We start from the raw sequence: 57,671 nt of genomic DNA, 5'->3' as shown, positions 1-57,671 counted from the left end.
AACTGCCGTGGAACATTCGTTACCATGCGTCGTTCAATTACTCCTGGAGGGATGCCCTGCAGAAGCAGCATCCGACCTTGGGTGATGCCTATTCGTTCAGCCGCGACGAGGTGGCCTACAGCTATAACGACCTGAGCAAGTTATATCTGACCTACACGCAGACCCACACTGGAAGATGGGAGTTCCAGACGACGCTCGACTGGGCCGGAACATACGGGAAACACGATATCTCGGCCATGGCCGGTTTCGAGGCTTACTACCTCAACGACCAGAGTTTCGCATCGACCAAGACCGGCTTCGAAAACAATGTCCTGGAGGAAATGGACAACGTCCTGGAAGCAACCTCGATCTCCGGATCCCAGACGGATTATGCCGCAGCCTCGGTTTTCGGCCGGGTCACGTACTCCTATGCGGACAAATATCTGGCCGAGGTCAATCTCCGTTATGACGGTTCGTCGCGTTTTGCCCGCCAATCCCGGTGGGGACTCTTCCCCTCGTTCTCGGCCGGATGGCGCATCTCGCAGGAGGATTTCCTGAAGGGTACCTGGGTCGACAATCTGAAATTGAGACTCTCCTGGGGCAAGTTGGGCAACAACTCGATCGGAAACTATGACTATTTGTCGACTTATGCCTCGGGCTATTCCTATCCGTTTGGCGGGAAATTGGCTTCGGGGGCCGTGTCGACCCTGTCGAACGATCTGCTGGAGTGGGAAACGACGACCTCTTTCGACGTGGGTCTGGAGTTCGCCACGCTGAAAAACCGACTGACGTTCGAAGCTGACTATTATGACAAGCAGACCGACGGCATTCTCTACAAGGCTCCGGTTTATGCGACCATCGGCAACAAGAGCGCACCTTATCAGAACCTTTGCGGGGTTTCGAACCGGGGCTTCGAATTTACGATCGGATGGCGTGATCAGGTGAAGAATTTCCGCTACGGCATTTCGGCCAACTTTACCCGGAACTGGAACAAGGTGACCAAATACAACGGTCGGCTCAAGGCCGGCTGGGTGACCGACGCCAACGGTGTGCGGAGTTATGTCACCAACATCGGCGATGTCTCTACGGTGGTCGATGCGGCACGCCGTACGATCGAAGGCCGGCTCATCAACGAGTATATCCTGGTCAACACCTATTCGGGTGACGGCTCCTACTTCTTTGCGGACGGGTCTGTGAATCCGGCGGGAGGTCCGCGGGACGGAATGATCCGCACGCCGGATGATATGACCTGGTTGGAGGCCATGGTGGCTGCGGGCAACTCGTTCCTTCCGAACCAGCATATCGCCAAGGACGGAATCTGGTATGGTGACTACATTTACGAGGATGCCAACGGTAACGGCGTTTACGGTGACTCGAACGACTACACGTTCCAGAATGTCAGCCAGACGCCCAAGTATTACTACGGCTTCAACATCGAACTCGGCTGGAAAGGGATTGATTTCTCGGCCCGCTTTGCCGGAGCTGGCGGCGGAGCCCGTTACTGGAGATACGTGGGTTACAACGCCTATTCGACGGATCCCAAGTTTACGCTGCCTTACGAAATAGCCTACGACCACTACTTCTTCGACCCGGAGAATCCGGATGATCCCCGGACCAATCTTACTTCGAAGCACGGACGTTTGACCATGAACTACGGCTCGGAACAGAACGGTGCCAATATCTATTCGACCCTGTTCCTCTACAAGACGGACTATCTGAAACTGAAGAACCTCACCATCGGCTATACGCTTCCCGAGCGTCTGACGCGGAAGGTCGGAATCGGATCGCTGCGGATCTTCCTGACGGGTGACAATCTCTTCACGATTACGGATTATCCCGGGATCGATCCGGAATTCACGGACAACATGAACTATTACGCCAATCTGCGGCAATATACGATTGGTCTGAACATCAAATTCTAATGCATACGGGTATGAAAGCTCTCAAAATATCGATTCTTGGTGCGGGACTTCTGTCGTTGATTTCGTGCAACGAATTTCTGGACCGTTATCCCTACAGTGAGAACAGCTCCTCGACCATGTTTTCCTCGGCGACGTTGGCCGAAAGTGTGGTGACGGGGGTCTATTCCAACCTGCTCTACGATTACAATTCGACGGACCGTTCCGTCCTGAACTGGGATTCGTTCTCTTCGGTCATGGACCCGCAGGAGGGAATCGTCAACCTCGATTACAACTACCTTTTTGGGACGCTGCAGCCGAACAATTCGATGTTCCAGACCTATTGGAAACGTTTCTACGAGGGGATCAACCGGGCCAATGATGTGATCGAGAACATCGGCCGGGTGCCGGACATGTCCGATGCGACGAAGGCGAAGCGCATTGCCGAGTGCAAGTTCCTGCGGGCCTATCACTATTATCGCCTGAATGCGCTGTGGCGCGGGGTCCCCTATTACGATCGGAACCTGGCTCCGGACGAGTATCGCCTGGGCCGCTCGTCGGAAGAGGAGATTTGGAAACTAGTCGTGAAGGACTGCACTGATTGCATTGATTGCTCCGAGATTCCCGATCGGTATGTGGCCGGGAACGCCGATTACGGACGCGTGACCAGGGGCGCTGCTTATGCACTGCGCGGCAAGGCCTACATGTGGCTTAAGCAGTACGATCTGGCCGAGGAGGATTTCGATAAGGTGGGAGACTGCGGATACGATCTTTACCCCGGTTCCTATGAAAGCCTCTTCACCGAAACCAACGAAAAGTGCGAGGAGATGGTTTTCTCGGTGCAGATGGTGGAAGAGGAGGGGCAGGGCAACGCTTTCTCGAACAACTACGGCAATTATTGCACGGTGGGCTACGGCAAGTATCAGCACTATCTGAATGTGAATTTCATCGACTCCTTTGAGGAGATCGACGGGAAACCGTTCAGTTGGGACGATTACTTCCCGGGATACAGCTCGATGACGCCCGAGGCCCGCAGCGTCTACTTCCTGCGCAACGGGTTGACCGATACGGAGAAGACGGCGATGAACACCTACGGGGCCGACATGTCGAAATACGATGCTTCGGGCAATGAGGCGCGCCTGCGTGCGGCGTATGAGAATCGGGACCCGCGTCTTGCCGCTATTGCGATCACGCCCTATTCGACCTATGACGGCGGAGCCTCGGGATCGGTCGTGACCTATACGAGCCGCTACCCCTATCGGGACTGGCAGGCACCAAGCCTGGACCTGCGCTACGGGAACAATGCCTATATGCTTTACCCGATCCGCAAGTTCGTGACCAAGGGACGCGAGTATACCAACATCGGTTACAACCCGGTGGATGTCCCGATCATCCGTTATGCCGACGTGTTGCTGAGTCTGGCCGAGGCGGTTAACGAACAGGGGCGTTGGCAGGAGGCGGTTTCCTATGTGAACCGGGTCCGCAACCGGGCCGGAGTCGCCTTGCTCAATGCTCCCGGAAATACGAATACCAAGGTGTCGGGGGTTGAGGAGATGAGGGTCCGCATCCGCAATGAAAAGAAGTGGGAACTGGCCTGCGAAGAGCAGCTCTATTTCGAGGAGTTGAGATGGGGAACTTGGAAGACGGACAAGTTTGTTGCCAAGAACGGCCTGCAGAATGTTTGGGGTGCCCCCGTCTATACCTATATTTGGGGCGGTGACGCCTACCTGAAATGGGCCATCCCGCAATCGGAAGTTGAAAAAAATACGAATATCAAGCAAAATGAAGGTTGGAATTAAAAATCGAACTTGCGGCATGTTGGGAGTGCTGTGTGTGCTTGCGTTGACCCTTTCCTGTACGAAAGAGACACAGGGCGGAGACCATGGTAGTCAGGGTGGAGGAACGCAGACGAGTCTGGAACTGACCGAATTCACCCGCCTGAACCGTGGGGAATCCGAAATCAATTCCCATGCGGATGACTGGGACCGTTCCACCGTGAAAATGGATTATCGCTCCTACATCGAACTGGGGGCGGCCAACAATGTTTATCTGCCGACCTATGCGCGGATCCGGACCTTGCGCGACGGAAGCTATATTCTGACCTGGCAGGATGCCGTGGGAGTGAATGGAAACGGCGAGAATACGTATTATGCACTGAGCCGCGATTTGAAGAACTGGGTCTACATGGGATATCTGTGGCAGGGGCAGAACGTCTACAACGGGTTGGGAAAACCGGACGTACGCCGATTTACTAATGCCAATACCCTTCAGTTGGCGAATGGCGAACTGCTGGCTGTGGCCAGTTTCAGTACGGTGAATACCTACAGCAATCCGAATTATACGGCGGAACAGGGGATTGTCGTCAAACAGAGCCAGGATGGGGGTTATACCTGGTTCGGCGAAAAGGAGATCTATCACGGACCCTGCTGGGAGCCGCATCTGATCGAGCTGCCCTCGGGTGAGATCCAGTGCTTTTTCTCGGAGAGTCGTCCGTGGACCAGCGGCAGCCACTCGGGAACGGACATGCTGCGGTCGATTGACGGCGGGGAGACCTGGGAGCCGGCCTTGGGAGAATCAGCCTATCGCGTAATGCGCAAGCATTGGTGGAATGCCCAGAAGAACATGTGGTGCTATACCTATCAGATGCCGGTGGGTATCATCCTGAACGAATCGAACCGCTTCGCCTTTGCCATGGAGAGCTGCAATCAGCGGGTGGTGAACGCTTCGGGCGGTTACAGCGACCAGTTCTCGATCGCCATGGTCTTTTCCCATGAAGACGGCACCTGGGATTATCTGGAAGGGGATGAAATTACCCCGAAAGAGCGTCGTATCGACAGTGTCGTTATGCGTGGCGCGGCGCCCTATCTGGTGCAGTTCCCTTCGGGCGAGACGTTGTTGGCCTATGGCGGTAGGGATTCGCGGCAGCATTTCCGGATCGGGAATGCTACGGCTACGGAGTTCGGGGCAACAGACCTGCCGGCCTTGCCCGATGTGGGTTCCTGGGGAGGACTGGATTTGACGGACTCGCATACGGTGCTCTCCAGTATGCGCGATTCGCGGGACGGAGCAGACAATGCAACCATCGCATTGGCCCGGTTCCATCTGAATCATTCGATTCGGGCGACATCCCGTCAGGTGGCGCTCGATGGTGACGATTCCGAGTGGGCGGAGAGCGATGAGGCTCTTTTTGTCGGCTCCCGTTGCCAAGCTCAGGCCACCCTGCGCTGCTCGGCGGATGCGGAGAACCTCTATTTCCTGGTGGAGGTCTTCGACGAGAGTCTCTCCTCCACGGATTTTGCCTACATCCTGCTCTCTCCGGACAATGATACCGAAAACCTTTCGGCCAAATCTCGCCGAATCCGTTTCGGATATGACCGGATCAAGAGTACGGACCAATATGCCGGAGGGTGGCGCGAGGCTGATTTCGGGATATCGTATGCCGGGGCCTTCGACGGTACTCCGACGGACAAGACGGATCAGGATAACGGTTTTCGGGCCGAGATCGCCGTACCCCGCAGTTCGATTGAACTGGTCAATGGACGGGTGTTGGTCAACTTCGGATATTTTGATGCGGCGGCCAATGTCGAGGATGTCCTTTGCGATGCCAGCAATACGTCCAAATGGCTTTCCATTCAGGTAGATTGAGCCTCAGATTGCGATTGAATTAAAAAACGACGGATTATGAATAAAAAAATCTTATTTTTAGCGACTTCGATTCTTTTTCTGGCGGCTTCGTGCTGCAAAGCCCCGGTAGTGGCCGAACGCTGGTCGGCCGAACGGGCCAATCAATGGATGGCGGACAAGGGCTGGATCGTGGGGTGTGATTATGTGCCCTCGACGGCCATCAACCAGATCGAAATGTGGCAGGCCGAGACCTTTGATCCCGAGACGATCGACCGTGAACTGGGGTTTGCGGAGGGGTTGGGATTCAATACGGTGAGGATCTTCTTCTCCAATCTCGTCTACACGGCGGATCCTGCGGGATTCAAGGAGCGTTTCTCTCAGTTCCTGGAGCTGTGCGACAAGCACGGGATCCGGGCGCTGCCGACCTTCTGGACGAACGGGGGAAAATGTATCGATCCGCATCTGGGCAAACAACCCGATGCCGTACGCGGGAACCACAACTCGCAATGGGTGATGACCCCCGGCGCCGACTATGTGAATGATCCGATCCGTTGGGGAGAACTCGAAGCCATGGTCAAGGATCTGATCGGCAGCTATGCCGACGATGAGCGAATCCTCTTGTGGTGTCTGTACAATGAGCCCGAAAACCATCGCCGGGGTGTGACCAATTCCGTGCCGTTGATGAAGGCTACCTTCGAGTGGGCGCGCTCCTGCAACCCCTCCCAGCCGTTGACGGCTCCGCTGTGGCGTGAGGTCGGCGTTCCTGGAACGAGCCTTCCAGAGGTGACTTTTGCTCTGGAAAACAGCGACGTGATCAGCTTCCATTGCTATGCGAGCGGAACCGTTCTCGAAAAGTTCATCAAGACTCTGCTTCCCTATGGCCGACCGATGGTCTGCACGGAATACATGCGACGTCCGATCTCGACCTTCGAGGAGGCGATGCCTATCTTTAAGAAATACAATGTCGGGGCGATCAATTTCGGATTGACGGCCGGGAAATGCAACTTCCATTATCCGTGGAACAAGGTCGATGAGAAAGGCCGGTCGATCCCCTGGGCTGAAGAGCCTGAGGTGTGGTTCCATGACATCCTCCATGCCGACGGTACGCCGTGGAACGAGGAGGAGGTGGCCTTCATCCGGCGTATGACGGGCGTTGCCGAATGATGTTCCGTCGTTCGGAATCTTAACAGAAGTTCAGGTATAGAAAAAAGAGCCGACCAGGAGCCTGATCCCGTGCGGAGGGGGTGCCGATCAAGCCAATCGGCACCCCCTCAGGGCGGCCCATGCCCGAACCCTACTCGATTCGCAATGAAAAATAATGGAAAAAATGAATATGAACAGATTGATAATGAAGTCTCTGTCGGTGATTCTCCTGCTTGCTTCGGGCGTTTCGTGCCAGAAGCAGGAGGCGATGGACGACGGTGGCGGAACTCGCGGATTTGTTATCCGGGCGTCGCTTGAGGAGGGCGCTGCGGACACCCGAACCTCGATGTCCCCGAATGAGGACGAAACGAGTTATGCCGTCTTCTGGAACGAGACGGACTGCATCTCTGTCAATGGAATTGCTTCCGAGTCAATCTCCATCCAGGAGGACCGCCGCTCGGCGGAATTTACCTTCCTGAAGGGGTTTGAGTCGACCTTGTATGCGGCATATCCTGCGTCGGTTGTTTCGAAGTACGAATCCGGCGCATTGACGCTCCTTCTGCCGAACGTTCAGACCTGGAGCGAATCCGATCAGTTCGATCCTGCGGCTGCCGTCATGCTCGCCCAGGCTGCCGACGGGGCTTCGCTCCGGTTCCGGCACGCCATGGCCTATTTGCGGGTGACGCTCTCCGAAGCCTCGGATCCGGAACCTATCGCTGCGGTGGTACTGTCTGCCAACGACGGGTCGGCCCTGTGCGGAGCCTTTCAGGCAACGTATGGCTCTGATCTCTGGACGTTGACGCCGCAGGAGAGTGCCGCGTCTCAGGTCGAGTTGCGCTGCGGGACACAGGGCGCTCCGCTGGGATCCCGGATGGTGATCGCTATCCCGGCAGGGGAATATGCCGCCGGTCTGACGGTGCAGGTCAAAGACGTATCGGGGGACTATCAGGTCCGCAAGAGCGTCAACGCCTTTACGGCAACGGCCGGTCGGATTTATGACATGAGCTTCGCCTTCGAGCCGGAGGGTGGCACCTCATCGAACGATATCTTCAGTGTCTCGGATTGGGAGCTCTTTGCCGAGAAGATCGCTGCGGGAGAAACTTTTGAAGGTCAGACCGTCAATCTGATGGCGGATCTTACTGTTCCGGAGTATTTCGCCTATGCCAACGGAACGTTCGAAGGGACGTTTGAGGGAAATGGCAAGACGATGACGGCCGGGGCGAACGTGTGGCCTCTCTTTGCGACGGTTGGTGAAAAGGGGGTCGTCCGGAATCTGAATTTCGACGGGGCGTTCACCACTATGGCCAATCCGGCCTCGGCAGGCAACGCCGTTATCGCCAAAGTCAACCTGGGCGTGATCCGGGATTGCACCAACTCCGCCGATACGGAGGTGACCGTATCCGGCTCTCTGATCTTCGGGACGCTTGTCGCTCAGAATGGCGGGACTCTGGAGCGGTGTATCAACTATGGCAATGTGACCGTCACGCAGACGGCTTCGGCCTCCAGCGGATTCTATGGCGGGGGCCTGGCGGCGATCGGCCATACGGTGCTCGGAACCGCAACGGCAACGCAGCTCGATGTCGATGAGACGTGTCGTGCGGGCAACTTTGTCGATTGCGAGAATCATGGCAACTTGACGATCCAGTGTGCCGGAGCCGCACCGATCCGGTCGGGATTCGGCGGAATCTGCGGCATCGTCTACATGAACGGAGTCCGCTTCACGGGCTGCGAGAACTACGGGGACGTCATCCGGACCGACGACGCGGACAAAGCGGCCTCCAACAATGGCTCGGCGACGGTGGGTGGTATTCTCGGCCGCAGTGCGGCGTGGTTTACCACGGCGGCGGGTGACAGCAGGGCACTCGATGTCGAGGTCAACGGTTTTGATACGCGCTATGAGAATTGTGTGAACGAAGGCACCGTTCAGGTTTCGTGCCGACACAGCGGAGGCATCATGCCGAACTCTTCGGGGGCCCGGCTCGATGCTGCCGGAGGTATCGTGGGTGCAGCCATCGGAGTTGGCGACCAGCTCCAGCGCATCGTCTCCTGTCACAACAAGGGTGCCGTTGTTGGCGGATGGACTACGGCCGTGAATACGACGGCGCTGGGCGGTCTTGTTGGTCTGGCAACCGGAACCGAGATCACGGGCTCTACCTCTTCCGGCGATGTCCGTTCCGTAGATGCAACTTACTACATCGGGGCTGCGGGTGGTGCCGTGGGCTTTGCCCGCCGGGATGTAACACTTGCCGGCGACTGCCTCATTCAGAGCCGGATCGAGGCCTGGACTCCTTCGGGCAAATCCCTTCTGACCGGGCTTCTGTTCGGCAATGTCGTGACCGCTGCAACCGCATCCGATACGCAGGTGGCGGGCGAGATCTCTGAAGATGGAGTGTCGGCGGGTGTCGGGGCCGACAATTTCTCGGGATTCCTGGCCGATCCCGCTTCGAATGTACAACCGACCACTTCAAATATTGTGTGGTATGAAGAATAGATGCTGTAACTGGATGGTGCTGAGCCTGCTGGCGCAACTGGTGATCCTTCTGTCGCCGGGCTGCAGCAAAGAGGATACCTTGGTCGAAATAACCGACTGGGCGGCAACGGAGAATGTCTCTGCCGGGGAATCGGCAAAATACCTGACTTTCTTCGAAAAGGCTTCGGAGGAGATGGATTATTGTCGTGCACTCACCTGTACGGATGCGGGTCTGGAGGTTGTTCTGCAAAGCAACGCCTCGATCACCTTGCCTGCCGGAACCCCTTATCTGGCCTTGTCTCCAGAGGGCCGGCTGGTGCATTACGCCGCGGGAACCGCTGCGGCAGAGGAGCTCGATATCGAACTGAACGTACGCGATACCTGGTATGAGGCTCCGACGCTTGCCGTTTCCGCCGACGGCTTCTTGATTGTGGCCGGTCGTGAGACCGACATCGTGTCGACCGGACGATGCGTCATGGATTGCGGCAAATATGTTTATTACTATGCGGGGAGCAGCGTTGTTCCGGTGGCGAGCGAGATCCGCGAACGGTTCAACCCGCCGCTGCCCAAGGACCGGGGATTGCTCAAGGTGCTCTTCGTCGGCAACAGTTTCAATGTGGATGCCACAGCGCACCTGCCGGGAATCCTCACGGCCGACGGAACGCAGCGCGTCCTCATAGGGCGGGTCTATCACGGAGGCTGTACGCTGCCGCAATACGATGATAACTACGAGGCTGATCGTTTCTGCTCGTATCGGACTTGGCGCCCGGGCGAAAAGGACTGGGACGGCGACGAGGAGTATGACACGAACCTAAAATATGCCGTCGAAGCCGAGGATTGGGATGTCGTGACCTTCATGGAGTACACGGGCAACAGTTGCTGCTGGTCTTGGACCGAGGAGGAGAAGGGACATATCAATTCGTTGATCGATCGGGTCTTTGCAGCGCATCCGGAGAAGCGTCCCACCGTATTGTTCATGTTGACGCAGACCTTTGCGGCACAGTCTGATTTAGTGGCTACCTATTTCGATTCGGATCAGATGAAGATGTATGAGACTATCACGGACTTTGCGCAGCAGGTGCTGGATGGTACCTGCATCGACGATGTGATCGCCACGGGAACCTGCATCCAGAATCTGCGGACATCGAGTCTGAACGATGATCCGGTTCAGGATCTCTCCCGGGATGGTTTCCACCTCGACTACGGGGTCAGCCGTTATGCGGCAGCCTGCACCATCTTCTATACGCTCTTCGAGCCGTGCCTTAGACTCGATCTCTCGGGCAATACCTACCGATACGATGTGAAGCTGGAGCATTCCACGGCGCATTCCATCCCGGTGACGGACGAAAATGTCGAGATCTGCCGCCATGCAGCCCATGCGGCCGCGGATCATCCGCTGACACTTACCGATATGAGTTTGTATTGATATGAAAAGGATATTTGCAAGTCTGTTCATGGTGCTGGCATTGGCATCATGTTCCAAGGAGGGGGAGGTCCGGGAGATCTATCTCCCGCAACAGATCGGTTTCGTGCTGTCCGATGCGGCGGGTGCCGTCACGGAGGGCATGGAGATGGGTGTGACGGCAACGTGCCGACGCAACGGAGGTACGGTCTCGCTGACCGAAGGCCGTGTGGCGAAGTACGTCGCAAAGGTCTCGGCCGACGGGGTGTCGCTGGTGCCGAAGAGCGATGCCGACCGCATCTGTGCCAGTTACGGCGACGCCGGGTTGCATTATACGGTGTTCAGCCCCTATTCCGAAACGGGATTCGAGGAGATTCGCGTCTCGCAGAACCAAACCTACGGCCAGAACCCGGTTCGGGCCGTCTATGGGGAGACGTTCATGGAGCAGGTGATCGAAACGGTGATGATTCCCGTCTCGGAACGCCCGCTGTGTTCGATTCTCGCACTGGAGATTCCGGCCGATCTGGTGGCTGAAAAGAGCGTCACGTTGGCCGAATTGTCGCTCCTCGGCGTAATGATGGATTTCGGCGAAGGACTGACGCTCGACCAGGCGCAGATTGTGCCTGTTGCCGTCGAACCCTTCACCGTCCCGTCGGGCGGCATCCCGGTCGGCTTCCGCACGACGGAGGGTGAGTCGCTCTCCTCCACGATCCTCTCCGGGACGGCTGATGCCGGACTCTCCGTGAGGGCGGGAGAGACGCTGTCGGCTTATGTTCCGTCAGCCGATCCGTTCCTACCCTGTGAATTCCCGGTTAGCTTCCCCCTGGGCCGGAATCCGTCCGCCCGTATCGGCTATTATAATTACAGCGACGACCAGCCGGAGTGGAACAATCAGGGAATCTGGCATTGCTTTGCCCAGAAACAGGTCTATGCGACGTGGAATCAGGTTTCGGCACCCAGTGCAACGCTCTATCAGAGACGTGAACTGATCAATACGGGCGACATTGGCTCGATCGGCGTGAAGGGAATCTGGACCGGGGATTATTTCGAGTTCGTATTCCCCGTCGGAGCGCTCGATGCCGGGAGTGTGGTCTCCTTCGAAGCTCCGTTCTATGGGCGTCAGCAACCGGTCTTCTGGACCGTGGAGTGGTTTGATGGCGGCGAATGGAAACGAAAGGTTTCGGAGATCGAGGCTTGGGACGGAACCCGCTGCGAGGCCTCCTTTGCAATACGCCCGTATGGTTGTGTTGTCTCCTATTCGTTCGCGCTTGAGCATCCGATTCATCGCGGGTTGCTGAAGGTCCGGTTGATCTGTGCGGATGGCAGCCTGCAGGCCGATACCCAAAGCAATAGGGTCGTCAAGAGGGAACTCCCCTACAACGACGGCAAGATTTATCAGTCTCCCTTCTACTTCTATTGTGAAGGCTCCGGAGTGAATGCGTTCCTGTGGAGTGTCGCTCCGGGACCGGATGGCCCGGAGTCGGGAATGACCGAAGACCTGCAGGTGCAGGATCAGGTCTGGGAGTGGGAAAATTAATCAGAGAAAGGAAAACCAATAAACCATAACAGACAAAACAATGAAACGATTCTTATTGACTCTGGCCGTAACCGTAGCCTTGGTTCGTGTGGGTGCGGCTCAGGATGTCCGAGCCTATGAGGGTGCGATTACGCTTCCGACCTATCTCCTGGATCCGGCGGAAAAGGCCCCGATCTTTGAACGGGACTGGTCCTACCAGCGCGCCAAAAGAAGTGTCTATCCCTATCCGCTCAATGACAATATGACCCGTAAGAAGAAGGATGTGACCTACGATTGTCTCTATATGGAGAACGAGTATGTGAAGTTGTGCGTACTCCCGGAGATCGGAGGCCGGTTGTTGTATGCCGTCGACAAGACCAACGGTTACGACATCTTTTACCGGAACAGCGTGGTCAAGCCGGCCAATGTGGGAATGACCGGAGCGTGGATCAGTGGTGGCGTAGAGTGGAATGTCTTCCACCATCACCGCCAGACCAGCCATATTCCGTGTGACTGGCGGATTGTCGATAACCGCGACGGCTCGAAGACGATCTGGCTTGGCGAGACTGAGTATCGCCATCGGATGCAGTGGGCGATCGGAATCACGCTCCGTCCGGGGAAATCCTATATGGAGATCAGTGGACGCTTGATCAATTCCACTCAGAATAACAATTCGATGCTTTATTGGTCGAATGTATCGACGCTGGTCGACGAGAATTACCAGATTTGTTTTCCGCAGAGCACGGAGTTCGTGACGTTCCATTGTAAAAACTGGTTTGCACACTGGCCCGTTACGCATGAACCCTTCAACGATATGGACTTCTACAAGAATGGTGTGGATGCAAGCTGGTGGAAAAACCATTACATGAGCAACTCGATGTTCATCCATGACCAGAAGGAGGACTTTGTGGCCGGATATGACCACGGCCGTCATGCTGGCACGATGCTAGTCGGCAATCACAACATCATCAAGGGTGGCAAGTTCTGGCTGTGGGGCCCCAATTCCGAGTGGGACACCCGGATTCTTACTGATACGTCGGGCCATTATTGCGAGTTGATGGTGGGGGCCTACTCCGACAACCAGCCTGATTACAATTGGAGTTTCCCCTACGAGAGCAAGGAATTCACCCATTACTGGTATGGTATCCGGGACATGGGTGGCGTGAAGGCCGGTAGCCGCCACGCTGCGTTGAACCTGGACCGCCTGTCGTCGGACCGGGTTCTGGTGGGGGCCAATGCTACGGAAAAATATGCGAAACTGACCCTTGAACTGCGCCATGGGGATGAAGTTCTTTACACCCGCAGCGGTGCAATGTCTCCTGCCGAACCGATGGTTGATACGGTTGCCGTGGCAAGCGGGGTGGCAGATCACGAACTGACATTGGTCCTGAAGGACGAGAATGGAAACTGGATGCTCTCCTATACGCCGGTCCGCAAGGATGCGAACTCTCCGCTGCCCGAGATCGTTGAGCCGCCGTTGCTGCCTCATCAGATCGAAAACACGGAGGAGTGTTTTCTCGTGGGGCTTCGGAACCTGCAGTTCCACAACCCGTTCGTCAATCCGGTTGATTATTTTGAGGAGGTGCTCCGCCGGGATCCCTCGGACAGCCGGACCAATACCGTGCTGGGCTCCTACTATCGGATGAGGGGCGAATACGACAAGGCTGCGAAGTATCTTCGGACGGCGATTCGGCGTCTGACGAAGGATTATACCCGCCCGAAGGATGTCGAGGCGCTGTATAATCTGGGACTGATTCTTCAGATACAGGGCAAGCGCGAGGCTGCCTACGATACATTGTATCGGGCGACTTGGAATTATACGTATAATTCGGCGGCCAATACGCAACTGGCCCGGATGTATTCGGAGGAGAAGCGCTGGGGCATGGCTCTGGAGCGGCTCGATGAGGCAATCGCCTACAATGGCCGTAACTATACGGCGCTGAATCTGAAAGGTTCGGTCCTGAAGAGCCTGGGCCGGGATGCGGAGGCGCGGCAATGTTTCGACCGCGTGCTTGCCGACGATCCGATCAATGCCTATGCGCTGCATGAAACCGCTTCGCACGACGACTTCCGGCGCTTTATGCGCGAACAGCCGGAATCCTACCTCGAACTGGCCATTCAGTATTGGCACAATGGATTCACAGATACGGCCGTCAATCTGTTGAAGGAGATCGATGCCCGCGTGCCGTATCCGACCGTGAAGATGTATCTGGGCTATCTGACCGGTGAGGATCGCTATTTTGGCGAGGCCTTGTCGCTGCCGGTCGGTTACTGCGCGCCGTTCCGGCTTGAGACGGTCCCCGTTCTGGAGAAGGCTAAGTCGGTTTGCTCGGACTCTTCGCTGCCCTATTATTACCTCGGCAATCTGTATTACAACATTCAGCCCGACAATGCCATCCGGGAGTGGGAAAAGTGTGTGGCGATACAGCCGGACAACGATCTCGCCTGGCGGAACCTCGGCTGGGCCCATTGGCTGCATACGAAAGATTACGCCAAGTCGGCCGACTGTTATCGGAAAGCCATCGAGTTGAATCCCGATGCGGCGCTTTACCTGGAGGAGTGCGATCAGGTGCTGGAAGCCCTGGGGACTCCCGTTCAGGAACGCTATGATCTGCTCAAGAGCCACCATGCAACAGCCGAGAAACGCTATTATCCTTTGGCGCAGGAGGTCATAACGGGTACCTATGTCGGGGATTACGACTATGTGCTGGATCTTCTGGACCGGTGCTATTTCCCGACGCGGGAAGGGGTGGCCAACTTCCATGACAACTTTGTGGATGCGTTGATCCTGGCCGGCGAGGAGAAGATAGCGGAAGGTAAGGTCGAACAGGCCGTGACGCTTTACAAGAAGGCGTTTACCTATCCGGAGAATCATCAGGTGTTCCTCGTGGACGAGCGGGCCACGCACGATGCGCAGATCAACTATTGTCTCGGAGAGGCTTACGCCGCGCTTGGCCAGGATGCCGAGGCGGAAAAGTATTGGAAACTAGCCGCCGAACAGGATTATGAACTGAAGGGAAGCAAGGATTTCCGCTACTGGACGGGCCTTGCGCTGGAGCGTCTGGGCCGGAAAGCGGAGGCGGAGGCCATCTTCTCGGCGCTGGTTGCCGATGGCGAGGCTGCCGTTGTCACACAGCACGTTAATTTCTACGGAGCTGAAGGAACTACGGGCGTGACGGTCGATATTATCAACTCGGCGGCCTATTATACCCAGGCACTCGGTCATCTGGGACTCGGACATAGGGGGAAGGCGAAACGTCTCTTTGCCGAAGTGCAGCGCCTGAAGCCGGATCACCTCTGGGCAAACGAGTTCATGAAGCAGTTTGAAAAATAGCCCTCCGAACCCGAAAACAGAACGCTTTATGAATGGAAGAAAAGCATGGATGGCCGGGCTGGTTGTTTGCCTGTCGTTTTTGTCCGGATGCACCCGGGAGAGGAACGGGGAGGTGGCCGCCAGAATCAGCCTTGAGTACAGTACGCATCGTCAGCTTACCGAGATGCGCGTGCAGGGCCGCGACGCTACGGAGCCCAACCTCTATTATCCCCGTGTCAAGCAACTGAGTGACGGGTCGCTGCTGCTCTGCTTCATGAACGACCACTTCGGTTGGGACATTTATGTCTCGCGGAGCGAAGACGGCGGGCTGAGTTGGAGTGACGCACAGCTTCTGCTGGAAAAGTATTCGACAACCTCCACCGTGGGGGAGGACCTAATGGTCTATGCTAATCCGGACTTCATCGAACTGAACGACGGACGCATCCTATTGGCCTATCAGTGGCGATACAAAAAGGGATACAACGATCTTGCCCATACGAATGAGAATTGCGGCGTGGGGATCATGACCAGCTCCGACGGAGGTCGGAGCTGGTCGAAGGCCCGGTCGGTCTACCGGGGCCGTTGCTGGGAGCCGGCGATGCTTCAACTTCCGAGCGGTGAGATTCAGATGTACATCACCTCCAGCCAGAATGTGGTCAACGGACTCTCCTGTCCGCGAACTGTCGTCATCCGATCGTTCGATGGCGGGGAGACCTGGCAGGGAAAATCCGAGTGCGGCATCGGGGATAATGAGATCATTTCGTATACGAAGGATGACCGCTTCGGCTACGATGGCATGCCGACGGCCGTGTTGCTGCAGGATGGGAGCATCGCCATGAGCATCGAGGTCTGGAGCGGAAAGTATGTTGTGGATCAGACGCCGATGATTGTCCGTACGTCGGCCGAAGAGAACTGGCATTTGGATACGGCCCGTCTGTTGCGGCATGGCGGCCCGGCTTATCCGCAGAAGAAACAGGCCAATAAGGACCTGATCGGGTATGGCCCCTATCTGAGCCGTCTTCCGTCCGGAGAGACCTTGTTGCTTTCCAATGGTTTATACCAGGGCCGACAGTCGAGTTGGCTGTTTGTCGGGGATGTCCGGGCCGACAATTTCGGGTTTGCCACGACGGGCTTTGACGGATATTGGGGTTCCGTGGACTGTCTGGACAACGATCGGGTCCTGATCACCGGAACGGAAAAATATACCGAAGATTCCGTCGTTCGGGGCAAGAGCCATCTCATGACCGGCCGCGTCAACCGGGCTCGGAGCCTCACCCGGGTGGGTGATTCGCTGGTAGGGCCGGAGATGTTTGATGTCGAGAACAACGACTGCTGGTATCTGGGCCGGACGGTTCCGATGAAGGTCTTTTATGATTTCGGCTGTACGGATGAGGCTTTCGTGTTCGATACGTGGGTGTTTACGGATAAATTGACCGCATACAGTGTCGAAAATTCGGATGCTTCCGTAATTTTGTTGTCCAAAGGGGATGACGTCTATAAGTTGGCGGTGAATCCGTCCGGGGATTATGCGTTTTACCGGCTGGATCGGAATTCGTGGCAAGGTCTCCGTTTCGGAACGACGGACGAGATCGCGGTCGCGGGGTCGATCAATGCCGATGCCGACGAGGATTTGGGATTTGCAGCTCGGGTCCGCATTCCCTGGTCCTGGATGGACCGGAAACCGGCGCGTGGCGAAGTGTTGCGAATTCATCCGGCTTTCTGGTACAAGGCCCGTTCGGCGGAGAAACATCCGCGATACTGGGAGGAGTTGCAGGGAGAGAACCCGGAGGATCCGCAAAGCTGGCTTGCTGTGACGGTGGAGTAAAATTGACAAATGGTAGATAGATCCATGAAAAAGAGACTGCTTTTGATGCTTCTGGGGGGGGGCTTGCAGATGGCCTTGGCTCCGGTTTCTGCCCAGACCTGTCGGGAACGCGCCGAATCGCTCGTTTCGAAGATGACGCTGGAGGAGAAGGCTTCGCTCGTATCGGGGCAGGTCGATGGTTTCCATACGGCTGCGATCCCGCGATTGGGTATTCCGTCGATTCGGATGGCCGATGGGCCGCAGGGCGTGCGGAACAAGACGAGGAGTACCTTTTATCCGTGCGGAATCTCGTTGGCGTCGACCTGGAATCCCGATCTGGCTCGGGAAATGGGGCGTGGACTGGCCCTGGATGCCCGGGCCCGGGGCATCGGCATCATGCTGGGTCCGGGGGTCAATATCTACCGTTCGGCGCTCTGCGGGCGTAACTTTGAGTATTACGGCGAGGATCCGGTGCTGGCTTCGGCGATAGCCTGCGGCTATATCGAGGGAATGCAGCAGAACGGAGTCATCGCTACCATCAAGCACTTTGCCGCCAACAATCAGGAGTACCGCCGTCATGCTACCAATTCGGTGGTCGACGAGCGCACGTTGCGCGAATTGTATTTTCCGGTGTTCAAGGATGCCGTGCAAAAAGCCGGTGTGGGAGCCGTGATGACCAGTTACAACCCGTTGAACGGGATTCATTCGGCTGAAAACCGCTGGCTGATTACGGATGTGTTGAGGAAGGAGTGGGGCTTTGACGGTATCGTCATGTCGGACTGGACGTCGACCTATACGACGTTGGGATGCATGGAGAGCGGACTCGATCTGGAGATGCCGAAGGGATATTGGCTGAACTACAAAATGATACGCGAACTCCTGGATCGGGGAATTGTACATGAAAGGCAGTTGGATGAGAAGTGCGTCCATATCCTGTCGACCTTGATCCGGTTCGGATTGCTCGATCGTCCGGCTGTTGATTCCGCGCTCCCGCTGGATAACGAGGAGTGCCGTCGGATCGCTTATGCTACGGCGCTGGAGGGACCTGTGCTGTTGAAGAATGCGGGAGCCCTGCCTTTGGATCGGGCCGCTCTGAAACGGGTGGCGGTTATCGGTCCCAATGCCGATCGGATTCCCTTCGGCGGCGGAAGCGGCGAGGTGACGCCGATAGAAGGTTGCAGCACTACACTGTTTTCCGGGTTGTGTGCTGTCGCGGGGCGAGAGCATGTGGATACGATCCGGTTCGGAGCGGACGGTTCGTTCGATGAAAAGGCCGTGTCGCGGGCTTCGGCAGTTGTGGTGAGTGTCGGCTTTACGAAGGAGACGGAAGGCGAAGGCTTCGACCGGACGTTCTCCCTTCCGGAAGGACAGGATGAGCTGATTCGTCGGGTGGCGGGATTGAATGATCGCGTGGTGGTTGTGGTTAACTCGGGAGGAGAGGTGGCAATGCCCTGGCTGGACGAGGTGGAGGCTGTTGTCATGGCTTGGTATCCCGGGCAGGAGGGCGGCCGGGCTTTGGCGTCGATATTGTCCGGTATGGAGTCGCCGTCGGGACGTCTGCCTGTTACGTTCTGGGGTACTTTGGAAGGGAATCCCGCAGCAGTCTATTACGGGATGCGGAAAAACGAAATCGTTCCGCAGAAACGGGATCCGTTTTGCCATACGGTCTATTACGAAGGTCTTTTTTCGGGATACCGGGCGGCCGGGTCGGCCGGATTTGCTCCGCTGTTTCCGTTTGGATTCGGTCTGACCTATTCGCTGTTTGCCTACTCCGATCTCTCCATACAGCCTGCAGCTGATGGTTACGATGTCTCGTTTTGGGTCCGGAATGTCGGCAAGTGTCGGGCTGCGGATGTGCCTCAGGTCTATGTATCGGAGTGTAATCCTCGAGAACCGCGACCTGCCAAACTCTTGAAAGGGTTTGCGAAGGTTACGTTGTCGGCAGACGAAAAAACTCGCGTCTCTGTCCATTTGGGAAAGGATGCCTTCAGCCATTATGATGTGGCGAGTGGGGAATTCCGGGTATCGCCCGGTGTGTTTGAGGTGATTGTCGGGGCAAATGCCAGGGAGGAATCGTTGAAAACATCGCTGACCATCGAATAAGGATTGTCGGTTGGCTAATCGGTGTGCTGATTTGCCGAACTTGCGAAGTCCGGGTGATTCTATCATCCGGGCTTTTTGTTGGTATAGGTTGGGTGGAAGTTTATTAACTCTTTGTCGAATGATGTTGATTCTAACGACAAAATGAAGGGTGCTGTTTGCTGAAACAGTATATTTTCCCTATTTCATTTACCTCTATATGATGATCCTTTTTCGCAGAGTATGATATTTGCCTCTGAAGGATTGGTAAAATTCTCTTTCTATTGGTTAGCTGATTGTTCGAATTTTGAAAATGCGGACACGATGCGGACACGGAAAACGAAAAACCGCGTCGGACTTTCGTCTGACGCGGTTTCTGGTGCCCAGGACAAGACTCGAACTTGCACGAACGTAATTGTTCACTACCCCCTCAAAGTAGCGTGTCTACCAATTTCACCACCTGGGCATTGCTCTCCCGAATCAACTTTCGGGAGTGCAAATATAGGCACTATTTTGCGATTCGCAAAATTTTTGCGGAAAAAACGACAAAATTTGCATGGGGACCGCCCGGGTCGTTCTGCGGCGGTCCCGGAATGCTTTATTTGAGCGTCATCTCCTTGAGCAGGTAGCCCGCTCCGCCGACACGGTCCACAACGAACAGCACGTAGCGGATGTCCACGGCGATGTTGCGGCAGATCGCAGGGTCGAAGGCGATGTCGCTCATCGTCGAACGCCACGTGCGGTCGAAATTGATGCCGATGAGTTCGCCCCCGGCGTTCAGCACCGGCGATCCCGAATTGCCGCCCGTGGTGTGGTTCGTCGCCAGGAAGCAGACCGGCACGGTCCTGCGGCCGTCGATCACCGTGCCCCAGCGGCCGTAGTTCTTCGATGCGTAGAGGTCGCGCAGCGACTGCGGAATGTCGTAGTCGTAAATTTCGGGATTGTCCTTGGCGATGATGCCGTCGAGCGTCGTCTGCGGTTTGTGGTATTCGCCGTCGGCGTACTCGTATCCGGCCACGGAGCCGTAGGCCACGCGGAGCGTCAGGTTGGCGTCGGGATAGAAGGCCCGCTCGCGGTCCCATTCGCGCAGCCCTTTTATATAAGTAGTATAAAGTTCGTTGAGGATTTTGCTGTTGAGGTTGCGCAGCGACTTGGTTCCCAGCATCCACGAGATGTGGTCGAGCATGCGTTTGGTCTCCTCGCGCAGTCTGACTGCGGGTTGCATGGCCACGCTGTCGGAGCCTTCCCATACGGCCTCGAAAAGGGCGTCGGCGTAGGCTTCCGGCGATTTGTAACGGGCCATGCCTTCGGCGTAGGAGGGCGTGCGGTAAACCTTCGGGCAACGGCCGTATTCGCGGAACGCATGGCGCCAGAGCGCCTGCTCGGCGAACTTGCGCCGGGCGAAGCACTCTTCGGACCGTTCTTCGGGGGTGTAGGCTGCCGGCAGCGTCGAGAGCGTTTCGCGCGTGATTTCGTAAGCGAAATAGGCGTCCATGATCCGGTCGTACTCGGCGCGCAGGCCCATCACTACGCCGGCGTATTCGGGACGTCCCACGGACCACAGTCCGAACTGCGTCTCGTAATCGAATTTCGCTGCGACGGTTCCGCGGCGGTCGATGCCCAGCGCTTCGCCCTGCCATTTTTTCCAGGCGTTGGCGATCGAGGCGTGCTTGGCGGCGTAGTGGATGCGCAGCGCGGGGTCGGACTCCTGCGCTTTGGTGATGATGTCGAGACGGCCCGTGCGGACGGCGATCTTGGCCGGGTCGGAACGCTCGGCGATGTAGGCCACGGCGTCGGAGAGGATGTACTCCTGCGTGTTGCCCGGGAAACCGTAGATCATCGTGAAATCGCCCTCTTTAACCCCTTTCGTGGATATGCTGAAGTGTTTTTTCGGACGGTAGGGGACGTTCTGGGGCGAGTAGGCCGCCGGACGGTTGTCCTTCGAAGCGTAGACGCGGAACATCGAGAAATCGCCCGTGTGGCGGGGCCAGATCCAGTTGTCGGTGTCGCCGCCGAACTTGCCGATCGACGAGGGCGGCGCGGCCACCAGGCGCACGTCGTCGAACTGCTCGTAGACGAACAGGAACTGCTGGTTGCCGTAGTACATCTGTTCGACCGAGGCTTTGTAGCCCGTGCCTTCGGCCTTGGCTTTTTCGACGATCTGCGCGGCCGTCTCGCCCGCGGCGATCCGGTCGGTCACCTCCTCCATGCGGACGAGGAAGCGGACCCAGAGTTTTTCGTTGGGCAGCTCCTCGGCCCGCGACATGGCCCAGAAACCGTTGGTCAGGTAGTCGTGCTCGACGGTCGAATGTTTTTGGATGGCGTCGTAGCCGCAGTGGTGGTTGGTGAGCAGCAGGCCTTCAGGCGAAATGAGTTCGCCCGTACAGCCGCCGTTGAAGAGTACGACGGCGTCTTTCATCGAGGCCTTGTTGATCGAGTAGATGTCTTCGGCCGTGAGGCGGAAGCCTTTTGCACGCATGTCGTCGATGCGTTCGGAGATCAGGCTCGGGAGCCACATGCCCTCGTCGGCCAGCGCAGGCAGGAGGGCAAGGGCGGCGAGCAGGGTCAGCAGGGTGCGTTTCATGGATTCAAAAATTTATCTAATTCGGTGTATACTTTCTGGACGGGAAGTCCCATGACGTTGTAGAACGAGCCTTCGATGCACTCGATGGCGGCGTAGCCGATCCACTCCTGAATGCCGTATGCCCCGGCCTTGTCGAAGGGTTGGAAGGTGTCGACATAGTAGGCGATCTCCTCGTCGGTGAGCGTGCGGAACCAGACATAGGTCAGCGAAGTGAAGTGGGTCATCCGCGCGGCGGAGCGCAGGGTGACGCCGGTTGTGACCAGATGATGCGCGCCCGACAGGATTTTCAGCATGCGGCGGGCGTCGTCACGGTCGCGGGGTTTGCCCAGAATCTCCCCTCCGTGCCATGTCGTACCCTCGGCCGTCATCCGGAATTCGCCGCCGGCCAGCACGACGGTGTCGGCCGTGAGCAGGATGTCGTTTTCGAGCAACGGAACCGGATAGGCTTCGCTTTTGAGCGTCGAGAGGTACTCCGAAACGCCGATAAGCGGAAGGTCGTCGGGATAGGTCTCCTCGCAGTCGAATTTTTCGGCCAGCTCGTAGGGCAACCCGCAGCCGGTCATCAGCTCCCGTCGCCGTGGCGACTGCGACGCCAGCAGCAGGCGGTAGGGTTTGAGTTTGTCGTTGAGCAGCATGTATAAAGGTGAAAGGTGAAAAGTTAAAGGTGAAAGGTTTTAGGAGCGGTTCTGCATTTTTTTCGATTTCGGAACAATCGTTTTTCTAGGTTCATCTGATGTCGAAATTTAACAGTTCGCGTCCTTCGAGCGCAGCGCGCAGCGTGTCGCCGGGGCGGACGGGGCCCACGCCGGCTGGCGTTCCGGTGTAGAGCAGGTCGCCCATGCGCAGGGTCATGTACCGCGACACCGTGGCGATGATTCGGTCGACCGTGAAGAGCATCTCCGCCGTGTCGCCTCTCTGGCGGCGCTCCCCGTTCACGTCGAGCGTGAAGTGCAGCCGCTGCACGTCGCCGCCCAGCTCCTGCAAGGAGACGAATTCCGGCGAGATCGCCGCCGAGCGGTCGAAAGCCTTGCAGCTCTCCCACGGAAGCCCCTCGGCGATGGCCCGCCGCTGGAGGTCGCGGGCCGTGAAGTCGATGCCCAGTCCCACCTCGTCGTAATAACGGTGGGCGAAACGCTCGGCGATGGCCTTGCCCACGCGGTTGATCCGCACCACCAGTTCGCATTCGTAGTGCACCTCCTGCGAGAACGACGGGATGTAAAACGGGTCGTTGTTGCGCAGCAGCGCCGTGTCGGGCTTGAGGAAGAACATCGGTTCCTCGGGGAGTTTCCCGCTGTCGTTGAGCTGTTCGTGCAACTCGGCGGCATGTTCGGCGTAGTTGCGGCCTATGCAGATGATTTTCATGCTCTCTCCTTATTTATTGTGGTCGTAGCGCTGTGCCCGGACCACCATCCAGATCACGTAAACCGGCAGGTAGACAGCGAGGATTATGGAAAAAGCCTCCTGTTGGCCGGTCAGTTCGAGTATTGTTGTAAATAAAATCAATAAACCTCCGATTATCACCAGGTGTCGTCGCATGAACGACGAAAGACCGTCGATGTCGACGTTTTTGCGTTTCTCCTTCGGCAGGGTGTTGTAACCCGAGATCAGCATCGGGAACCGTTTGACCAGCAGGCCGCATACGATTACAAATGCTCCGGCGAGCAGAGGAGCGAGCGGGTCGTTCATCGGAAGCTATTTTATTTTCTGTGCGTGTAGTTCTGCGACCATCCGTGCCGCAAACCGTTCGCTGGCTCCCGGGCCTCCGATGATCGTTTTCAGTTCACCGAAGTCGGCGAGCATCTTTCCGCGCTTGCTGCCGCCGTGCAGGATCGCCCGCAGCTCGCGTTCGGCGCGGTCGACCGAGAAATCCGACTGGATGATCTCGGCGACGGCCTCGCGCCCCAGGTTCAGGTTCACGAGCGACACCCAGGGGACCTTCAGCACGTAGGGCCGCAGCCAGACCTGCCACCACACCGTGCGGTAGACCACCACTTCGGGAATGCCCAGCAGGGCCGTTTCGAGCGTCGCCGTGCCCGACGTCACCACGGCCGCCTCGGCCGCCGCAAGCGTCTCGTAGGTCTGGTCGCAGACGTAGCGGATGTCGCTTCCGGCTGTGTATTGTTCGTAAAGCGCCCGGTCGAGCCATGCGACGCCCGCCACCACGAACTGGCGCTCGGGGAATTTTCGCGACAGCGCGGCCATTAGCGGCAGGTTGTCGCGGATCTCGTTCCGGCGGCTGCCGGCCAGCAGGGCGACGATCGGGCGTTGGTCGAGGGAGTTGCGGCGGCGGAACTCCTCGGGCGTCGGGAGCGTCGTCCGCCGGGCCTCGATGGCGTCGACGAGCGGGTTGCCCTCGAAAACGGGCGTGATGCCGTGTTTCGGGAAATAGGTGCGCTCGAAGGGGAAGATGATGAAGAGCCGGTCGACGTATCTGCGGATCGCCTTCACCCGCCATTCGCGCCACGCCCAGACCTTCGGGGCGATGTAATAGAAGGTGCGGATGCCGTGCTCTTTGGCCCAGCGGGCCATCTTCATGTTGAATCCCGGATAGTCCACCAGAATCAGCACGTCGGGGGCGAACTCCGCCACGTCGGCCTGACACTCCCGCATCTGCCGCCGGATGGTCCCGAGGTTCTTCAGCACCTGCACGATGCCGAAGAACGAGGTCTCCCGGTAGTGTTTGCGCAGGTTCTCCGCGCCGCCCGCCGCGGCCATGCAGTCCCCGCCCCAGAAGCGGAATTCCGCCCCGGGATCGGCTTTTTGCAGCCCTCGGATCAGGTTTGCGCCGTGCAGGTCGCCCGAAGGCTCCCCGGCGATGAGGTAGTATTTCATCTTTTCGATTTTATAGGGCGCCTTTTGCCCTGCCTCGTCCTTCGCAAAAGGGAAATACACTGGTATGTCCCTTCTGCGTCGGCCTTCGTTATGTCAAAATCCGCTCCTCTAAAATCAAAAAGTGCGGGAGCGTAAGGGGGCTGCTATTCGTTGAGCAGGTCGGGGCGCAGGCGCTTCGTGCGCTCGTAAGCCTCGTCGTCCTGCCATTTGGCGATCTGGGCGAAGTTGCCCGACAATAGCACGTCGGGGACCCGCCAGCCGCGGAACTCCGCCGGCCGCGTGTAGACCGGGGGAGCCAGCAGGTTGTCCTGGAACGAGTCCGTGAGGGCCGACGCCTCGTCGCCGATGGCCCCGGGGATGATCCGCACGACCGAGTCGGCGATGATGCAGGCCGCCAGCTCGCCGCCCGTCAGCACGTAGTCGCCGATCGAGATCTCGCGCGTTACGAGGTGCTCGCGGATGCGGTGGTCGATACCCTTGTAATGGCCGCAGAGGATGATGATGTTTTCCAGTGTCGAGAGGCGGTTGGCCTCGTGCTGGTCGTAGCGGATGCCGTCGGGCGAGGTGTAGATGATTTCGTCGTACGGCCGTTCCGACTGGAGCTTTTCGACCAGTTCGAAGACCGGTTCGCACTTCATAACCATTCCCGCCTCGCCGCCGAACGGATAGTCGTCGGTGGTCTTGCGGCGGTCGTGGGCATAGTCGTGCAGGTTGTGGACGACGATTTCGACCAGCCCTTTGTCCTGCGCCCGCTTGAGAATCGACTCGTTGAGCGGCGAGGTCAGGAGTTCGGGAACCGAGGTGATGATGTCAATGCGCATGGCGATTCATAATTCAAAAAGTAATCAAGTTGTTATTCTGCTCTGATTCTGGTTCCCGACCGCCGTATTCGTCGTCTTCGACGCCGTTTGCAAGTCTGACCCCATCCCAAACCCTTCCCTCGGGGAAGGGCTTGGTGCCGCTGTGCGGCAAAATCGGAGCTTCCGACCCTCGGAGCAAAATATAATTACCATTCATAGTCAGTTTCCGGGGCGGAAGATGATGTCTTTCGACGAGTCGTCCGTCAGCGGGATCTCCCGTCCGCGGTCGAGCGTGTAACCCGTGTAGCCCAATTCGGTGAAGAGCGCGACGATCTGCGGGCGGTTTTCGCCGCCCGTTTCGATCAGCACCGTGGGGCGGTGACGCTCCAGCAGGGGGCGCATTTCCCGCATCACGATGACCTCGTAACCCTCGATGTCGCATTTGATGAAGTCGAGGCGCTCCAGTTTGCCGAACAGTTCGCTGCCGCGGCGCATCTGGGCCGTGAACTCCACGTCGGCTCGGCCGCCGGCGTCGTTTACGAAGTTCTGCCCCGTGCCGAAGTAGCCCGTCTCGCGCGCCGAGTCGTTGGCCATCACGATGGGTTTCGACTCCGTGCCCAGGGCGTAGGGAAGTATTTCGGTGTTGGCGCAGCGGCGGAGGTTGCGGCTCAGCACCTTGCGGATCGGGGCCACCGGTTCCACGGCGTAGACCTTGCCCGCGGGGCCTGCGAGGCGGGAGATCGTGCGGGCGTAGTAGCCGAGGTTGGCGCCGATGTCGATGCATGTGTCGCCCGCGCGGACCAGCTTCGGCAGGTGGTAGACGTACTCCGTGGCAGGGGCCTCGCGTCCGATGCCCAGCCGCTGCCAGAGGAAGAACAGCCGGCTCACGGCGCGCAGGTAGCCTTCTAACGGCAGGGTGCGGTAGAGAATCTTATGGATGAATTTCCCCAATTTCAATTTTTAATTTTTAGTTCCGGTAGTTGACCTCCTCGTTCAGCACCTCGACGATGAAGGGGTTGTAGAGCGTTTCGTGGCCGATCGTCGATTCGGGACCGTGGCCGGGATAGATGTGCACCTCCTCGCCCAGCGGAATCAGCGAGTCGAGGATCGAGCGCATGATCCACGAATAGTCGCCGCCCGGCAGGTCGGTGCGGCCGATCGACTCGCGGAAAAGCGTGTCGCCCGTGAAGAGCGATTTCGAGTCCGGCTCGTACAGCGCCACATGGCCGGGGGTGTGGCCGGGGGTGCGGATCACGCGCAGGGCGGTGTTGCCGAAACGCACTTCGGACAGGGTGTCCAGGTCGAGGTTCGCCGCGGGCATCGCGCCGATCTTCACGCCGAAGACCGAACCGCTCGTCGCTGCGTTGTCCAGCAGGAACCGGTCCTTCGACGAGAGGGCGAAGGGGATGCCGTAGCGCTGTTTGAGGTGCTCGACGCCCAGCGTGTGGTCGAAATGGCCGTGGGTGTTGACCGCCATGACGGGTTTCAGCCCGTGCTCGGCGATGAAGTTGTCCAGCGCGGCGTCCTCGCGCGGGTTGCTGTTTCCGGCGTCGATGACGATGCACGCTTTGGTGTCGTCCCAGACGACGTAGGTGTTTTCCTGTATCGGATTGAATTGCAGGCAGGCGATTTTCATAATGATGGCTGTTTTAATGCAGTCGGTTTTGCAAAGATAGTGTTTTTTACGGGATTTTACCTATCTTTATGACCCAAAACGACCTGATTCCATGAAACGATTTTTTGCGCTTTTCGCGGCTCTGACCCTGTTCTGCACGGGGATTTCGGCCCAGACGGCCGCCTGCCGGACCGAAACCGGCATTGCCTACCGCGACGCGGCGGGCGACGGCTATGTCGATTCGCTTTGCCGGCTGGACATTTGCTGGCCGGCGGATAGGAAGGGATTTCCGACCGTCGTGTGGTTCCACGGCGGGGGCCTGACCGGCGGGCGGCGCGAGATTCCGAAAGCGTTGTGCGGCAAAGGATTCGCCGTGGTGGGCGTGGATTACCGCCTCGCTCCGCGCGTGAAGGTCGCCGACTGCGTGGCGGATGCCGCCGCTGCGGCCGCTTGGGTGGTGAAAAACATTGCTTCCTACGGCGGCGACCCGCGGCTGATCTTCATCGCCGGACATTCGGCGGGCGGTTACCTGACTTTGATGATCGGGCTGGACAAACGCTGGATGGCGCCCTACGGCATCGACCCCGACACGGCGTTCGCGGCGCTGATCCCTTACAGCGGGCAGGTCGTGACCCATTTCGCGCGACGCCGCGAAATGGGGATTCCCGATACGCAGGTGGTCGTGGACGACATGGCGCCGCTGAACTACATACGTCCCGACTGCCCGCCGATCCTGATCCTCTCGGGCGACCGCGGGCGGGAGATGCTGGGCCGCTACGAGGAGAACGCCTATTTCTGGCGCATGATGCAGGTGGCGGGGCATCCCGACGTCGAGATCCGGGAATTCGACGGGTTCGACCACGGCAACATGCCCCAGGCGGGCCATTACGTCGCGGTGCGCTACATCCGCGACTTTGTGAAAAAACTGGAAAGATAATTGCGGGCCGGACCCGTAAACGGAATGACGATGAACGGATGGATGAAACTGGCGGCCGCGCTTTTCGCCGCGGCGTCGTTTGCGGGGTGTTCGCTGCTGAAGGTGGCCGTGGCCACGGGCGACCCTCTGTCGAAGGAGCAGATGAACGTGCGGACCATGACGCGCGGCTTTTACTACGACATGGCTGGCGAGGTGGCCCGTGCGGCCGACTCGATCGTCGCTGCGTCGCCCGACGTGAATGTGCGCGTAGCGGCCGTGCGGTGGAAGATCCGCGCCACGCGCGCCGGGGTGACCGCCGCCATGCAGGGCATTCCCGACGTGGCGCTAGCCGACCTGTGGATTCTGTGCCGCCGCATGAACGAGGGTTTCGTCCAGGCGCCCGATTCGCTGCTGTTCGGTCTTCAGAGCGACATCGCCCGCGACGCCGCCCTGCGGCTCGACCGCCGGGCCGGAAGGCTCGCCCGGCAGGTGCTTCCGGACGACCGCTATGCGCTGATGGAGCGGTTCGTTACGGACTACGTGCGCGACAACCCCGCCTCCGAGGGCGACGAGACCGACAACACGACCCTCGCGTGGCTGGAATACCTCCGGGCGGCCGGCGTCGAACAGGATTACGCCACCGGCTCGATCGCCGAGGTGCTGGCCGACGTCAACGACCGGCTGAGCGGCCAGACCCAGCAGGTGACCAACAGCGTGAGCTGGTCGAAGGACATCTTCGAGATGCGGCTCCGGCAGGACAGCCTGCGCCTGCAGGTCGGGGCGCAGCTCGATTCGCTGGAACGCAGTTTCAACCGTATCGTGGTCGTCGCCGAGCACCTGCCCGAGATTTCGGACAAGGTGCTGGAGGAGCTGAACCGGCAGGCCACGCAGCTCATCTGGACGATGAACGCTTCGGTGGACAACGCTTTCGCCGACTTCGACCGCCAGCGCGGCGAGTTGCAGCAATACGTTACGCGTGAGCGCGAGGCGTTGGTCGAACAGTTGCGGGCGACGGGCGACGAACTGGTCCGGACGACGCTCGACGCCGTGCCGGGGCTTGTCGGCAAAATCCTGCTCTACCTTGTGCTGGCGCTTGCGGTGCTGATCGGCGGGCCTTTCGCGCTGGGCTTCTGGCTGGGCGGCGTGCGGGCGAAGTACCGAATTAAAAATGAAAAATTGAAAATGAAAAATTAAGCGTTGACGGTTCCGTATGATGGCTCCGATACGTTTTGCGGGGAAATAATTTTGAATTATGAATTTTGAATTATGAATTGTTTTTAACTTTGCACGCAAAGTTAAAAACCGATGGCAAGAAAAAAAGCGAACTATCCCCTCGTCGAGGGGCTTGAAATAACGACCCTCGCGGCCGAGGGCAAGGCCATGGGCCGCTGGAACGACGTGGTGGTCTTCGTTCCGCTGACCGTTCCGGGCGACGTGGTCGACGTGCAGATCCGCTCCAAACGCCGCCGCTTCATGGAGGGCTTCGTGGTCCGCTATGTGAAGAAATCGCCCCTGCGGGCCGAGGCGTTCTGCGAGCATTTCGGCGTCTGCGGCGGCTGCAAGTGGCAGAACCTGCCCTACGGGGAGCAGCTGCGCTTCAAGACCGATCAGGTCCGCGACCAGCTGACGCGCATCGGCAAGATCGAGCTGCCGGAGATCGCGCCCTGCCTCGGCTCGGCCGAGACGCAGTTCTACCGCAACAAACTCGAATTCACCTTCGCCGACCGCCGCTGGCTGACGCGCGAGGAGATCGAGTCGGCGGGCGACATCGGCGACGCGCCGGCCGTGGGATTCCACATCCCGGGGATGTTCGACAAGGTGCTGGACATCCGCAAATGCTGGTTGCAGCCCGACCCGTCGAACGGCATCCGCATGGAGGCCAAGCGGTTCTGCGTGGAGAACGGCTACACGTTCCACAACGCCCGTTCGCACGAGGGGCTGATGCGCAACATGATCGTCCGCACGGCCTCGACGGGCGAGGTGATGGTGATCGTGGTCTTCAACAGCGACGACCGGCCCCGCATCACGGCCCTGATGGACCATCTGGCGGCCAAATTCCCGGAGATCACCTCCCTGTTCTATATCGTCAATACGAAGTTCAACGACTCGGTGGGCGACCTCGACCCGGTCTGCTACCGCGGCAAGGACCATATCATCGAGGAGATGGAGGGACTGCGCTTCAAGGTGGGACCCAAGTCGTTCTACCAGACCAATTCCGCGCAGGCCTACGAACTTTATAAGGTGGCCCGCGACTTTGCCGACCTCCGGCCGGGCGACGTGCTTTACGACCTCTACACCGGGACGGGAACCATCGCCAACTTCTGCGCCGCGCGTTGCGCCCGGGTGGTGGGCGTGGAGTACGTCCCCGAAGCCATCGCCGACGCCAAGGTCAATTCGGAATTGAACGGCATCGAAAATACGGTCTTTTACGCCGGGGACATGAAGGCGGTGCTCGACGACGGATTCGTCGCCGCGAACGGCCGTCCCGACGTGATCATCCTCGACCCGCCGCGCGCGGGCGTCGACGAACCGGTGATCGAAGTCATCCTGCGCGCCGCGCCCGAACGGATCGTCTATGTGAGCTGCAACCCCGCCACGCAGGCCCGCGACCTCCAGCTGATGGACGCCGCCTACCGCGTCGAGGCCGTGCAGCCCGTCGACATGTTTCCCCACACGCACCATGTGGAGAACGTCGTGAAGCTCGTGCGGCGGTAAACGGCGCGTCCGCGCGGGACGCAACCTGAACTGCAACCTGAACCACAGACCGATGATACGAATTTTTCTGACTGCATCGTTCGCCCTGATGTTCGTCGGGGCGGTCGCCCAGTCGCCGACCATCCGCACGCAGCGGAATGAGAATAACTCCGTGGATTTTATCCTGGAGAATAAGACGCGTCCGGGGATGTTGACTGTTTTTCTGACGCTCCGGGATTTGCAGAACTGTAACACCGCTTCGGGGACCTTCAGATACGAGACCCGCTATACCGGGACGCGGCTGCTGTCTCTCCGTCCCGCCGACGATACCCGGGGCGTGAGGTACGGTTATTCATACCGCTTTTTTTTAGGCCCTGTCGATAAGGAACCCGATACCGCGTTTGTCTACCGCATGCCCACCACTGTTCGCTGGCCGGTGCGTGTGTCGCGCGGCGTGAGCGTTTACGACCGTTTCCGGAAAGAAAAGAAAGGGGCTTTGGGGTTGCATTTCGAAATGGAAAAGGGCGACACGGTCTATGCGATGCGGCGCGGCACGGTCGTGGAGGTCGGCATTCCCGAACGGGAACCCGATGCCCCGGCGGTGAGTTTTACCTCCGAAAGCCCCGATTTGCTGGTCGAGCAGCCCGATGGCACGCTGGCCTGGTATATCTGCCTCGACGGCGACAATGTGCTGGTCGAGGTCGGGGACGAAGTGCTGCCCGGAACGCCGCTGGCGCTGGCGGGAAGCTATGACGGCGAGCGATACAAAGTTTCCGTGCAGACCTTCTGGTGGGAGAGTAATCCGGACCCGAAGGAGCGGGAGCGAAAACCTTTCATCCGCAAGCATTTCTTTCCGCGGTTCGTTACGGAGGAGGGTGTCGTGTGCGTTGAAAAGGGTGTTTACCGACCCGTTGAAACCGAGGAATTGGTAATCCGCGAGATGAACAGGAAGGAGCTCAAGAAACACCGCGGAGGCAAAAAGCGATAGGGAGTTGTTCAAGGCCTGATTTCGCATCGGGGATGCAGTATTTTCGTTTTTCGGCGTTTTACTGGATACAAAGGGATGGAAACCGGCCCGGCTGAAAACAGTTCCGCGCGACGCCCGGCTTGCATAATCTTTGTAATAGGTTATTTAAAAACGAAAAGGCAATGAAACGACTGATTTTATTGGCGGCGGTGGCGTTTTTCGCCCTCCCCGCGGCAGCGCAGATGCAGGAGGCGTTCCCCAGCTACATTCAGGTCAACGGACGTGCCGAAAAGGAGATCGCGCCCGACGAATTCTACTTGCAGATCATCATCAACGAGCGCGACTCGAAGGGCAAGATTTCGGTCGAAAGCCAGCAGCGCGATATGATCGCCGCGCTCAAACGTGCCGGGGTCGATGTCGAGAAACAGCTCAAGATGGCCAACCTGTCGAGCGAGTTCTTCAAGAAAAACACCTCGGTGGCCACGGCCAAATACCAGTTGCAGCTGGGTTCCTCGGCGATGGTCGCCAAGGTGTGGCAGGCGTTGGACGGACTGGGCATCTCGAACGTCTCGATCCTGAAGGTCTCGCACTCGAAAATCGAACAGTATAAGGCCGAAGTGCGCGTCGAGGCGATGCAGAACGCCCGCCAGAGCGCCGCGACGCTGGCCGAAGCCATCGGGCAGAAGATCGGCAAATGCTTCTACATCTACGATTCGAACAACAACGTGATGCCTGTTTTTTACGACAACATGGCCGTGATGCGCAGCGCCAAGGCGATGGGCGTCGCCGAGGACGCCGCTGCGGACGAACCGCTCGATTTCAAGACCATCAAGTTGCAGTACAACGTGCAGGCGAAGTTCGTGCTCGAATAGGACGGTTTCCGATTCTCTCGGGAGTCTTTCACCTCGCCTTGTCCGGGCTGAACGGGAAATGCACTTGTGTGTCCCGTCCGGCCCGGACTTCGTTAAGGCGAAATTCCCTTCGCGATAGTCGCAGACGGCTCGCGGCGTCCGTCCGCCTCGTTCTTTGCGAGGTGCGGAACCCTCCGGCCTGCGGACCCGGCCGGCCGGTCCCGGCGTCCAGTCCCCGTTCGTCGGCCGGAAGGTCTTGAAAATAAAACAATTCATCCGGGTTGAAAGCAAAGAGACTGAAAAAGTGCGATTCAGTAAGCGATTTCTGAAAATTTTAGTATCTTTGTAGTTCACCCCTGTAAAAAAGGAGGAGTTATGGAAAAGCAGTTTTGTTTCGATTATGAACATTACGCGGCGCTGTCGGAGCTTTCCGAAGCCGACCGCAGGCTGGTCGCCGAGGCCGAACGGGCCACGGCCAATGCGCATGCGCCCTACTCGAATTTCCACGTAGGCGCCGCCGCGCGTCTGCGCAGCGGGAAAATACTCTACGGCAGCAACTTCGAAAGCGAGGTCTATCCCGCGGGACTCTGCGCCGAGCGGTCGCTGATGTTCTACGCCCAGGCCAATTATGCCGACGATCCGATCGAGACGATGGCCATTGCCTCGAACCCCTCGGAGCGCGAATGCTATCCCTGCGGCCAGTGCCGGCAGGTGATGGTCGACGTCGAGCGTCGTCAGGGTTCCCCGATGCGGGTGCTGATGAGCGGCCACGGTACGGTGACGGCGGTCGATTCGGCCTCCAAACTGCTGCCTTTCACCTTTATTCTGTAATTTCCGACGATGTTCAACCCGGACGACATTCTCTACGAAGACAACCACCTGCTGATCGTCAACAAACGCTGCGGCGATCTGGTGCAGCCCGACCCGTCGGGCGAGAGCGCCCTCGAGGACCAGATCAAGGCCTTCATCAAACGGCGCGACGCCAAACCCGGCGAGGTGTTCCTCGGCGTGGTGCACCGCATCGACCGCCCGGTGAGCGGAGCCGTCGTTTTCGCCAAGACGTCGAAGGCGCTCGTCCGTCTGAACGAGATGATCCGCGAAGGCCGCATCCATAAGGTCTACTGGGCGCTGACCGAAGCCACACCCGATCCCGAGAGCGGCGAACTGCGCCATTATATCCTGCGCGACGGCAGGACCAACCGTTCGCGGGCCTGCGACGCCCCGAAGGGCGACGCCAAGGAGGCGCGCCTGCGTTACGCGACGCTCGGGGCGGGGACGAACTACACGCTGGTCGAGGTCGAACTGCTCACGGGGCGTCACCACCAGATCCGCGCCCAGCTCTCGAAGGTCGGGTGTCCGATCCGCGGCGACCTGAAATACGGCGCCCGGCGCTCCCTGCCCGGGGGCGGCATCTCGCTCCACTCGCGCCGTGTCGAATTCGAGCATCCGGTGCGTCGCGAGCCGCTCTCGGTCACGGCTCCCGTGCCTGCGGGCGACAACCTGTGGGCCTATTTCGAAAACCTCTGAATATCCCTGCCATGCGATTGCTCATTCAGCGTGTAAAACACGCTTCCGTCGCTATCGGCGGCGATGTCCGCTCCCGGATCGGGGCGGGACTGCTGGTGCTGCTCGGCGTCGGGTGCGACGACACCGACGAGGACATCGAGTACCTCGCCGGAAAACTCGTGCGCCTGCGTATCTTCGACGATGAAGCCGGGGTGATGAACCTCGACGTGGTGCAGACAGGCGGCGAAATTCTGGTCGTGAGCCAGTTCACGTTGCAGGCCTCGACCCGCAAGGGCAACCGGCCGAGTTATATCAAGGCGGCCCCCGAAGCCGTTTCTCGCCCGCTTTACGAACGGTTTACGGCCCGGGTCGCCGAGCTGCTCGGCCGCGGGGTCGCCACGGGCGAATTCGGCGCCGACATGCAGGTCGAGCTGGTCAACGACGGGCCGGTGACGATCTGGATGGATTCAAAAAACAAGGAATAACATATTTATATCAAAATGAAGAAAATTTTTGCATTTCTGCTTCTGGGCCTTACCGTGGCCTTCGCCTCCTGCGGGGATGAAAAGACGGAGACCGGAACGGACTGGTTCCTGACGCCTGTGGCCGAGGTCAACGGCACGACGGTCGGGTTGAGCTGCCAGACTCGTTTCGGCGAGGGCGTGCTCGAAAACACGAGCGTGGGTTTTTCCTATGCTGCCGTTGTCGACAATAAAATCGGCGCGTTTGCCGATGTGGCGGGTTCCGCGGTTGACGGCACCGGCATTGCCGCCACGCTGACCGGGCTTCAGCCCGAAACGAGCTACGTGGTTTTCGCCTATGCCGGCCTGTCGACCGGACGGGTTCAGAGCGCAGGGGCGGTCTTCAAAACCGGACAGGACGACATGCCCGACCCCGATCCCGAACGGCCCGCTTTCGGAACTCCTGCGGCGTCGGGCGTGACCAAGACCGAGGCGACGCTGAGCTGTACGTTCAATTTCGAAGATACGGCCGACTACGACGTCTATTTCCGGTATAAGCCGGCTTCGTCGGGCAGCTATGACCGGGTAAACGTTCCGACGGGAACGGGAACCAAGACGGCGGCCCTGACCGGCCTGACACCCGGCACGACCTATGAATTCGCGCTCTGCGCCGACTGGGACGGGCAGACCTACACCAGCGCCGCGGCGACCTTCACCACCTCGTCGGACGGCGGTGGCGGAAATACGGGTTCGGCCAAGTATTCGGGCTGGCCCGAACTGGTTCCGGAGGACAAGTCGAACAGCGACTATCATTATGCTTATCACCTTTGCCCGGACTATCCGGCGACCGGTACGAAGGCGCGTAATTTCTCGACCTGTTACAGCAAATCGTACCGCTGTCCGGTCTGGGTGGCTGCCCCACTACATGACTGCTATACAGGCGATGTGAAGCGGACAGACGCTTACCGGAATGACCCGGACATCAATTGTACGCAAGCGGGTCACTGGAGCGGCTACACGCGTGGTCACATGCTTGGCTCAAACGAGCGGCGCGTGACGAAGAACGTTAACCGTGACGTTTTCTATTATTCGAATATCGGTCCGCAGCTTCAGACTTATTTCAATACCGGCGGCGGTCAGTGGAATACGGCTGAAGACTGGGTCGACAAGCAATGGCGTGGCTTGGCGGATACTTGCTATCAGGTGGTGGGAACCTATTGGGAGAATACCTCCAAGGTTGTGGATGGTACGACCATTCCGACGCATTACTACATCGTGCTGCTCAAAGCCAAGAAAAGCGCTGGTAATAAGTGGGTGGTAAATTGTTCGCAGGGGGAACTTCAATCCATTGCCATCATGGTTCGGCATAAGACCTACGCTAAAAACGAGGTGGTTAAGGCTGTTGATTTTCAGTCGAAGGGGGTGTTTAAGACTGTTGCGGAGATCGAACGCCTCACGGGGCATACGTTCTTCCCTAATGTGCCCAACGTTCCGAAGGATACCTACAATCCGGGCGACTGGAATTTTTAGGCGGAGATGACTTACCCGTGGGGCGATACGAGGCGGTTCAACTCCTATGCGGGGTACTTCCGCCGTCTGTTCGGCTGCCGGGTGCAGAAACTTTCCGTCGATGCGGGCTTCACCTGCCCCAACCGCGACGGGACGATCGGAGAGGGAGGGTGTACGTTCTGTAACAACGGAGCGTTCACCCCTTCTTATTGCATGCCCTCGAAGAGCGTCGGGCAGCAGATCGCCGAGGGGATCGAATTCCACCGCAACCGCTACCGTTCGGCGCAGCGCTACCTGGTCTATTTCCAGGCTTTTTCCAACACCTACGCCCCGCTGGAGCGGCTGAAGAGGCTTTACGATGAGGCCCTCGCGCATCCCGGCGTGGCGGGAATCGTCGTCGGCACGCGCCCCGACTGCGTCGACGAGCGCAAGCTCGATTACTTCGCCGGGCTGGCCCGGGATCGGTATGTCGCCCTCGAATACGGCATCGAATCGACCTTCGACGCCACGCTCCGGGCCGTCAACCGGGGCCACGACTTCGCGTGCGCCCGCCGCGCCGTCGAGATGACCGCCGCGAGGGGCCTGCACGTCGGCGCGCACTTCATCCTCGGACTTCCCGGCGAGACCGACGCGATGCTGCTCGACCAGGTGGAGCGGATCAACGCCCTGCCGCTCACGACCGTGAAGTTCCACCAGCTGCAGGTTTTCCGCGCGACGCCGATGGCCGCCGAGTACGACGCCGCACCGGAGCGTTTCCGCTTCTGGGAGCCGGAGGAGTACATCGACCTGTTCGTCGAAATCCTCCGCCGGCTGCGTCCCGGCGTGGTCGTCGAACGTTTCGCCTCGGAGGCTCCGCCGCGCTACCATTACGGCCGCAACTGGGGCCTCGTGCGCAACGAGCAGCTGCTCGCGATGCTCGAAAAAAGATTGGAGGAACGCAATGTATACCAAGGCGAAATTTTTACTACCTTTGCCGCAGACAAACTTCGGCAGAGGTAGGCTGCGCCTCGGCAGAACGCGGGTGGACCCGGCTCTGCGTCCGGCCTGCGCCGCCTTTGCGGAGGCAAACCCCGAATAAACCCCTTCGTTATGAAACCCATCAATCCCGACATCGTGCTCAAACCCGTCAAGGAGTATGTTCTGATGGCTGTCGGCATGCTGATGTACTCTTTCGGCTGGATCGGCTGCATACTCCCGGCCGGCGGCGTCGGCGGCGGCGCCGCAGGTCTGTCGCTCGTGCTGTGCAATGCGCTCTCGACGGCGGGAATCGACCTGCAGATCGGTACGATGGTTTTCATCATCAATGCCGTCCTGCTGCTGGTCGCCGGATTTATCGTGGGGTGGAATTTCGGTCTCAAGACCATCTTCTGCGTGGTGATCATCTCCTTGGGCATGAACTTCTGGCAGGAGGTGCTTCCCGATGGCAACTTCCTCGGGGTCGACAACCTGCTGGCCATCGTCATGGGCGGTATTCTGGCCGGCGCCGGCATCGCGCTCTGCTTCTCGCAGGGCGGCTCGACGGGCGGCACGGACATCGTGGCCATGATCATCAACAAGTACCGCACGGTCAGCTACGGCAAAATCCTCATCTACTCCGATTTCGTCATCATCGGTTCGGCCCTGCTGGTGGGCATGGGCATCAGCGCCGTGATTTACGGCTACGTGATGACGGCCGTCGTGGGTTATACGGTCGATATGATCATGGCCGGAAACCAGCAGTCGAGCCAGGTCTTCATCGTCACGCACGACTACGAGAAAATGGCCCAGGCGATCGTCGACAACGTCCACCGCGGGGTGACGCTCATCGACTCGCAGGGGTGGTATTCGAAAAAGGAGTCCAAAATCGTCATGGTGGTCTGCCGCAAGCGGGAGACCTCGATGATCCTCAAATTCGTCAAGACCATCGACCCCGAGGCCTTTATGACCGTCGGATCGGTCATGGGCGTCTACGGGAAGGGATTCCAGACAATCGGGAAGGGCTGATGCAGCTCTACGCCGACATAGTTCTTCCGCTGGCGCAGCCCGTCTACACGTTTGCCGTGCCCGGAGGCACGGACGTCGCGGCCGGGCAGGCCGTGGCGGTGCAGTTCGGCGCACGCAAATTCTATACGGGCATCGTGTGGCGGGTCCACGACCGCCGGCCCGATTTCAAAACCGTCAAACCGATCCAGCGCGTGCTCTACGATGCGCCTCTGCTCTCGGCGCAGCAGATGTCGCTGTGGGAGTGGATCGCCTCGTACTACATGTGTTCCCTGGGGGAGGTGATGCGCGTGGCGCTGCCTGCGCTGATGAAACCTTCGGGCGACACGGAGGAGGAGTTCTCCGGCGACGAGTTCCGTCCCCGCACCGAGTGTTACGTGTCGCTGGCTGCGGAACTCCGCGACGAGGGGCGTTTTCACGAAGTCTGCGAGAAGATCGAACGGCGCGCCCCGAAGCAGTACGAGGCGCTGCTCGAGCTGGCTGCGGCCGGCGACGAGACGCGCATCGCGACGGGCGAGGTGGCCCGCCGCCTGCTCCGGGCCGATTATGCCGTGCTGCACGCCCTCGAGCGCAAGAAATACATCGTCTGCACCCAGCGCGAACGTTCGGTCGAGCGCGGCGAGTCGGCCTTCCGCCTTCCGGAGCTGACGGCGCACCAGCTGACGGCGCTGAACGCCCTGCGCGAACAGTTCGCCGCCGGGAAAACCACCGCTCTTTTGCAGGGCGTCACCGGTTCGGGCAAGACCGAGATTTACATCCACCTGATCGCCGAGGTGCTCTCCCGGGGCGGCGATGTTTTGCTGCTGGTGCCCGAAATCGCCCTTACGGCGCAGCTGATCGAGCGCATGGAGCGCATCTTCGGCAGCCGCGTCACTCCGTACCATTCCAAACTCACCAACCGCCGCCGCACGGAGACCTACCTGCGGCTGAACCGCTCCGACGGGGGCGAGTTCGTGGTCGGCGTGCGGTCGTCGGTCTTCCTGCCGCTGAAGCATTTGCAGCTGATCGTCGTCGACGAGGAGCACGACGCCAGCTACAAGCAGACGGAGCCTGCGCCGCGCTACAACGCCCGCGACTGCGCCGTGGTGATGGCGCGCCTGACGGGGGGCCGGACGCTGCTGGGCAGCGCCACGCCGTCGCTCGAAACGTGGCTCAACGCCGCGTCGGGCAAATACGGGCGCGCGGAGCTGACTGAGCGTTACGGCGACGCCCGCCCGCCCGAAATCCTCGTTTCCGACACCCTGCGCGCCGCCAGGCGCGGCGAGCGCAAGGCCCATTTCAACAAACTCCTGCTGGACCGGATCGGCGAGACCCTCGACCGGGGCGGGCAGGTGATGCTGTTTCAGAACCGCCGCGGGTTTTCGCCCTACGTCGCGTGTTCCGAGTGCGGCTGGACGGCCCGCTGCCCCCACTGCAACGTGACGCTGACCTACCACAAGGGCGGGCGGAAACTCGTCTGCCACTACTGCGGCCATACGGAGGACGTGCCGGCGAAGTGCCCTTCGTGCAAGGTCACCGATGTGCTCCCGATGGGCTTCGGGACCGAGAAGGTCGAGGAGGAGATTTCCCGGATTTTCCCCGAAGCGCGGGTTGCCCGTTTGGACCGGGACAGCGTGACCTCCGAAAAGGCGTTCAGCGCCATCATCGCCGATTTCGAGGCCCGCCGGACCGATATTCTGGTCGGCACGCAGATGATCACCAAGGGTTTCGACTTCGCGGGGGTGTCGCTCGTCGGCATCCTCAATGCCGACAACCTGCTGAACAACCCCGATTTCCGGGCCGCCGAACGGGCTTTCCAGCTGATGATGCAGGTGGCGGGCCGCGCCGGACGGCGCGACGACGGGGGCGAGGTGGTGATCCAGACCTCCGAACCGGGGCATCCCGTGATCCGGCAGGTCGCGGCGGGCGATTTCGAGGGGATGGCCCGCGCACAGCTCGCCGAGCGCAAAGCCTTTTTCTATCCGCCCTATGCGCGGCTCACGTCGCTCACGCTGCGCCACCGCGACCCTTCGGTGCTCCGAAACGGGGTCATGGACCTCGCCGCACGCCTGCGCACCCGTTTCGGCCGCCGTCTGCTGGGGCCGATGACCCCGCCCGTCGACCGCATCCGCGGCGAATACCTCGTGGGCCTTCTGCTGAAAATCGAGAGCGGCGCCTCTTCGGCCCGCGCCCGCGAACTGCTCACGGCCGAGCTGAAAACCTTTGCCGGAAACCCGGCGTTCAAGTCGATCACCGTCATCGTCAATGTCGATCCTCAATGATCTCGTCCGCGATGTCGCGTCGCTGCTGTTCCCGCCCCGCTGCGCCGTCTGCGGGGAGCCGCTTGCGCGCGGCGAACGCACGGTCTGCACCTTGTGCCGCGCCACGGCGCCGCTGACGGGCTACTGGCGCGAGGCCGACAACCCCGTGGTGCGCCGATGCTGGGGCATGGTCCCCGTCTGTCAGGCTTCGGGCTTTCTGTTCTTCGTCCGCGCGAGCGGCTGGCGGCGGCTGATCCACGGCTTCAAGTACCGCGGGGCGTGGCGCACGGCCCGGGAGATGGGCGCGTGGTACGGGCGGTATCTGCGTGAAAGCGGACTCTACGACGACGTGGAGGTGGTCGTTCCGCTGCCGCTGCACCCCTTTAAGCGTTGCCGGAGGGGGTATAACCAGTCGGAATACATCGCCGAGGGGATCGCCGCGCAGTTGGGCGTGGAGGTCGACCGCCGCAGCGTCAGCCGGGTGCGCAACACCGCCAGCCAGGCCCTCAAGCCCCGCCGCGAGCGGGCCGGCAACGTCGAAGACGCCTTTGCGGTGTGCCGTCCCGAACGGCTCGCCGGGCGGCACGTCCTGCTGGTCGACGACGTGATGACCACCGGCTCGACGCTGCTTTCGTGCGCCTCGGCGATCCTGCGCGATGCGCCCGGCTGCCGCATCAGCATCGCCGCCCTCGCCGTCTCGCAGCGCGAACTGGGCGTGAAGGAGTAGGCGGCGATTCGAAAACTTATCAACAGGACGTTATTCCGGCCGCAGGCCGTGAACCCCTTCCGCGAAAGGGGTTTGGGGCAGGACAGGCCCCGAAACGCGGCGGCCCGCCGGGGACCGGCATCCGGTCCGTTCCGGCATTCGGTGGCGGAAGCTGTGTTATAAACATAGTTTTCGACAAACCGGGGTTCCGCCCGGTTTTGATTTCTCCCCGCTTATGCTTACTTTTGACCTTTGAAAGAATCCGATTATCCATGGCGAAAGATTTTACACCCTCCTCCCGCAACCGGGAGGCGTTCGAGGCGATGACCGATACCGTCGGCAACGTACCCCCGCAGGCGGTCGAGCTGGAGGAGGCCGTGCTCGGTGCGCTGATGCTCGAAAAGGACTGCATCATCACCGTGCAGGAGTTCGTCTCCCCCGAGGCGTTCTACACCGAGGAACACCGCCTGATCTACAAGGCGATCAACGAACTGTCGATGGAGCTGAAACCCATCGACCTCTATACCGTGACCGAGCGGCTCAAGGCCAAGAAGGAGCTGAAGAAGGTGGGCGGCGCTTCGTACCTCGCGCAGCTGACCCAGAAGGTCGGTTCGGCGGCCAACGTCGAGTTCCACGCCAAGATCATCGCCCAGAAATACGTGCAGCGCGAGCTGATCCGCTCGGCGACCGAGATTCAGAAACGCTCCTACGACGAGTCGACCGACGTCACGGAGCTGATCGGTTACGCCGAAGGCGAGATCTTCAAGGTCGCCGAGGGGCACGTCAAACGTTCGGTGCAGTCGTCCAAGGACATCCTGGCCCGGGCGCTGATGCAGATCGAGGAGGCGTCGAAGAACACCAGCGCCTTCAGCGGTGTGCCGTCGGGCTTCATGGCTCTGGACCGCGTGACGCTGGGCTGGCAGCTGTCCGACCTGATCATCGTCGCCGCGCGTCCCTCGATGGGTAAGACAGCCTTCGTGCTCTCGATGGCCCGCAATATGGCCGTCGACCACGAGCAGGGCGTGGCGTTCTTTTCGCTCGAAATGTCCTCCGTGCAGCTGATGATGCGTCTGATCATCGCCGAGACGGGACTTTCGGGCAACGACGTCAAGTCGGGGCGTCTGACGCCCGAGCAGTGGCGGCACCTCGAATCGGCCACCAAGCCGTTGGGCACGGCGCCGTTGTTCATCGACGACACCCCGGCCCTTTCGGTCTTCGAGTTCCGCTCGAAGGCCCGGCGTCTGAAAATTCATAACGACATCAAGATCATCATCATCGACTACCTCCAGCTGATGACCGGCAATCAGGACACGAAGGGCAACCGCGAGCAGGAGGTGGCCTTCATCTCGCGTACGCTGAAGGCCATCGCCAAGGAGCTGAACGTGCCGATGATCGCCCTTTCGCAGTTGAGCCGCGCCACCGAAATGCGCGGCGGCTCGAAGCGTCCCCAGCTGTCGGACCTCCGCGAGTCGGGCGCCATCGAGCAGGACGCCGACATCGTGGCCTTCATCCACCGTCCGGAGTATTACGGCATCAACCAGGACGAGAACGGCATGCCCACGGCGGGCATGGCCGAGATCATCCTTGCCAAGCACCGTAACGGCGCGGTGTGCGACGTGAACCTGCGCTTCCTGAAGGAGCAGGCCCGCTTCGCCGACGTGGAGGACTCGATGCTGCCGCCCGCGCAGGCGGCGGAGAGCCAGCAGGCCTACGACGACTACGCCAGCGGTTCGAACAGCCAGCCGGGGACGTCGGGCCTCGGTGCGGCGATGGGCGGGGAGTTCGACGTCAACCGCTCGACGAAGATCGACGACGAAGCGCCTTTTTAGCCATGTTCGTTCGTACATTTGCAGGAGCGGTCGCCGGGATCGACGCCGTGGCGGTGACCGTCGAGGTCAACATCGCCGGCGGCGGTCTGGGCATGTACCTCGTGGGACTGCCCGACAATGCCGTGAAGGAGAGCGAACAGCGCATCCGGGCGGCGTTCGAGAACTCGGGCGAGCGGATGTCGGGCAAGAAGGTGGTTGTGAGCCTCGCTCCGGCCGACCTGCGCAAGGAGGGGTCGGGTTTCGACCTGCCGATCGCCGTGGGAATCCTCGCGGCGATGGGCCGCATCGACGCCGGGGCGGTCGCCGGGACGATGTTCGTCGGCGAACTGTCGCTCGACGGCTCGCTCAAACCCGTGCGGGGCGTGCTTCCCGTTGCGGTCCGGGCGCGTTCGGAGGGGCTGCGGCGGGTGGTGCTGCCGGTGGAAAACGCGGCGGAGGCCGCGGTTGTCGACGGCATCGAGGTGATCGGCGCCACGACCTTGCGCCAGGTCGTCGGATACCTGAACGGCGAGGCGGAGATTGCGCCTGCCGTGCCGGCCGACGACGAACCGTTCGATGCGGCGGCGACGCACTATGCGGAGGATTTCGCCGACGTGCGGGGCCAGACGCATGTGAAACGCGCGCTGGAGATCGCGGCGGCGGGAGGGCACAACGTCATCATGGTCGGTGCGCCGGGTTCGGGCAAGACGATGCTCGCACGGCGTCTGCCGACGATCCTGCCGCCGCTTTCGCGCGAAGAGGCGCTCGAAACGACCAAGATACACTCCGTGGCGGGCAAGGCGGGCGTGACGGGCGGGCTGATGACCCGGCGGCCGTTTCGCGCTCCGCATCATACGGCTTCGCAGGTTGCCGTGATCGGCGGCGGGCAGTCGCCCCGGCCGGGCGAGGTGTCGCTGGCCCACAACGGCGTGCTGTTCCTCGATGAGCTGCCCGAATTCGGGCGCAGCGTGCTCGAAGTGCTGCGGCAGCCGCTGGAGGAGAAGAAGATCGTGGTTTCGCGGGCCAGATACAGCGTCGAATACCCGGCGAATTTTACGCTCGTGGCGGCGATGAATCCCTGCCCGTGCGGCTATTACAACCACCCGACGAAGGAGTGCACCTGTTCTCCGGGGTCGGTGCACCGCTATATGGGGCGCATTTCGGGTCCGCTGATGGACCGCATCGACCTGCATGTGGAGGTGACGCCCGTGACTCCGCAGGAGTTGTCGGCGGCTGCGCCGGGCGAGGCGAGCGCTGCGGTTCGCGAACGGGTCGTCCGGGCGCGGGCGGTGCAGGAGGCGCGCTTCGGCGGTGTCGAGGGGGTTCATACCAACTCGATGATGAACAGCGCGATGCTGCGCGAATACTGCCGCCTCGATGCGGCTTCGGCCGCGCTGCTGGAGCGGGCCATGGAGCGGTTGTCGCTCTCGGCGCGGGCCTACGACCGTATCCTGAAGGCGGCGCGCACGATCGCCGACCTGGCGGGACGCGCCGATATCGTTCAGGCGGACATCGCCGAGGCGATCAACTACCGGTCGCTGGACCGGGGGAACTGGGGACGATGATTCTGCCGCCCCGGCGGCAGAATCAATTAAAAATTAAGAATTAAAAATTAGATACGATGAAACGCATCATTCTTTCCGGAGGTGGAACCGGAGGCCATATCTACCCGGCCGTGGCTGTTGCCGAGGCCTTGAAACGGCGTTTCGGCGACGGGGTGGAGATTCTCTTCGTCGGGGCCGAGGGCAAGATGGAGATGGAGAAGGTCCCGGCGCTGGGCTACCGCATCGTGGGCTTGCCGATCGCGGGCCTTCAGCGGCGGCTGGACTGGCGCAACCTGGCGGTGCCGTTCAAGGCGGTGAAGAGCATCCGGATGGCGAAGAGGATCATCCGCGACTTCGGGGCCGACGCCGTGGTGGGCTTCGGCGGCTATGCCAGCGCTCCGGTGCTGTGGGCCGCGCAGCGGATGGGCGTGCCGACCGTGATTCAGGAGCAGAACTCCTATGCGGGCGTGACGAATAAAATCCTCGCGAAGGGCGCGCGGCGCATCTGCACGGCTTACGAAGGCATGGAACGCTTTTTCCCGGCGGCGAAGATCGTCCTGACGGGCAATCCCCTGCGGGGCCGCTTTTCGAAGGAGGGCGCCGACCGCGCCGAGGCGTTGGAATATTACGGGCTGACGCCTGATCTTCCGGTGATCCTGGTGGTTGGCGGGTCGCTCGGCACGCGGTCGCTGAACGAGATGATGAAGGCATGGATCGTCGGGACGGACGGCAAGGCCCCCGTGCAGGTGATCTGGCAGACGGGCAAGTACTACGAGCGCGAAATGCAGGCCTTTCTGGCCGCGCACCCCGCCGCGCACGTCTGGCAGGGGGCTTTCATCGACCGCATGGACTACGCCTACGCCGCGGCCGATCTGGTCGTCTCGCGCAGCGGGGCCGGGACGGTCTCCGAGTTGTGCCTCGTTGCCAAGCCGGTGCTGTTCGTTCCGTCGCCCAACGTGGCCGAGGACCATCAGACCAAAAACGCCCGGGCGCTGGAGGCGAAGGGCGCGGCGGTGGTCGTTCCGGACGCCGAGTGCCGGACGAAGGCGATGCCGCGGGCCGTGGAGCTGCTGGCGGATCGGGAGACGCTGGCGGCGATGAGCCGCAATCTGGAGGCGCTGGCCAGGCCCGACGCCGCGGAAGATATTGTCAATGAGATTGTAAAGGTAATGAAGTGATGGAATACAAGAACGTCTATTTTCTGGGTATCGGCGGCATCGGCATGAGTGCCCTGGCGCGCTATTTTCTGCACGGGGGGTATGCCGTCGCGGGCTATGACCGCACGCCTTCGCACCTGACCGGCGAACTCGAAGCGGAGGGCGCGGCGGTCCACTATGAGGACGACGTGCGGCTGATCCCCGAAGGATTTCTCGACCCGAAGAAGACGATGGTCGTCTACACCCCGGCCGTGCCGCAGGATCACGGCGAATACCGCTATTTTCGCGAACACGGTTTCTGCGTCGAGAAGCGTTCGCAGATGCTGGGGCATCTTGCGGAGGGCAAATACGTGATGGCCGTGGCGGGCACGCACGGCAAGACCACCACTTCGACGATGGTGGCATGGCTCAACCGCGCGCTGACGGGCGGCGGCTCGGCTTTTCTGGGGGGCATTTCGAAGAATTTCGGCGGCAATCTGGTGCTGGGCGACGGCGGGAGACTGGCTGTCGAGGCCGACGAGTTCGACCGGTCGTTCCTGCGGCTGTATCCCGACGTGGCGGTGGTCACCTCGGCCGACGCCGACCACCTCGACATCTACGGGACGCACGAGGCGGTGAAGGAGGCCTTCTCGCAGTTCGTGCGGCAGATCCGGCCGGGCGGCTCGCTCATCATCAAGCGGGGCGTCGACATCGTGATCGACAACCCCGGGATCGCCGTATACCGTTATTCCTACGACGAGCCGTGCGATTTCTACGCCCGCAACGTGCAGCTGCTCGAAGGGGGGCATTACCGTTACGACCTGGTGACACCCTCGGGCGCGTTCGAGGGGTGCACGCTGGGCGTTCCGGGGTGGGTCAACATCGAAAACGCGGTCGCGGCCGTCGCTTCGGTGTGGTGCGCCGCGAAGGCCGGAGGAACTCCGCTGGATGCCGATAAGCTGCGCGGCGCGCTGGCCTCGTTCTCGGGGGTGAAACGGCGTTTCGAGTTCTATGTCAACACCCCGAAGCAGGTCTATATGGACGACTACGCCCATCATCCGCGCGAGCTGGCCGCAACGCTCACCTCCGTGCGGAAGATGTTCCCCGGGCGGCGGATCACGGCGCTGTTCCAGCCCCACCTCTACACCCGTACGCGCGACCTCCATGCGGAGTTCGCCGAGGCGTTGTCGCATGCCGACGAAGTGGTGCTGCTGCCCATCTACCCGGCGCGCGAGGAGCCGATTCCGGGCATCACCTCGGAGATCATCGCCCGACGGGTCGCCGCGCCGTGCCGTATCGTCGACCGCGACCATTTGGCCGACGAGGTGGCCGCGATGGACACCGACGTTGTGATCAGCTTCGGCGCCGGCAATATCGACGCCTGCTGCCCCGCATTGGCGGAGCGATTAAAAATGAAAAGCTAAATATTAAAAATACAGGCATCTGTTTTTGGCATTTTCGTTTCCGGCTGGAGTTGATGAGGTCTCTTTTGCTTGACAAAAACGACTTCTTGCGTGGCTTGGAATCTGCCTGAATGATTTTTCATAATTTTTAATAGTGATGTCCCGCTACCTCCGATACACGCTTCTGACCCTGCTGTGGGTCGCCGTGGCCGCATACATCGTCTTTGCGGCCTCGGCGGTGCGGCGCGTGCGCAGGACGGGTACGGTCGGAAGGCTGGAGATCGAGGTGGTGGACAGCTCTTCGCAGGGACATCTGGTCTCGGCGGCGATGGTCCGCCAGTGGATTTCACATGCCGGAATCAAGACACTCGGCACGGCAGTTGATGCGGTGGACCTGACGGGTATCGAACGACTGATCGCCCGCAACGGATTCGTGGATAAAACGGTTGCCTATGTCTCCTACGGGGGAACGCTGCACATCGAGATCAGCCAGCGCAAGCCGCTGGTGCGCCTGCTTACCGACGGCATGAACGCCTACGTGACCGCCGACGGCTATGTCTTCGCCGCGCCCCGCGCCTCGTCGCTCTACGTGCCGGTGGTCACCGGCAGTTACCGTCCTCCCTTCCCTGCGTCGTACGTCGGGAGCGTGCGGGAGCATATCGACCTGCGTCTCGGCGAGATTGACGAACGCATCGCCGAACTCGAACGCGAGAAATACCCTCTCTACCGGCGTGAGATGGAGAACGACCGCAACATTTCGGCCCTGCGCCGCATGCGCATCAAGCGGCAGTGGTGGCGGCTGGAAGGTTCGCGGGAGTTCGATGCGCGGGTCGACGCGCTGCGCGAGAAAAAAGCCGGCCTGCGCCGCACCTACCGCTACCGGGCGGGCGTGATCCGCGAGGAGATCGAGCGTATCGCCGGGTTGCAGGAGGCCGAGCGGCGGAAACAAAAAAAGTTGGAGAAAAGCTACGAAGATTTCATGAAACTCCTTACCTTTGTAGAAACTGTCGAAGACGATGATTTCTGGAGGTCGGAAGTGGTGCAGATCACCGCGAAAACGACCCCCAGCGGAGCATTGGAGGTGGAACTTACGCCCCGCAGCGGCCGCTTCGCCGTGCTTTTCGGCCGGCTGGAGGACGTGGAGCGCAAGTTCGACAAACTGTTGCGGTTTTACCGCAGCGGCCTCTCGTCGATCGGCTGGAGCGAATACCGCACTATTGACATCAGATATAACGACCAGGTGGTTTGCAAGAAGTAAAAGGATTATACCGTGGAAAAAAAGAATTATACCGTTGCCGTCGATTTGGGCTGCTCGTCGGTCGTGGTGGCCGTCGGGGAGAAGACGCCCGAAGGCCTGCTTGACGTGGCGTGTGTCGTCACGAAGCCCGTCGAGGGAGTCAATGCGGGCCGGATCGAGAATATCGAACTGGTGAGCCGCGCCATCCGCGAGGCCGTGTCGGAGGCCGAGCAGCAGCTCGGAATCCGCATCACGGAGGCGTATGCCGGTATCTCGGGCGACTTCGTGCGCTGTGCGCGCCATACCGACCATGTCTTCGTCTACGATCCCCAGAACGGCGTCAACCAGAAGGACGTCGATGCGCTGTTCGACCGCATGCGCAACGTGCAGGCCCCCGACGACGAGACCATTATGGAGCGCGTGCCCCAGAACTACATGGTCGACGACAACCAGGAGGTGCGCAATCCCGTGGGTTCGTTCGGCAAGAAACTTTCGTCGACGTTCAACTTCATCCTTTGCCTCAAAACCCCGATGCAGCGTCTCGATATGGCCCTGAAACGCCTCGGCATCAAGATGCTGGGCGTCATGTCCGACGCGCTGGCGACGCCCGAAGCGGTGTTGCTGCCCGATGAGAAGGAGGAGGGCGTGGCCGTGGTCGACGTCGGCGGCGGCGTCACCGACGTGACGGTCTATTACCGCAACGTGGTGCGTTACGTCGCTTCGATCCCGATGGGCGCATCGGCCATCAACCGCGACATCCGCACGATGAGCGTTCCCGAGAAACACGTCGAGAGCCTCAAGCAGAAATACGGTTCGGCGGTCGCCGAACTGGCTCCCGAGGACAAGCTGATCCGCGTCAACGGCCGTACGGCCCGCGAGGCGAAGGACATTCTGCTGCGCAACCTGGCCACGGTGATCGAGGCCCGCGCCACGGACATCGCGGAGTTCGTGCAACAGGAGATCAAGGATTCGGGATACGCCGGGAAACTGGCCTACGGCATCGTGCTGACGGGCGGTTCGGCCAAATTGAAGGACCTCGACGAACTGTTCCGCCGCGTGACGGGCATGGACGTGCGTGTCGCTGTGCCCGAGACGGGAATCACCGGGGAGTCGAAGGAGAAGGTTGCGGACGCCGCTTTCTCGACCGCCGTGGGCATCCTGCTCAAGGGGGCCGAACTGGGCGGCTGCGCCGTCATCGAGCACCCCGCGGCTCCTCGTTCCGAGCCGCACCGGCCTTTCACGCCGCCGCAGCCCGCAGCGGGCGGGTTCAAGGCTCCGCAGCCGCGTGCTGCCCAGCCCTATACGCCTCCCGTGCCGGCTTCGGAACCCGATTCCGGGGTGCCGGCCGGAGCCGAAGCGGCCGGACGGCCGGCCGAAGAGCGTGCCGACGAGCCGCCGGTGATCGAACCGAAGCGCAGCCGCAACTGGGGTGCGATCTTCCAGAAGACCTTCGACAAAATCAATAAGAGTTTCTCGGCCGCCGAGGACGAAGAGATTTAGACATACCGGGGAATACGGAAGGCGATGGACGAATTGATGGCAGAGATACAGGTTCCGCGGGACGAATCCTCGTTGATTATGGTGATCGGCGTGGGCGGCGCAGGCTGCAATGCCGTGTCTAACATGTGGCATGCGGGAGTGAAAGGCGTCACCTATCTGGCCTGCAATACAGACCGGAAATCTTTGAATATCAATCCCGTCAGCAATAAGGTCCGCCTCGGGACCGAAGGCCTTGGGGCCGGAAACCGTCCCGAACGGGGGCGGGATGCGGCGATCGCTTCGTTGGAGGACATCCGCCGTTATCTGATGGAATCGGGTTGCCGGATGGTGTTCATTACCGCCGGCATGGGCGGAGGAACCGGAACCGGAGCGGCTCCGGTCATCGCCAAACTGGCCAAGGAGATGGAAATGCTGACGGTAGGTATTGTCACTTCGCCGCTGGTGAGCGAGGGAAAACGGCGTTGGAAACAGGCCATGGAGGCTATCGCCCAGTTGGAGCAGAATGTCGATGCGCTGTTGGTGATCGACAATGACAACGTGGTGCGGGCTTATGACGATCTTCCGCTGCATGAGGCTTTCAGCCGCGCCGACGATGTGTTGAGCACAGCTACGCGGGGAATTGCCGAGATCGTGACCCGGGAAAGCGACTTGGTGGGCGTTGACTTCGCCGATGTGGCCGAAGTGATGCGCAATTGCGGCCGGGCGCATATGAGCGTGACTTCGGCATGCGGTGAAAACCGGGTCGACAAGGTTCTGAAAGCGTCGCTTTGCTCCCCGTTATTGGGTCATCAGGAGATTACCGGGGCGAAAAATATCCTGTTGAATTTTTCGGTTCCGGACTCCGATGAACTGAAAACCCGGGAGGTGAAGCAGGTGCTGGACCTTATTCAGCGTTATGCCAATGGCGATCGGAAGAATGTGTGATTGAGTGAAACCAATATCATTTGGGGGACGAGTATCAATCCGCAGATGGAGTCGGGTACTTTGGAACTGGTGATTATAGCTACGGGATTCGAGGTCCCGGATACGAATCCCGGCGTTGCCGGATGGGAGGATGGTCCGTCACGGACGAGGGCGCATGTTTTTGCCGTGTCGGAAAATCCCGAACGCCCGGAAATCCCGGAAAAAGGGCGGGAAGAGCCTGTGATGGCCGGCGACGGTGAGACTTTGCAGGGCGTATGGGGTGAACTGTCCCGAAAGGTTTCGGGTTGGGTTGGCCGGGTTTTCGAGGGAGAGGACACCCCCATGGAGTGACGGAATTCCGGAATAAATTGAGTTAAGGAGATAAAGAATCAAAGGATATGACAGACGAATTGATGTCGGAAATCAAGGTCCCGCGCACGGACGGCTCGATCATTACGGTGGTCGGCGTCGGCGGCGCAGGGGGCAATGCCGTAAACCATATGTGGAACCTCGGGATCAGGGGCGTTACGTTCATGGTCTGCAACACCGACCAGCAGGCGCTCGACAAAAGCCCCGTTGAGCGGAAGATCCGCCTCGGCTCCGAAGGTCTCGGAGCCGGGAACGATCCGGAGAACGGCCGCCGCGCGGCCGTCGAGTCGCTGCCCGAAATCCGTCAGGTGCTCGAAGAGGCCGGTACGAAGATGCTCTTCATCACCGCCGGCATGGGCGGCGGAACGGGCACGGGAGCATCGCCCGTCATCGCCAAGCTGGCCAAGGAGATGGGGCTGCTGACCGTGGCCATCGTCACCTCGCCGCTGGCCGTCGAGGGCAAGATCCGTTACGAACAGGCGTTCCGCGGTATCGAGGAGCTGCGCCAGAACACCGATTCGCTGCTGATCATCAACAACGAAAACATTCTGGAAATCTACGGCCGCCTCTCGCTGAAGCAGGCTTTCGGCAAGGCCGACGACATTCTGGCCTCTGCGGCCAAGGGTATCGCGGAGATCATCACCGTCGAGAGCGATCTGGTGAACGTCGACTTCGCCGATGTCTCGAAGGTGATGCGCAACAGCGGCCGGGCGCATATGGCCGTGGCTACGGCCGACGGCGACAAGCGCGCCGAGGCGGTGGCCGAAGCGTCGCTGCGCTCCCCGCTGCTGGATCACAACCTGATTTCGGGCGCCAAGAACATCCTGCTGAATATTTCGGTGTCGGACGCCGACGCCCTGATGTACGAGGAGGTGGTGCAGATTCTGGAGTATATTCAGGCCCACGCCAGCGTGCAGGACGACAACGGGGTGATCCACAACGCCAACATCATTTGGGGTACGAGCGAGAAGCCGCAGCTGGGCAATTTCATCGAGCTGGTGGTCGTGGCCACGGGATTCGAAGGCGACGCGCAGCCCGGCGTGATGAAGCAGATCATTCCCCCGGTCCGCACCGTCGAACCGGCCGTCAAGGAGACGTCCGCCGCGGCACCCGTGCTGGAGCCGATCAAACCCCTGCCCCCCAAACCCGCCCAGCGTCAGCCCGAACTGGTGATGCTCGGCGCCAAGCCGACCCGTTACAGCAACATCGACACCCTGCTGGCCAAACCCGCCTACCAGTCGCGCAACTCGAAGTTCATCGTGCGCGTCCCCGGCAGCCGCAAGGAGGTGCTGAAGGACGATACGACCGATGCCCAGGCGCAGAAAGAGGAGTCGCAGGGCGGCTCGCTATTCGATTAACTAACCGATTTTCAATTTGGAAGACGCGCATTCCTGGATTACGTTCAACGGGTTTTCACCCCATATCGCCGTGCTTTGCGCGGTGACGCTCTGCCTGTTGTGTGTTTCGGCGCTCGTTTCGGGGGCCGAGACTTCTTTTTTCTCCCTCTCGCACAATGACATACGCCATTTGCAGAGCCGCAGAAGCGCATCGGCCGCCGCCATGCTGCGGCTGCTGGCGAACGTCGACCTGCTGCTGGCCACGATCCTGGTGGTCAACAATCTGGTGAATATCTGCATCGTCATCCTCACGGCCGGGATCATCGACTCGGTCTTCACTTTCCTGCGGTTCGAGTTCCTGTTCAAGACCGTGCTGGTGACTTTCCTGCTGCTGCTTTTCGGCGAGATACTGCCCAAAGTGCTGGCGCAGACGATTCCCCTGCGCTTCGCCTCGATGGTGGCCCGTCCGCTGCTGGTGCTGCGGTGGGTTTTCTATCCGCTCTCCTATGCGCTGGTCCGCACGAGCAGCCGCATCAGTGAAAAGGCCGCGCACAAGAGCGAGATTTCGCTCGACGAACTGGCCGACGCCGTCGACATGACGCAGAGTTCCAGCCCCGAGGAGCACGTGATGCTTTCGGGCATCGTCAACTTCGTCAATACCGAAGTGCAGGAGATTATGAAACCCCGTGTGGACATCACGGCGCTCTCCATGACGGCCGATTACGAGACGGTCAAGAGGACGATCATCGAATCGGGCTTCTCGCGCATCCCGGTCTACGAGGAGGATGTGGACAATATCCGCGGGACGCTCTACGTCAAGGACCTGCTGCCCTACATCAACAACGGCGGCGATTTCGCGTGGCAGCAGTTGATCCGCAAACCCTATTTCGTCCCCGAGCACAAAAAGATCAACGACCTGCTGGCCGACTTCCAGTCGAACAAGGTCCACATGGCCATCGTCGTCGACGAGTACGGTTCGACGCTGGGGCTGGTGTCGCTCGAAGACATCATCGAAGAGATCGTCGGCGAGATTTCCGACGAGAGCGACAACGACGAGTGCTTCTACACGCGGCTCGACGCCAAGAGCTATATTTTCGAGGGAAAGACCCACCTCGGGGATTTCGAGCGTATCCTCGACATCGGCGAGGACGTTTTCGCCGACGTCCGGGGCGAGGCCGAAACCCTTGCCGGGCTGATGCTCGAACTCAAACGCGACTTTCCGCGCAAAGGCGACGTCTTCACTTCGCACGACCTGCGTTTCACGGTGCAGGAGATGGACGGCCACCGGGTCGATAAAATCCGCGTCGACCTTCAATGATTCCGGCCCTGTGGACATCGCCGCCGCTGACGGCCGAAGAGTCCGCCCGGTGGACGACTTCCGAAGAACGTGCCGCGGCAGCCGGGTTCGTGTCGGAACGCCGCCGGGCCGAGTTCCTTACGTGGCGGGCTGTGGTGCGCCGCGAACTGGGGGACGACGTCGGGATCGCCTACGATGCGCTGGGCGCCCCGGTGCTGACGAACCGGGCCGTCCATATCTCCGTCGCCCATTGCGCCGGCCGCATCGCGGTCTGCGCCTCCCCGGAGCGTTGCGCCGTGGACATCGAACCCGCAACGCGCGATTTCAGACGCGCCGCGAGCCGCTACCTGACGCCTGAAGAGGAGGCCCTTTCCGACGACCCGCTTCTGCCGGGGATCGTCTGGTGTGCAAAAGAGACGCTCTACAAGTATGCCGGACGCCGGGAGCTGGATTTCCGGAGGGATCTGCACGTCGTGCGGCTCGACCTTGCTGCCGGGACGCTGGCGGGACGGATCGGAAACGGAGAGCCGGTCAGGCTCTCCGTCTCTCTGGACGAAGGTTTTATCCTCGTATATATTCTTTAGAATGCTTCCGAAGCGGTGAACAGGAACGCCGAGGATCGCTTGCGGTCCCACGGCAGATTCTGGTTGCCGAAATTGCCCCAGCCGTAATCGAGGCGGATGTTCATGCGGTTCTTGAATTCGAAGCGGTAGCCGCAGCCGAAACTGCAAAGCGTGTTTCCCCAGCGGAATTTCTCCGTGCCCCAGACCTGCCCGCCGCCGATCCATCCCACGATGCCGTGGCGGCGGTAGATTTTCTGCCGCAGTTCGATCTGCGTTTCCACCAGTTTTTTGTCGCGGTAGCGTCCCTCGTAGTAACCGCGCATGCGTTCCATGCCGCCCATTTTGGCGTACATGTGCCACGAGGGGGTTCCGGTCGTGGCGTCGGCGTAGAGGTCGCAGGCCAGCACGGCCCCTTTCCAGAGTTTCTGGTAGAAGTCGAAGGTCAGCGTGAAGTGTCCGAACGTGCGGCGCGTGTTTCCCAGCCATTCGGGATACCATTTGGCCTCGGCCTTGATGAAGATGCCCTTCGAGGCGTTGAACGTCACGTCGCGCGTGTCGTACTGGGCGAAAAGCCCGACATTGGCGTTGAAGGCGTTGGGCTTGTCGCCCGTCGTGGCGATGTAATTCGAGAACGGGTCCTGTTTCGCAGGGTCGTAGCGTCCCTCCTGCCAGAGGTTGTAAAGCTCGCCCATCTTGCCGCCCGGAACCGGTTTTCCGGACTCTACGTCGGCCTGGATGCCGTTCATGCGGTCGGCCATGCCCGAATTTTTGTACTTGGCTCCGGAGTAGTCGATGCCGCCGCTGACGCCGATGTAGAAGCGGCCCACGAGCGAGGTGCAGTAGGAGATGCGGAAGGCGCCCATCGTCGTGGTGAGGTCCTGGGCGTAACCCTCCTTGCCGGCGTTGTAACCCACGCCGTAGAAGGCGCCGGGGAAGTAGACGAATGCGCCCGAGTAGCTCAGCCGCTGTTTGTTGTGGTTGTAGATGTTGTCGCCCGAAAAGCGCAGCAGCACGAATTTCTCGGTCGTGAAGTTGCCGTAAATCGAAATGTTCGACGGTGCGGTGACCGAGTCGGTGCGGTCGAGCCGGTAGAGTCCCGCCAGCAGGAATCCGATGCCGAAGCCTACGTCCGAGGAGTAGTTGGGTCCCGGGGCGATGCTCCAGTCGATCTTCTTTTCGAAGGTGCGGTCCACGTTCGAACGGCTGTAATAGTCGATGATGCGGCGGATCAGCCCCGGACGTTTCACCGGAGCGGCGAGGGCTGAAGTGTCGGCCATCCGGACGTGCCTGGCGTTCGGGTGCGCCTCGGCCTGTCCGATCTGTGAAAGCGTAGTTTCGGTCGATGGGAAATTCTCCTTCGAGGTGTCCTTGTTCTGGGCCGACGCGCGCAGCGCGGCTGTCGTCAGCAAAACGGTGAGGAGAAGGAAACAGGTCTTTTTCATGAATTTGGAGCTCGGAGTCGACAGCAAAGATAACCAATATTTCCGGTTGCGCAAAATGAACAATCCCAACCCCCGGAAGTAGTAACGAAACGGGTAAAAATTCCTACCTTTGCGGCAATTCAAACAATTGCCGCCCATGGAAATCGCCGCACCGCAACTGCTCCGGGAGTCAGCAGCGTCCGCTGATCCCGTTCGGATGACCCGTGACGAGGAGATCGCCGACGCTTCGTTCCGCGCTGCGGACTTCGCATCGCTCGACCGCGAGCACCTTTCGGTGCAGGGATGCCTCTTCACGGGCTGTCTCTTCGCGGGGAGCGTGCTTGCCCGTTCGCAGTTTTCGGACGTGGTTTTCCGCAACTGCGATTTCTCGAACGCCGACTTGCTGGGGTGCAGTCTCCACCGCGTACGGTTCGCCGACTGCAAACTTTCGGGAACGAATTTCGCCGAAACCGCGCTCAACCACCTGCTGTTCGAACGCTGCAAGGGCGAGTTCGCCAATTTCGCCTTTTCGCGGCTGCGCACGGTGCGTTTTGCGGGCTGTCCGATGCATGGCGCCGCTTTCGGGGACTGCCGTTTCGAACGTGTCGAGTTTGCGCAGTGCGACCTGACACAGGCCGAATTCTTCGGCACCCGCCTGCGCGGACTTTCTTTCGCCGATTCGGACATCCGCGGCATTCGCGTTCGCGAGATCGGACCGTTTGAATTGAAAGGATTGAAAATTAGTCCATTGCAGGCTGTTGAGCTGGCCCGCCTGCTGGGCGTCGAGATCGAAGAATAGAGATTTATTCAAAAAAATTACAAATTTTATAAAAAATCTTAATAAAATATTTGGAAGTTTGGTTTCCGCGCACTACTTTTGTCCTGTCTTAAATGATAAAATATTTTAAGAATTAATTAAAATTATTTAGTATGAAAGCAAGGATTAACGAGTGGTTCCGTACCGCCCTGATCATGTTGGGAGAGAGCATCAAACTGCGCGAGATGTAAAATCTCCCTTTCGGTAGACTTAAAAACTTAAACTTCGATAAACGAACAGCCCGGCTTTTGCAAGCCGGGGTGTTGTAGGTAATCGAATATGCAGAAAATAGTAAATATCTTGTTTACAGGTATTTAATTCTTTGTTCTGCATGTGTTCCGAGCAATAAAATTGCAGAATCGGGCAGGTTTGACGGTAAGTTATGTTACTTATCCGTTACCTGCCCGAAATGCTTTGATTTGCATTTAAGGCATTTGTTTTCAGTTCGTTGCATCGAATTTCCGCATAACAAATAACTTGACATTTACGTTTAACCCATCCAAAAGTTCAAGTTATTATGCAACGCAGCACTTTCAAAGTCCTTTTCTATGTGAAAAGGCAAGCCGAGAAATCGGGTCAGGTTCCCATTATGGGCCGTATCACCATCAACGGCACGATGTCGCAGTTCAGCTGCAAACTCACCGTTCGTTCTTCTCTCTGGGATGCCAAAGCGAACAAGGCGGCAGGTAAGAGCCTCGAATCGCAGCGCATCAACGAGAAGCTGGAAAATATCAAGACCAATATCGGCAAGCAATACCAACGCCTCTGCGACCGTGATTCGTATGTCACGGCCGAAAAGGTTCGCAACGCCTTCCTCGGTATGGGTGACGACTGCCGCCTGCTGTTGCAGACTTTTGACGAATACCTCGCAGGCTTTCTCAAACGTGTGGGCAAAGACCGCGCCTATTCCACCTACGAGGATTACTGTCTGCGTCGCAGGCGTCTCGCCGCTTTCCTCGAATACGAATACCACGTCAAGGACATTCCTTTCAAAGAGCTGAAGCGGGATTTTATCGAAAAGTTCGTCGTCTACCTCTCTACGGTAAAGGGGCTTGCTTCCGGGACGATCTGTGCCGGAGTCAAGAAACTGCGTCTGATGACCTACACGGCGTATAAGAACGGCTGGATTTCTGTCGATCCTTTCGCGGGGTTCCATGTCAGACCCCAATACGCCGAACGACGCTATTTGTCCGCTTCGGAATTGCAGGCCGTCATGGACGTCGAACTTCCCAACTACCGAACAGGCATCAACCGGGATGTCTTCGTTTTCTGCGCCTTTACGGGCCTGAGCCATTCGGACGTTGCAAAGCTGACTCACGCCGATATTCACACGGACGACAACGGGGATCATTGGATCATCGACAAACGGCAAAAGACAGGTACGCAGTTCCGTGTCAAGCTCCTTCCCGTCGCTGAAATGCTCTACAAGCGTTATAAGGATACATAT

The 57,671-nt window shown here is 59.7% G+C and carries 45 protein-coding genes and 1 tRNA gene (1 of these 46 running past the window's edge); 36 read left to right on the top strand and 10 right to left on the bottom strand.

From position 1 onward, the window contains the following. The 10 genes from BHV64_RS13160 to BHV64_RS13115 all read left to right on the top strand — a co-directional run. Nucleotides 1–1,901, top strand: partial view of a SusC/RagA family TonB-linked outer membrane protein gene (locus BHV64_RS13160; protein ID WP_288116228.1) — the 3' portion only. It extends 1,357 nt beyond the left edge of the window; the window shows 1,901 of its 3,258 coding nt (coding positions 1,358–3,258); its start codon lies beyond the left edge, outside the window; the stop codon is at nucleotides 1,899–1,901. A gap of 11 nt (nucleotides 1,902–1,912) precedes the next feature. Continuing rightward, complete coding sequence (locus tag BHV64_RS13155; RefSeq protein WP_229108296.1) at nucleotides 1,913–3,676, top strand: RagB/SusD family nutrient uptake outer membrane protein; 1,764 nt, start codon at nucleotides 1,913–1,915, stop codon at nucleotides 3,674–3,676. 16 nt (nucleotides 3,677–3,692) lie between these two features. Then, entirely contained in the window at nucleotides 3,693–5,522 is a 1,830-nt protein-coding gene (locus BHV64_RS13150; RefSeq protein WP_288116226.1) for a sialidase family protein, read from the top strand. A gap of 36 nt (nucleotides 5,523–5,558) precedes the next feature. Further along, the gene (locus tag BHV64_RS13145; RefSeq protein WP_276764017.1) at nucleotides 5,559–6,665 is read left to right on the top strand and encodes a hypothetical protein; all 1,107 of its coding nucleotides are present in this window, start codon (nucleotides 5,559–5,561) and stop codon (nucleotides 6,663–6,665) included. Between the two features lie 154 nt (nucleotides 6,666–6,819). After that, a complete protein-coding gene (locus tag BHV64_RS13140; RefSeq protein WP_288116222.1) occupies nucleotides 6,820–9,135 on the top strand; it encodes a GLUG motif-containing protein in 2,316 nt (771 codons plus the stop codon). Continuing rightward, entirely contained in the window at nucleotides 9,125–10,540 is a 1,416-nt protein-coding gene (locus BHV64_RS13135) for a DUF4886 domain-containing protein (protein WP_161603995.1), read from the top strand. Before BHV64_RS13140 ends, BHV64_RS13135 begins: the two co-directional genes overlap by 11 nt. Nucleotide 10,541: 1 nt before the next feature. After that, entirely contained in the window at nucleotides 10,542–12,053 is a 1,512-nt protein-coding gene (locus BHV64_RS13130; protein ID WP_147513253.1) for a hypothetical protein, read from the top strand. A 40-nt stretch (nucleotides 12,054–12,093) separates the two neighbouring features. Continuing rightward, entirely contained in the window at nucleotides 12,094–15,366 is a 3,273-nt protein-coding gene (locus tag BHV64_RS13125; protein WP_276769253.1) for a DUF5107 domain-containing protein, read from the top strand. Nucleotides 15,367–15,394: 28 nt separating this feature from the next. Continuing rightward, entirely contained in the window at nucleotides 15,395–17,170 is a 1,776-nt protein-coding gene (locus BHV64_RS13120; RefSeq protein WP_147513254.1) for a sialidase family protein, read from the top strand. 24 nt (nucleotides 17,171–17,194) lie between these two features. After that, nucleotides 17,195–19,252, top strand: a complete 2,058-nt coding sequence (locus BHV64_RS13115) for a beta-glucosidase family protein (RefSeq protein WP_195635922.1) — start codon at nucleotides 17,195–17,197, stop codon at nucleotides 19,250–19,252. Between the two features lie 353 nt (nucleotides 19,253–19,605). On the opposite strand, the gene BHV64_RS13110 is transcribed toward BHV64_RS13115, so the two are convergent. From BHV64_RS13110 to BHV64_RS13070, 9 genes are all read right to left on the bottom strand, one after another. Beyond that, nucleotides 19,606–19,694: transfer RNA gene (locus BHV64_RS13110), tRNA-Leu, on the bottom strand. A gap of 132 nt (nucleotides 19,695–19,826) precedes the next feature. Continuing rightward, a complete protein-coding gene (locus tag BHV64_RS13105) occupies nucleotides 19,827–21,812 on the bottom strand; it encodes a S46 family peptidase (RefSeq protein ID WP_015546972.1) in 1,986 nt (661 codons plus the stop codon). Next, nucleotides 21,809–22,447, bottom strand: coding sequence for a Maf family protein (locus BHV64_RS13100; protein WP_015546973.1), 639 nt, complete (start codon nucleotides 22,445–22,447; stop codon nucleotides 21,809–21,811). Before BHV64_RS13100 ends, BHV64_RS13105 begins: the two co-directional genes overlap by 4 nt. 91 nt (nucleotides 22,448–22,538) lie before the next feature. Next, complete coding sequence (locus BHV64_RS13095; protein WP_015546974.1) at nucleotides 22,539–23,174, bottom strand: fumarylacetoacetate hydrolase family protein; 636 nt, start codon at nucleotides 23,172–23,174, stop codon at nucleotides 22,539–22,541. A 9-nt stretch (nucleotides 23,175–23,183) separates the two neighbouring features. After that, nucleotides 23,184–23,498 (bottom strand): DUF3784 domain-containing protein, encoded by a 315-nt coding sequence (locus BHV64_RS13090; RefSeq protein WP_015546975.1) that lies wholly within the window; start codon nucleotides 23,496–23,498, stop codon nucleotides 23,184–23,186. Between the two features lie 6 nt (nucleotides 23,499–23,504). Continuing rightward, nucleotides 23,505–24,644 (bottom strand): lipid-A-disaccharide synthase, encoded by a 1,140-nt coding sequence (gene lpxB, locus BHV64_RS13085; RefSeq protein ID WP_147619522.1) that lies wholly within the window; start codon nucleotides 24,642–24,644, stop codon nucleotides 23,505–23,507. A gap of 143 nt (nucleotides 24,645–24,787) precedes the next feature. Then, complete coding sequence (gene trmD / locus BHV64_RS13080; RefSeq protein ID WP_147619521.1) at nucleotides 24,788–25,465, bottom strand: tRNA (guanosine(37)-N1)-methyltransferase TrmD; 678 nt, start codon at nucleotides 25,463–25,465, stop codon at nucleotides 24,788–24,790. Nucleotides 25,466–25,663: 198 nt separating this feature from the next. Continuing rightward, nucleotides 25,664–26,395 (bottom strand): FkbM family methyltransferase, encoded by a 732-nt coding sequence (locus BHV64_RS13075; protein WP_022061701.1) that lies wholly within the window; start codon nucleotides 26,393–26,395, stop codon nucleotides 25,664–25,666. 16 nt (nucleotides 26,396–26,411) lie between these two features. Continuing rightward, nucleotides 26,412–27,080 (bottom strand): MBL fold metallo-hydrolase, encoded by a 669-nt coding sequence (locus BHV64_RS13070; protein WP_217726968.1) that lies wholly within the window; start codon nucleotides 27,078–27,080, stop codon nucleotides 26,412–26,414. Nucleotides 27,081–27,171: 91 nt separating this feature from the next. On the opposite strand from BHV64_RS13070, the gene BHV64_RS13065 reads away from it, so the two are divergent. The 24 genes from BHV64_RS13065 (at nucleotide 27,172) to BHV64_RS12950 (ending at nucleotide 54,007) form a co-directional block, all read left to right on the top strand. Beyond that, nucleotides 27,172–27,996, top strand: a complete 825-nt coding sequence (locus BHV64_RS13065; protein WP_217726970.1) for an alpha/beta hydrolase — start codon at nucleotides 27,172–27,174, stop codon at nucleotides 27,994–27,996. Between the two features lie 30 nt (nucleotides 27,997–28,026). Continuing rightward, nucleotides 28,027–29,169: a hypothetical protein gene (locus tag BHV64_RS13060; protein ID WP_217726971.1), complete on the top strand. Its 1,143-nt coding sequence runs from the start codon at nucleotides 28,027–28,029 to the stop codon at nucleotides 29,167–29,169. 111 nt (nucleotides 29,170–29,280) lie between these two features. Next, complete coding sequence (rlmD, locus tag BHV64_RS13055; protein WP_138265779.1) at nucleotides 29,281–30,690, top strand: 23S rRNA (uracil(1939)-C(5))-methyltransferase RlmD; 1,410 nt, start codon at nucleotides 29,281–29,283, stop codon at nucleotides 30,688–30,690. A gap of 52 nt (nucleotides 30,691–30,742) precedes the next feature. Beyond that, nucleotides 30,743–31,657, top strand: a complete 915-nt coding sequence (locus BHV64_RS13050; protein WP_288116212.1) for a M23 family metallopeptidase — start codon at nucleotides 30,743–30,745, stop codon at nucleotides 31,655–31,657. A 161-nt stretch (nucleotides 31,658–31,818) separates the two neighbouring features. Next, entirely contained in the window at nucleotides 31,819–32,508 is a 690-nt protein-coding gene (locus BHV64_RS13045) for an SIMPL domain-containing protein (RefSeq protein WP_022061696.1), read from the top strand. Nucleotides 32,509–32,862: 354 nt separating this feature from the next. Continuing rightward, on the top strand, nucleotides 32,863–33,318 hold the full coding sequence (locus BHV64_RS13040) for a cytidine deaminase (protein WP_015546982.1): 456 nt from the start codon (nucleotides 32,863–32,865) through the stop codon (nucleotides 33,316–33,318). Between the two features lie 9 nt (nucleotides 33,319–33,327). After that, nucleotides 33,328–34,014 carry an RluA family pseudouridine synthase gene (locus BHV64_RS13035; protein ID WP_147619512.1) on the top strand — a complete coding sequence of 229 codons (687 nt, stop codon included), beginning with the start codon at nucleotides 33,328–33,330 and terminating at the stop codon, nucleotides 34,012–34,014. Between the two features lie 11 nt (nucleotides 34,015–34,025). Beyond that, nucleotides 34,026–34,478 (top strand): D-aminoacyl-tRNA deacylase, encoded by a 453-nt coding sequence (dtd, locus tag BHV64_RS13030; RefSeq protein WP_147619510.1) that lies wholly within the window; start codon nucleotides 34,026–34,028, stop codon nucleotides 34,476–34,478. 15 nt (nucleotides 34,479–34,493) lie between these two features. Beyond that, nucleotides 34,494–35,984 carry a DNA/RNA non-specific endonuclease gene (locus tag BHV64_RS13025; protein WP_217726975.1) on the top strand — a complete coding sequence of 497 codons (1,491 nt, stop codon included), beginning with the start codon at nucleotides 34,494–34,496 and terminating at the stop codon, nucleotides 35,982–35,984. 6 nt (nucleotides 35,985–35,990) lie between these two features. Beyond that, complete coding sequence (locus BHV64_RS13020; RefSeq protein WP_015546985.1) at nucleotides 35,991–36,962, top strand: TIGR01212 family radical SAM protein; 972 nt, start codon at nucleotides 35,991–35,993, stop codon at nucleotides 36,960–36,962. A 90-nt stretch (nucleotides 36,963–37,052) separates the two neighbouring features. Further along, nucleotides 37,053–37,946, top strand: coding sequence for a YitT family protein (locus BHV64_RS13015; protein WP_015546986.1), 894 nt, complete (start codon nucleotides 37,053–37,055; stop codon nucleotides 37,944–37,946). Continuing rightward, nucleotides 37,946–40,204 (top strand): replication restart helicase PriA, encoded by a 2,259-nt coding sequence (gene priA, locus BHV64_RS13010; protein ID WP_288116208.1) that lies wholly within the window; start codon nucleotides 37,946–37,948, stop codon nucleotides 40,202–40,204. Before BHV64_RS13015 ends, priA begins: the two co-directional genes overlap by 1 nt. Further along, the gene (locus BHV64_RS13005) at nucleotides 40,188–40,910 is read left to right on the top strand and encodes a ComF family protein (RefSeq protein ID WP_195579283.1); all 723 of its coding nucleotides are present in this window, start codon (nucleotides 40,188–40,190) and stop codon (nucleotides 40,908–40,910) included. Before priA ends, BHV64_RS13005 begins: the two co-directional genes overlap by 17 nt. 251 nt (nucleotides 40,911–41,161) lie before the next feature. Continuing rightward, entirely contained in the window at nucleotides 41,162–42,718 is a 1,557-nt protein-coding gene (gene dnaB / locus BHV64_RS13000; protein ID WP_015546989.1) for a replicative DNA helicase, read from the top strand. A 2-nt stretch (nucleotides 42,719–42,720) separates the two neighbouring features. Next, nucleotides 42,721–44,262 (top strand): YifB family Mg chelatase-like AAA ATPase, encoded by a 1,542-nt coding sequence (locus BHV64_RS12995; RefSeq protein ID WP_288116205.1) that lies wholly within the window; start codon nucleotides 42,721–42,723, stop codon nucleotides 44,260–44,262. Nucleotides 44,263–44,318: 56 nt separating this feature from the next. After that, complete coding sequence (murG, locus tag BHV64_RS12990; protein ID WP_138265785.1) at nucleotides 44,319–45,419, top strand: undecaprenyldiphospho-muramoylpentapeptide beta-N-acetylglucosaminyltransferase; 1,101 nt, start codon at nucleotides 44,319–44,321, stop codon at nucleotides 45,417–45,419. Then, nucleotides 45,419–46,801, top strand: coding sequence for a UDP-N-acetylmuramate--L-alanine ligase (gene murC / locus BHV64_RS12985; RefSeq protein ID WP_015546992.1), 1,383 nt, complete (start codon nucleotides 45,419–45,421; stop codon nucleotides 46,799–46,801). The genes murG and murC overlap by 1 nt, the downstream gene beginning before the upstream one ends. 136 nt (nucleotides 46,802–46,937) lie before the next feature. Then, a complete protein-coding gene (locus BHV64_RS12980) occupies nucleotides 46,938–48,038 on the top strand; it encodes a cell division protein FtsQ/DivIB (RefSeq protein WP_149886825.1) in 1,101 nt (366 codons plus the stop codon). Nucleotides 48,039–48,050: 12 nt separating this feature from the next. Then, complete coding sequence (ftsA, locus tag BHV64_RS12975; RefSeq protein WP_288116203.1) at nucleotides 48,051–49,517, top strand: cell division protein FtsA; 1,467 nt, start codon at nucleotides 48,051–48,053, stop codon at nucleotides 49,515–49,517. A gap of 36 nt (nucleotides 49,518–49,553) precedes the next feature. Then, a complete protein-coding gene (locus BHV64_RS12970; protein ID WP_288116201.1) occupies nucleotides 49,554–50,441 on the top strand; it encodes a cell division protein FtsZ in 888 nt (295 codons plus the stop codon). Then, complete coding sequence (locus BHV64_RS12965; protein WP_288116199.1) at nucleotides 50,442–50,771, top strand: hypothetical protein; 330 nt, start codon at nucleotides 50,442–50,444, stop codon at nucleotides 50,769–50,771. Nucleotides 50,772–50,818: 47 nt separating this feature from the next. After that, nucleotides 50,819–52,147, top strand: coding sequence for a cell division protein FtsZ (ftsZ, locus tag BHV64_RS12960; RefSeq protein ID WP_022061685.1), 1,329 nt, complete (start codon nucleotides 50,819–50,821; stop codon nucleotides 52,145–52,147). 16 nt (nucleotides 52,148–52,163) lie between these two features. After that, nucleotides 52,164–53,444 (top strand): gliding motility-associated protein GldE, encoded by a 1,281-nt coding sequence (gene gldE, locus BHV64_RS12955; RefSeq protein WP_022061684.1) that lies wholly within the window; start codon nucleotides 52,164–52,166, stop codon nucleotides 53,442–53,444. Further along, nucleotides 53,441–54,007, top strand: coding sequence for a 4'-phosphopantetheinyl transferase family protein (locus tag BHV64_RS12950; protein ID WP_015546997.1), 567 nt, complete (start codon nucleotides 53,441–53,443; stop codon nucleotides 54,005–54,007). The genes gldE and BHV64_RS12950 overlap by 4 nt, the downstream gene beginning before the upstream one ends. On the opposite strand, the gene BHV64_RS12945 is transcribed toward BHV64_RS12950, so the two are convergent. Then, the gene (locus BHV64_RS12945; protein WP_288116196.1) at nucleotides 54,004–55,428 is read right to left on the bottom strand and encodes a hypothetical protein; all 1,425 of its coding nucleotides are present in this window, start codon (nucleotides 55,426–55,428) and stop codon (nucleotides 54,004–54,006) included. The two genes, BHV64_RS12950 and BHV64_RS12945, sit on opposite strands and share 4 nt — an antisense overlap. Nucleotides 55,429–55,564: 136 nt before the next feature. Here BHV64_RS12945 and BHV64_RS12940 point away from each other — a divergent pair, with 136 nt between their 5' ends. Together BHV64_RS12940 and BHV64_RS12935 are read left to right on the top strand one after the other, a co-directional pair. Continuing rightward, nucleotides 55,565–56,206, top strand: a complete 642-nt coding sequence (locus tag BHV64_RS12940; protein WP_195579287.1) for a pentapeptide repeat-containing protein — start codon at nucleotides 55,565–55,567, stop codon at nucleotides 56,204–56,206. 535 nt (nucleotides 56,207–56,741) lie between these two features. Beyond that, nucleotides 56,742–57,671: site-specific integrase (locus BHV64_RS12935; RefSeq protein ID WP_288116193.1), on the top strand; the 930-nt coding region annotated here is incomplete at its 3' end.

Source organism: Alistipes sp. 56_sp_Nov_56_25 (genome assembly GCF_001915285.1).
Classification (GTDB): Bacteria; Bacteroidota; Bacteroidia; order Bacteroidales; family Rikenellaceae; genus Alistipes; species Alistipes shahii.
Note: the sequence above shows the minus strand (reverse complement) of the source record. Positions and strands in the feature narration are given on the sequence as shown.

What these genes read in the sequence shown, in the direction of transcription:
- BHV64_RS13155 (WP_229108296.1), top strand. Translation starts at nt 1,913, where the DNA reads ATGAAAGCTCTCAAAATATCGATTCTTGGTGCGGGACTTCTGTCGTTG.
- BHV64_RS13150 (WP_288116226.1), top strand. Translation starts at nt 3,693, where the DNA reads ATGTTGGGAGTGCTGTGTGTGCTTGCGTTGACCCTTTCCTGTACGAAA.
- BHV64_RS13145 (WP_276764017.1), top strand. Translation starts at nt 5,559, where the DNA reads ATGAATAAAAAAATCTTATTTTTAGCGACTTCGATTCTTTTTCTGGCG.
- BHV64_RS13140 (WP_288116222.1), top strand. Translation starts at nt 6,820, where the DNA reads ATGGAAAAAATGAATATGAACAGATTGATAATGAAGTCTCTGTCGGTG.
- BHV64_RS13135 (WP_161603995.1), top strand. Translation starts at nt 9,125, where the DNA reads ATGAAGAATAGATGCTGTAACTGGATGGTGCTGAGCCTGCTGGCGCAA.
- BHV64_RS13130 (WP_147513253.1), top strand. Translation starts at nt 10,542, where the DNA reads ATGAAAAGGATATTTGCAAGTCTGTTCATGGTGCTGGCATTGGCATCA.
- BHV64_RS13125 (WP_276769253.1), top strand. Translation starts at nt 12,094, where the DNA reads ATGAAACGATTCTTATTGACTCTGGCCGTAACCGTAGCCTTGGTTCGT.
- BHV64_RS13120 (WP_147513254.1), top strand. Translation starts at nt 15,395, where the DNA reads ATGAATGGAAGAAAAGCATGGATGGCCGGGCTGGTTGTTTGCCTGTCG.
- BHV64_RS13115 (WP_195635922.1), top strand. Translation starts at nt 17,195, where the DNA reads ATGAAAAAGAGACTGCTTTTGATGCTTCTGGGGGGGGGCTTGCAGATG.
- BHV64_RS13105 (WP_015546972.1), bottom strand. Translation starts at nt 21,812, where the DNA reads ATGAAACGCACCCTGCTGACCCTGCTCGCCGCCCTTGCCCTCCTGCCT.
- BHV64_RS13100 (WP_015546973.1), bottom strand. Translation starts at nt 22,447, where the DNA reads ATGCTGCTCAACGACAAACTCAAACCCTACCGCCTGCTGCTGGCGTCG.
- BHV64_RS13095 (WP_015546974.1), bottom strand. Translation starts at nt 23,174, where the DNA reads ATGAAAATCATCTGCATAGGCCGCAACTACGCCGAACATGCCGCCGAG.
- BHV64_RS13090 (WP_015546975.1), bottom strand. Translation starts at nt 23,498, where the DNA reads ATGAACGACCCGCTCGCTCCTCTGCTCGCCGGAGCATTTGTAATCGTA.
- lpxB (WP_147619522.1), bottom strand. Translation starts at nt 24,644, where the DNA reads ATGAAATACTACCTCATCGCCGGGGAGCCTTCGGGCGACCTGCACGGC.
- trmD (WP_147619521.1), bottom strand. Translation starts at nt 25,465, where the DNA reads ATGCGCATTGACATCATCACCTCGGTTCCCGAACTCCTGACCTCGCCG.
- BHV64_RS13070 (WP_217726968.1), bottom strand. Translation starts at nt 27,080, where the DNA reads ATGAAAATCGCCTGCCTGCAATTCAATCCGATACAGGAAAACACCTAC.
- BHV64_RS13065 (WP_217726970.1), top strand. Translation starts at nt 27,172, where the DNA reads ATGAAACGATTTTTTGCGCTTTTCGCGGCTCTGACCCTGTTCTGCACG.
- BHV64_RS13060 (WP_217726971.1), top strand. Translation starts at nt 28,027, where the DNA reads ATGAACGGATGGATGAAACTGGCGGCCGCGCTTTTCGCCGCGGCGTCG.
- rlmD (WP_138265779.1), top strand. Translation starts at nt 29,281, where the DNA reads ATGGCAAGAAAAAAAGCGAACTATCCCCTCGTCGAGGGGCTTGAAATA.
- BHV64_RS13050 (WP_288116212.1), top strand. Translation starts at nt 30,743, where the DNA reads ATGATACGAATTTTTCTGACTGCATCGTTCGCCCTGATGTTCGTCGGG.
- BHV64_RS13045 (WP_022061696.1), top strand. Translation starts at nt 31,819, where the DNA reads ATGAAACGACTGATTTTATTGGCGGCGGTGGCGTTTTTCGCCCTCCCC.
- BHV64_RS13040 (WP_015546982.1), top strand. Translation starts at nt 32,863, where the DNA reads ATGGAAAAGCAGTTTTGTTTCGATTATGAACATTACGCGGCGCTGTCG.
- BHV64_RS13035 (WP_147619512.1), top strand. Translation starts at nt 33,328, where the DNA reads ATGTTCAACCCGGACGACATTCTCTACGAAGACAACCACCTGCTGATC.
- dtd (WP_147619510.1), top strand. Translation starts at nt 34,026, where the DNA reads ATGCGATTGCTCATTCAGCGTGTAAAACACGCTTCCGTCGCTATCGGC.
- BHV64_RS13025 (WP_217726975.1), top strand. Translation starts at nt 34,494, where the DNA reads ATGAAGAAAATTTTTGCATTTCTGCTTCTGGGCCTTACCGTGGCCTTC.
- BHV64_RS13020 (WP_015546985.1), top strand. Translation starts at nt 35,991, where the DNA reads ATGACTTACCCGTGGGGCGATACGAGGCGGTTCAACTCCTATGCGGGG.
- BHV64_RS13015 (WP_015546986.1), top strand. Translation starts at nt 37,053, where the DNA reads ATGAAACCCATCAATCCCGACATCGTGCTCAAACCCGTCAAGGAGTAT.
- priA (WP_288116208.1), top strand. Translation starts at nt 37,946, where the DNA reads ATGCAGCTCTACGCCGACATAGTTCTTCCGCTGGCGCAGCCCGTCTAC.
- BHV64_RS13005 (WP_195579283.1), top strand. Translation starts at nt 40,188, where the DNA reads ATGTCGATCCTCAATGATCTCGTCCGCGATGTCGCGTCGCTGCTGTTC.
- dnaB (WP_015546989.1), top strand. Translation starts at nt 41,162, where the DNA reads ATGGCGAAAGATTTTACACCCTCCTCCCGCAACCGGGAGGCGTTCGAG.
- BHV64_RS12995 (WP_288116205.1), top strand. Translation starts at nt 42,721, where the DNA reads ATGTTCGTTCGTACATTTGCAGGAGCGGTCGCCGGGATCGACGCCGTG.
- murG (WP_138265785.1), top strand. Translation starts at nt 44,319, where the DNA reads ATGAAACGCATCATTCTTTCCGGAGGTGGAACCGGAGGCCATATCTAC.
- murC (WP_015546992.1), top strand. Translation starts at nt 45,419, where the DNA reads ATGGAATACAAGAACGTCTATTTTCTGGGTATCGGCGGCATCGGCATG.
- BHV64_RS12980 (WP_149886825.1), top strand. Translation starts at nt 46,938, where the DNA reads ATGTCCCGCTACCTCCGATACACGCTTCTGACCCTGCTGTGGGTCGCC.
- BHV64_RS12970 (WP_288116201.1), top strand. Translation starts at nt 49,554, where the DNA reads ATGGCAGAGATACAGGTTCCGCGGGACGAATCCTCGTTGATTATGGTG.
- ftsZ (WP_022061685.1), top strand. Translation starts at nt 50,819, where the DNA reads ATGACAGACGAATTGATGTCGGAAATCAAGGTCCCGCGCACGGACGGC.
- BHV64_RS12950 (WP_015546997.1), top strand. Translation starts at nt 53,441, where the DNA reads ATGATTCCGGCCCTGTGGACATCGCCGCCGCTGACGGCCGAAGAGTCC.
- BHV64_RS12945 (WP_288116196.1), bottom strand. Translation starts at nt 55,428, where the DNA reads ATGAAAAAGACCTGTTTCCTTCTCCTCACCGTTTTGCTGACGACAGCC.
- BHV64_RS12940 (WP_195579287.1), top strand. Translation starts at nt 55,565, where the DNA reads ATGGAAATCGCCGCACCGCAACTGCTCCGGGAGTCAGCAGCGTCCGCT.